The organism is Kitasatospora sp. Xyl93 (assembly GCF_055383135.1).
The window spans coordinates 5151179-5208551 of record NZ_AP029185.1; the positions used below are offsets into that span (position 1 = coordinate 5151179).

50 protein-coding genes and 1 tRNA gene (2 of these 51 cut by a window edge) are annotated in these 57373 nt (G+C 72.9%); 41 read left to right on the forward strand and 10 right to left on the reverse strand.

Annotated elements, in window-relative coordinates:
* A protein-coding gene (locus ACZ5GH_RS23010; protein WP_387750249.1) for a fumarylacetoacetate hydrolase family protein crosses the window boundary here: on the forward strand, positions 1–538 show its 3' portion. Its footprint begins 314 nt before the window's first position; 538 of the gene's 852 nt are visible here — the last part of the coding sequence; the start codon falls outside the window, past its left edge; the stop codon is at positions 536–538.
* A gap of 99 nt (positions 539–637) precedes the next feature.
* On the opposite strand, the gene ACZ5GH_RS23015 is transcribed toward ACZ5GH_RS23010, so the two are convergent.
* Positions 638–1396: a TetR/AcrR family transcriptional regulator gene (locus ACZ5GH_RS23015; RefSeq protein WP_387750252.1), complete on the reverse strand. Its 759-nt coding sequence runs from the start codon at positions 1394–1396 to the stop codon at positions 638–640.
* Positions 1397–1515: 119 nt separating this feature from the next.
* On the opposite strand from ACZ5GH_RS23015, the gene ACZ5GH_RS23020 reads away from it, so the two are divergent.
* From ACZ5GH_RS23020 to ACZ5GH_RS23030, 3 genes are all read left to right on the forward strand, one after another.
* A complete protein-coding gene (locus ACZ5GH_RS23020) occupies positions 1516–3240 on the forward strand; it encodes a DUF885 domain-containing protein (RefSeq protein ID WP_387750254.1) in 1725 nt (574 codons plus the stop codon).
* Positions 3241–3436: 196 nt separating this feature from the next.
* Entirely contained in the window at positions 3437–5065 is a 1629-nt protein-coding gene (locus tag ACZ5GH_RS23025) for an MFS transporter (protein WP_464335146.1), read from the forward strand.
* Between the two features lie 284 nt (positions 5066–5349).
* Positions 5350–6318: a trypsin-like serine peptidase gene (locus ACZ5GH_RS23030; protein WP_464335147.1), complete on the forward strand. Its 969-nt coding sequence runs from the start codon at positions 5350–5352 to the stop codon at positions 6316–6318.
* 136 nt (positions 6319–6454) lie between these two features.
* Here ACZ5GH_RS23030 and ACZ5GH_RS23035 read toward each other — a convergent pair.
* A tRNA-Arg gene (locus tag ACZ5GH_RS23035) sits at positions 6455–6526 on the reverse strand.
* 177 nt (positions 6527–6703) lie between these two features.
* Here ACZ5GH_RS23035 and ACZ5GH_RS23040 point away from each other — a divergent pair.
* The 26 genes from ACZ5GH_RS23040 to ACZ5GH_RS23165 all read left to right on the forward strand — a co-directional run bounded on the left by ACZ5GH_RS23040 (position 6704) and on the right by ACZ5GH_RS23165 (position 34805).
* Positions 6704–7183, forward strand: coding sequence for a response regulator (locus ACZ5GH_RS23040; protein ID WP_387750603.1), 480 nt, complete (start codon positions 6704–6706; stop codon positions 7181–7183).
* 83 nt (positions 7184–7266) lie between these two features.
* The gene (argS, locus tag ACZ5GH_RS23045) at positions 7267–8928 is read left to right on the forward strand and encodes an arginine--tRNA ligase (RefSeq protein ID WP_387750263.1); all 1662 of its coding nucleotides are present in this window, start codon (positions 7267–7269) and stop codon (positions 8926–8928) included.
* Positions 8929–9019: 91 nt separating this feature from the next.
* Positions 9020–10411: a diaminopimelate decarboxylase gene (lysA, locus tag ACZ5GH_RS23050; RefSeq protein ID WP_464335148.1), complete on the forward strand. Its 1392-nt coding sequence runs from the start codon at positions 9020–9022 to the stop codon at positions 10409–10411.
* 138 nt (positions 10412–10549) lie between these two features.
* Positions 10550–11842 (forward strand): homoserine dehydrogenase, encoded by a 1293-nt coding sequence (locus ACZ5GH_RS23055; RefSeq protein ID WP_387750269.1) that lies wholly within the window; start codon positions 10550–10552, stop codon positions 11840–11842.
* A gap of 10 nt (positions 11843–11852) precedes the next feature.
* Positions 11853–12953, forward strand: coding sequence for a threonine synthase (thrC, locus tag ACZ5GH_RS23060; protein ID WP_387750271.1), 1101 nt, complete (start codon positions 11853–11855; stop codon positions 12951–12953).
* 362 nt (positions 12954–13315) lie between these two features.
* Entirely contained in the window at positions 13316–14254 is a 939-nt protein-coding gene (gene thrB / locus ACZ5GH_RS23065; protein ID WP_387750274.1) for a homoserine kinase, read from the forward strand.
* A 604-nt stretch (positions 14255–14858) separates the two neighbouring features.
* Positions 14859–16970, forward strand: a complete 2112-nt coding sequence (rho, locus tag ACZ5GH_RS23070; RefSeq protein WP_464335149.1) for a transcription termination factor Rho — start codon at positions 14859–14861, stop codon at positions 16968–16970.
* A gap of 141 nt (positions 16971–17111) precedes the next feature.
* Positions 17112–18188 (forward strand): LCP family protein, encoded by a 1077-nt coding sequence (locus ACZ5GH_RS23075; protein WP_464335150.1) that lies wholly within the window; start codon positions 17112–17114, stop codon positions 18186–18188.
* 388 nt (positions 18189–18576) lie between these two features.
* On the forward strand, positions 18577–18798 hold the full coding sequence (gene rpmE / locus ACZ5GH_RS23080) for a 50S ribosomal protein L31 (RefSeq protein WP_329927982.1): 222 nt from the start codon (positions 18577–18579) through the stop codon (positions 18796–18798).
* A 131-nt stretch (positions 18799–18929) separates the two neighbouring features.
* Positions 18930–20009 carry a peptide chain release factor 1 gene (gene prfA, locus ACZ5GH_RS23085; RefSeq protein WP_387750284.1) on the forward strand — a complete coding sequence of 360 codons (1080 nt, stop codon included), beginning with the start codon at positions 18930–18932 and terminating at the stop codon, positions 20007–20009.
* 63 nt (positions 20010–20072) lie between these two features.
* Positions 20073–20939, forward strand: coding sequence for a peptide chain release factor N(5)-glutamine methyltransferase (prmC, locus tag ACZ5GH_RS23090; protein ID WP_360346986.1), 867 nt, complete (start codon positions 20073–20075; stop codon positions 20937–20939).
* Between the two features lie 138 nt (positions 20940–21077).
* Positions 21078–21725, forward strand: coding sequence for an L-threonylcarbamoyladenylate synthase (locus tag ACZ5GH_RS23095; RefSeq protein ID WP_387750288.1), 648 nt, complete (start codon positions 21078–21080; stop codon positions 21723–21725).
* A 32-nt stretch (positions 21726–21757) separates the two neighbouring features.
* Positions 21758–22399 carry an arsenate reductase/protein-tyrosine-phosphatase family protein gene (locus tag ACZ5GH_RS23100; protein WP_049658080.1) on the forward strand — a complete coding sequence of 214 codons (642 nt, stop codon included), beginning with the start codon at positions 21758–21760 and terminating at the stop codon, positions 22397–22399.
* Positions 22400–22516: 117 nt separating this feature from the next.
* Entirely contained in the window at positions 22517–23797 is a 1281-nt protein-coding gene (locus ACZ5GH_RS23105) for a serine hydroxymethyltransferase (RefSeq protein WP_464335151.1), read from the forward strand.
* A 170-nt stretch (positions 23798–23967) separates the two neighbouring features.
* Positions 23968–25257, forward strand: coding sequence for an MraY family glycosyltransferase (locus ACZ5GH_RS23110; RefSeq protein ID WP_387750294.1), 1290 nt, complete (start codon positions 23968–23970; stop codon positions 25255–25257).
* A gap of 299 nt (positions 25258–25556) precedes the next feature.
* Positions 25557–26000, forward strand: a complete 444-nt coding sequence (locus tag ACZ5GH_RS23115; RefSeq protein ID WP_464335152.1) for a hypothetical protein — start codon at positions 25557–25559, stop codon at positions 25998–26000.
* A 285-nt stretch (positions 26001–26285) separates the two neighbouring features.
* Complete coding sequence (gene atpB, locus ACZ5GH_RS23120) at positions 26286–27098, forward strand: F0F1 ATP synthase subunit A (protein ID WP_317620169.1); 813 nt, start codon at positions 26286–26288, stop codon at positions 27096–27098.
* A 91-nt stretch (positions 27099–27189) separates the two neighbouring features.
* Positions 27190–27426, forward strand: a complete 237-nt coding sequence (atpE, locus tag ACZ5GH_RS23125) for an ATP synthase F0 subunit C (protein ID WP_031074289.1) — start codon at positions 27190–27192, stop codon at positions 27424–27426.
* A 35-nt stretch (positions 27427–27461) separates the two neighbouring features.
* Positions 27462–28022, forward strand: a complete 561-nt coding sequence (locus tag ACZ5GH_RS23130; protein WP_387750302.1) for a F0F1 ATP synthase subunit B — start codon at positions 27462–27464, stop codon at positions 28020–28022.
* Entirely contained in the window at positions 28019–28834 is an 816-nt protein-coding gene (locus ACZ5GH_RS23135; protein WP_387750305.1) for a F0F1 ATP synthase subunit delta, read from the forward strand. The genes ACZ5GH_RS23130 and ACZ5GH_RS23135 overlap by 4 nt, the downstream gene beginning before the upstream one ends.
* Before the next feature lie 156 nt (positions 28835–28990).
* Positions 28991–30565 (forward strand): F0F1 ATP synthase subunit alpha, encoded by a 1575-nt coding sequence (atpA, locus tag ACZ5GH_RS23140; RefSeq protein WP_387750308.1) that lies wholly within the window; start codon positions 28991–28993, stop codon positions 30563–30565.
* Positions 30566–30597: 32 nt separating this feature from the next.
* Positions 30598–31512 (forward strand): F0F1 ATP synthase subunit gamma, encoded by a 915-nt coding sequence (locus ACZ5GH_RS23145; protein ID WP_387750311.1) that lies wholly within the window; start codon positions 30598–30600, stop codon positions 31510–31512.
* A gap of 2 nt (positions 31513–31514) precedes the next feature.
* A complete protein-coding gene (gene atpD / locus ACZ5GH_RS23150; protein ID WP_387750314.1) occupies positions 31515–32960 on the forward strand; it encodes a F0F1 ATP synthase subunit beta in 1446 nt (481 codons plus the stop codon).
* Positions 32961–33146: 186 nt separating this feature from the next.
* Positions 33147–33530, forward strand: coding sequence for a F0F1 ATP synthase subunit epsilon (locus ACZ5GH_RS23155; RefSeq protein WP_030057524.1), 384 nt, complete (start codon positions 33147–33149; stop codon positions 33528–33530).
* Between the two features lie 148 nt (positions 33531–33678).
* Entirely contained in the window at positions 33679–34179 is a 501-nt protein-coding gene (locus ACZ5GH_RS23160; RefSeq protein ID WP_387750317.1) for a DUF2550 domain-containing protein, read from the forward strand.
* A 53-nt stretch (positions 34180–34232) separates the two neighbouring features.
* Entirely contained in the window at positions 34233–34805 is a 573-nt protein-coding gene (locus ACZ5GH_RS23165) for a cob(I)yrinic acid a,c-diamide adenosyltransferase (protein ID WP_387750319.1), read from the forward strand.
* A gap of 82 nt (positions 34806–34887) precedes the next feature.
* On the opposite strand, the gene ACZ5GH_RS23170 is transcribed toward ACZ5GH_RS23165, so the two are convergent.
* Positions 34888–35508: a hypothetical protein gene (locus ACZ5GH_RS23170; protein WP_464335153.1), complete on the reverse strand. Its 621-nt coding sequence runs from the start codon at positions 35506–35508 to the stop codon at positions 34888–34890.
* A gap of 147 nt (positions 35509–35655) precedes the next feature.
* Here ACZ5GH_RS23170 and ACZ5GH_RS23175 point away from each other — a divergent pair, with 147 nt between their 5' ends.
* From ACZ5GH_RS23175 to ACZ5GH_RS23195, 5 genes are all read left to right on the forward strand, one after another.
* Entirely contained in the window at positions 35656–36873 is a 1218-nt protein-coding gene (locus ACZ5GH_RS23175; RefSeq protein ID WP_464335154.1) for a sensor histidine kinase, read from the forward strand.
* A complete protein-coding gene (locus ACZ5GH_RS23180) occupies positions 36870–37520 on the forward strand; it encodes a response regulator (protein ID WP_401110856.1) in 651 nt (216 codons plus the stop codon). The genes ACZ5GH_RS23175 and ACZ5GH_RS23180 overlap by 4 nt, the downstream gene beginning before the upstream one ends.
* Positions 37521–37764: 244 nt before the next feature.
* Entirely contained in the window at positions 37765–38634 is an 870-nt protein-coding gene (locus ACZ5GH_RS23185) for a 3-hydroxyacyl-CoA dehydrogenase family protein (protein ID WP_387750330.1), read from the forward strand.
* 353 nt (positions 38635–38987) lie between these two features.
* Complete coding sequence (locus ACZ5GH_RS23190; protein ID WP_387750332.1) at positions 38988–39326, forward strand: STAS domain-containing protein; 339 nt, start codon at positions 38988–38990, stop codon at positions 39324–39326.
* 257 nt (positions 39327–39583) lie between these two features.
* Positions 39584–41866, forward strand: coding sequence for an ATP-binding protein (locus ACZ5GH_RS23195; RefSeq protein ID WP_464335155.1), 2283 nt, complete (start codon positions 39584–39586; stop codon positions 41864–41866).
* Between the two features lie 4 nt (positions 41867–41870).
* Here the strand turns inward: ACZ5GH_RS23195 and nucS are convergent, their stop codons facing one another.
* Positions 41871–42530, reverse strand: coding sequence for an endonuclease NucS (nucS, locus tag ACZ5GH_RS23200; protein ID WP_355252708.1), 660 nt, complete (start codon positions 42528–42530; stop codon positions 41871–41873).
* 481 nt (positions 42531–43011) lie between these two features.
* Between nucS and ACZ5GH_RS23205 the strand changes: the two genes are divergently transcribed.
* Entirely contained in the window at positions 43012–43404 is a 393-nt protein-coding gene (locus ACZ5GH_RS23205) for an SCO5389 family protein (protein ID WP_387750338.1), read from the forward strand.
* A gap of 73 nt (positions 43405–43477) precedes the next feature.
* Here ACZ5GH_RS23205 and ACZ5GH_RS23210 read toward each other — a convergent pair whose 3' ends face one another.
* Positions 43478–44626 carry an LLM class flavin-dependent oxidoreductase gene (locus ACZ5GH_RS23210; protein ID WP_464336854.1) on the reverse strand — a complete coding sequence of 383 codons (1149 nt, stop codon included), beginning with the start codon at positions 44624–44626 and terminating at the stop codon, positions 43478–43480.
* 390 nt (positions 44627–45016) lie between these two features.
* Between ACZ5GH_RS23210 and ACZ5GH_RS23215 the strand changes: the two genes are divergently transcribed.
* A complete protein-coding gene (locus ACZ5GH_RS23215; RefSeq protein ID WP_387750341.1) occupies positions 45017–45340 on the forward strand; it encodes an ATP/GTP-binding protein in 324 nt (107 codons plus the stop codon).
* A gap of 20 nt (positions 45341–45360) precedes the next feature.
* On the opposite strand, the gene ACZ5GH_RS23220 is transcribed toward ACZ5GH_RS23215, so the two are convergent.
* Both ACZ5GH_RS23220 and ACZ5GH_RS23225 read right to left on the reverse strand, forming a co-directional pair.
* Positions 45361–46128, reverse strand: coding sequence for an ABC transporter permease (locus ACZ5GH_RS23220; protein ID WP_464335156.1), 768 nt, complete (start codon positions 46126–46128; stop codon positions 45361–45363).
* Between the two features lies 1 nt (position 46129).
* On the reverse strand, positions 46130–47134 hold the full coding sequence (locus ACZ5GH_RS23225) for an ABC transporter ATP-binding protein (RefSeq protein WP_464335157.1): 1005 nt from the start codon (positions 47132–47134) through the stop codon (positions 46130–46132).
* A 235-nt stretch (positions 47135–47369) separates the two neighbouring features.
* Between ACZ5GH_RS23225 and ACZ5GH_RS23230 the strand changes: the two genes are divergently transcribed.
* Together ACZ5GH_RS23230 and ACZ5GH_RS23235 are read left to right on the forward strand one after the other, a co-directional pair.
* On the forward strand, positions 47370–48167 hold the full coding sequence (locus tag ACZ5GH_RS23230; RefSeq protein ID WP_464335158.1) for an alpha/beta fold hydrolase: 798 nt from the start codon (positions 47370–47372) through the stop codon (positions 48165–48167).
* The gene (locus tag ACZ5GH_RS23235) at positions 48164–48484 is read left to right on the forward strand and encodes a hypothetical protein (RefSeq protein WP_387750350.1); all 321 of its coding nucleotides are present in this window, start codon (positions 48164–48166) and stop codon (positions 48482–48484) included. The genes ACZ5GH_RS23230 and ACZ5GH_RS23235 overlap by 4 nt, the downstream gene beginning before the upstream one ends.
* Positions 48485–48598: 114 nt before the next feature.
* On the opposite strand, the gene ACZ5GH_RS23240 is transcribed toward ACZ5GH_RS23235, so the two are convergent.
* The 3 genes from ACZ5GH_RS23240 to mce form a co-directional block, all read right to left on the reverse strand.
* Positions 48599–49528 carry a coiled-coil domain-containing protein gene (locus tag ACZ5GH_RS23240; protein ID WP_387750353.1) on the reverse strand — a complete coding sequence of 310 codons (930 nt, stop codon included), beginning with the start codon at positions 49526–49528 and terminating at the stop codon, positions 48599–48601.
* Positions 49529–49645: 117 nt separating this feature from the next.
* Positions 49646–54538, reverse strand: a complete 4893-nt coding sequence (locus tag ACZ5GH_RS23245; protein WP_464335159.1) for a hypothetical protein — start codon at positions 54536–54538, stop codon at positions 49646–49648.
* A gap of 509 nt (positions 54539–55047) precedes the next feature.
* Entirely contained in the window at positions 55048–55488 is a 441-nt protein-coding gene (gene mce / locus ACZ5GH_RS23250) for a methylmalonyl-CoA epimerase (protein WP_401110879.1), read from the reverse strand.
* A 243-nt stretch (positions 55489–55731) separates the two neighbouring features.
* Between mce and ACZ5GH_RS23255 the strand changes: the two genes are divergently transcribed.
* A complete protein-coding gene (locus tag ACZ5GH_RS23255) occupies positions 55732–56925 on the forward strand; it encodes an acetyl-CoA C-acetyltransferase (protein WP_387750361.1) in 1194 nt (397 codons plus the stop codon).
* 87 nt (positions 56926–57012) lie between these two features.
* A protein-coding gene (gene meaB / locus ACZ5GH_RS23260) for a methylmalonyl Co-A mutase-associated GTPase MeaB (protein ID WP_387750364.1) crosses the window boundary here: on the forward strand, positions 57013–57373 show its 5' end (the start). It continues 596 nt past the right edge of the window; 361 of the gene's 957 nt are visible here — the first part of the coding sequence; its start codon is at positions 57013–57015; the stop codon falls past the right edge of the window.

Here is a 57373-nt window from a genome sequence, read left to right on the forward strand (position 1 = left end):
CACCGTGGTCGGCCCGTACGACGAGGTGCTGGTGCCGCGCGGCGGCGAGAAGACCGACTACGAGGCCGAGCTGGCCGTCGTGATCGGCCGCACCGCCCGCTACCTGGACTCGCACGCCGAGGCGGCCGGGGTGATCGCCGGGTACACGATCGCCAACGACGTCACCGAGCGGGCCTTCCAGTTCGAGCGCGGCGGCCAGTGGGACAAGGGCAAGTCGGCGGAGACCTTCACCCCGCTCGGGCCCTGGCTGGTCACCGCCGACGAGGTGGCCGACCCGCAGGCGCTGACGCTGCGGCTCTGGGTCAACGGCGAGCGGCGGCAGCACGGCAGCACCGCCGAGATGATCTTCCCGGTGCTCGAACTGGTCCGCTACGCGAGCCGGTTCATGGTGCTGGAGCCGGGCGACGTGGTCATCACCGGCACCCCGGCCGGCGTCACCCTGGGCCGCCCCGGCACGCCGTACCTCGCCCCGGGCGACGTGGTCGAGATCGAGATCGACGGGCTCGGCCGCCAGCGCCAGGTGCTCGGCAGGGCCTGACGGCCGAGGCCGCCCCGACCCTTGGCACGGGGGTCGGGAGAGCCTGCGTACCGCTGGCGACGAAGCGCGCCGCCGTACCGCCGGCGACGGAGCGCGCCGTTACGACGCGCCGCCCAGCACCGCCCGCAGCCGCGCCGCCCGTTCCGGCCGCGGCCCCTCCAGCGCGAGCACCCCCGCCAGCACCTCCGCCGTCTGCGGGTCGTGCAGCGCCGTCGCCGCCGCCATCGCGGTGAACTGGTCCACCAGCCAGTCGCGCAGCTCCGCCACCGGCAGCGCGCGCCCCTCGTCCAGCCAGCTCAGCGAGGCGCCCTCGACCACCGCGATCCACGAGCGCACCAGCAGCGTCAGCCGCGGCCCGGCCTCCCGCACGCCCAGGTGGCGCAGGGTCCGCCGCAGCGCCGCCCGCCGGACGTCGTCCACGATCGCCGAGGTGCGGGCCGTCTCCACCACCGAACCGCCGCGCAGCAGCGCCGAGTAGCCCGCGTCGTGCTCGGCCACGAAGGCGAAGTAGCCGTCCAGTACCGCCGACAGCTGCTCGGACGGCGTCCCGCTCACCGGCACCGCGAAGCGGCTGGTCAGCTCGTCCGCCGCGGTGCGCAGCGCGGCCTCGTACAACTGCTGCTTGCCGCCCGCGAAGTAGCGGTACACCAGCGGGCGGGACGCCCCGGCGGCCTCGGCGACGTCGTCCAGGCCCACCTCCTCCGGCGGCCGGGAGGCGAACAGCTCCAGGGCGACCGCGATCAGCTGCTCGCGCCGCTGCTGGACCGGCAGCCGCCGGTAGCCGGTGCGGCGCGGGCGCGGCTCGGGTACGGCCGGGCCGGGGCCCTGGCCGGCGGCCGGAGTGGGGCTGGCTTCCATGGCGGCCAAGCGTAATGGCCGCCGGACGGATCGGGTCCTGTCGCGCCGAACGGATTTTCGCAGGCGAACGCCGGTCGCAAAGGGGTTGCAAAGCCGCCGTGCCACGAAATGATGTCCGAATGCGTGAAGAACTGATCACCGCCGACGGCGCCACCCCTCGCCGCATCGCCGACGACCACGTCCGCGAACTGGCCGAGCTCGACCCGCTGACCGCGGTGTACCTCGGCGTCAACCTCGACGACGACCGGCTGCCCGACCTCTCCCCGGCCGGTCCCGAGGCCGTGGCCGCCCTCGCCCGCCGCACCCTGGCGAAGCTCGACGAGGCCGAGCGGGCCGGCGCCGCCGAGGACGAGGCGGAGCGCCGCTGCGCCCGCCTGCTGCGCGAGCGGCTGACCGCCGAACTCGCCGTCCACGAGGCGGGGGAGAACTTCCGCTCGCTGCGCAACCTCGGTTGCCCGGTGCACGACCTGCGGGAGTCCTTCACCCTGATGGGCACCGACACCGAGGCCGAGTGGCAGGTGGTCGGCCGCCGCCTGGCGAAGGTCCCGGTGGCGTTCGAGCAGTACCGGCGGACGCTGTCCGAGGGCGTCGAGCGCGGCCTGCTGTCCGGCCCGCGCCAGGTGGCCACCGTGCTCGGGCAGTTCGCCGAGTGGCTGGGCGAGGACGCGCCCGCCGACGAGCGGCTTCCCGGTGCCTGGTTCGGCCAGTTCGTCCAGGGCGCGCCGGAGGCGCTGCACCCCGAGCTGTCGAAGCACGCGGTGGCCGCCGCCGAGGCGCTGGCCGAACTGCGCGACTGGCTGCGCGACGTGTACGGCCCGGCTGCGGCCGGCGCCCCGGACACCGCGGGCCGGGAGCGCTACGTCCGCTGGGTGCGCTACTGGACCGGCGCCGACCTGGACCTCGACGAGGCCTACGCCTGGGCCTGGAGCGAGTTCCACGACCTGCTGGCGCAGATGGAGACCGAGGCCGAGAAGGTCCTGCCGGGCGCGGGCCCGCTGGCGGCGATGCGCTGGCTGGAGACCGAGGGCCCGGCCATCGAGGGCGCCGAGGCCGCCCGGGAGTACCTCCAGGGCCTGATGGACCAGGCCGTCCGGGACCTCCAGGGCACCCACTTCGACCTGGCCGAGCCGGTCACCCGGGTCGAGTCGAAGATCGCCCCGGCCGGCAGCGCCGCCGCGCCGTACTACACCGCGCCCTCGCTGGACTTCAGCCGCCCCGGGCGGACCTGGCTGCCGCTGCTCGGCCGGGACCGCTTCCCGGTCTGGGACCTGGTCTCCACCTGGTACCACGAGGGCGTGCCGGGCCACCACCTCCAGCTCGCGCAGTGGAACTACGTCGCCGACCGGCTCTCCACCTACCAGGTGAGCCTCGGCGGGGTGAGTGCCAACCTGGAGGGCTGGGCGCTGTACGCCGAGCGCCTGATGGACGAGCTCGGCTACCTCACCGACCCCGGCCACCGCCTCGGCTACCTCAACGCGCAGATGATGCGCGCGCTGCGGGTCATCGTCGACATCGGCATGCATGTGGGTATGGAGTTCCCGGCGGACTCCCCGTACAAGCCGGGCGAGCCGGTCAGCCCCGAGTACGCCCGGGAGTTCTTCGGCCTGTACTGCGGGCTGTCCGCGGACTTCCTGGACAGCGAGCTGGTCCGCTACCTGGGCCTGCCCGGCCAGGCGATCGGCTACAAGCTCGGCGAGCGCGCCTGGCTGCGCGGCCGGGCGGCGGCGAAGGCGGCGCACGAGGCGCGCGGCGAGGAGTTCGACCTCAAGGCCTGGCACATGGCGGCGCTCTCGCAGGGCTCGCTGGGGCTGGACGACCTGGTCGAGGAGCTGTCGGCGCTCTGATCCACGACGCGGCGCGGGCCGCGACGAGGGCCGTGGAACCAGGCCCCCGGGACTCGGTCCGGAGTCCCGGGGGCCTGGTCCTTTTGTCCCGGAGGACCGATTTGGTGAGGTTTTTCCTTGCGATCCGTCCGGAGCGGAGTTTCGCTGGAAGGCGACTGCGTGACCTCTCCGCCCCACTCCGGAAAGGCTCCGACCAGTGACTGCGCAAACCGCCACCGGTCACGGTCATGAGGACGCGGACCACCGCCGCTGGTGGGCGCTGGCGGTCATCGCCACCGCCCAGCTCATGATCGTGCTCGACATCACCATCGTGAACATCGCACTGCCGTCGGCCCAGCGGGACCTCGGCATCTCGGACGCCGACCGGCAGTGGGTGATCACCGCCTACACGCTCGCCTTCGGCGGTCTGCTGCTGCTCGGCGGCCGGCTGGGCGACCTCTTCGGCCGCAAACGCGTGTTCACCGTCGGCCTGCTGGGCTTCGCCCTCGCCTCCGCCGTCGGCGGCGCGGCGGCCGGCCCGGCCATGCTCTTCGGCGCCCGTGCCCTCCAGGGCGCGTTCGGCGCCCTGCTCGCCCCCTCCGCCCTGGGGCTGCTCTCCACCACCTTCTCCGATCCACGGGAACGCAGTACGGCCTTCGGCATCTTCGGCGCGATCGCGGCCGGCGGCTCCGCGATCGGCTTCATCGCCGGCGGTCTGCTGACCGAGTACCTGGACTGGCGCTGGTGCCTGTTCGTCAACGTGCCGATCGCCGCCGTCACCGCCTTCGCGGCGTTCAGCGTGCTGCCGCGCGACCACGTCGCCAAGGGCCGCCGGACCCGGCTGGACCTGCCCGGGGCGCTGCTCGGCTGCGGCGGCCTGCTGGCGATCGTCTACGGCACCTCCGAGGCCGTGACCCGGGGCTGGGGCGACGGCCTGGTGCTCGGCCCGCTGCTGCTGGGCGTCGTGCTGCTCGCGCTGTTCGTCCTGGTCGAGCGGCGCACCGCGCACCCGCTGCTGCCGCTGCACATCGTGGCCGACCGCAACCGCGGCGGGGGCGCGCTGTCGATCGGCCTGGCGATGGTCGGCATGTTCGGCACGTTCCTGTTCCTGACCTACTACCTGCAGGCCATCAAGCACTTCTCGCCGATCGTGTCCGGTCTGTCCTTCCTGCCCATGACGGTCGCCATCGTGCTGAGTTCGACGGGCTTCGCGGCCCGGATGATGACCAGGGTGCCGTCCCGGAACCTGGTCGGCCCGGGCCTGCTGCTCGCCGCGGGCGGCATGGCCTGGCTGACCCAGATGCGGGTGGACAGCGCGTGGGCCGCCATGGTGCTGCCCGCCGAGCTGCTGATCGGCTTCGGCATGGGCCTGGTGTTCATGCCGGCGATGAGCCTGGCCACCCTCGGGGTCGCCCCGAACGAGGCCGGCGCGGCCTCGGCCACCATCAACTCGGCCCAGCAGGTGGGCGGTTCGGTCGGCACCGCGCTGCTGAACACGGTCGCGGCGAGCGCCACCGCGAGCTTCCTGGCCACCCGGGTCGCCGCCGACCCGGCGGTCCAGGCCCAGGGGGCGGTGCACGGCTACGTCGTCGCCACCTGGGTGGCGACCGGCGTGCTGGCGCTGGCCGCGCTGGTCGCGGTGCTGATGATCGACCACCGGCCGGCGCCGGGCGAGGCCACCGGCGTCGAGGGCGCCGCGGCGGAGCCGGGGGCGGCGGCCGTACCCGCCGGGGACGGCCGGCCGACGGGCCTGCGGGCGGCGGCCGCCGCCGACGTCCGGGCCAACGTCCGGCCCGCGAGCGACGCCCGGGTGGAGACGGGGGCGGAGCGGCCACCGGGCGACTGAGAACGTGCAGCAGGGTCTCGCAGTCAACCTCCGGCGCCTCCTTGACCCCTGGCCACCGTCCAGGGGTCGAGGAGGCGCCGCCGTGCAGGCGGTTCCTCCACCGATCCGCACGACCGGGACGGCGCGGACCCGCACGGACGGCGCCCTGGCCGGTACGGTGCAGGCGGGGGCGGGCGACGGATTTCTCATCGAACTCCGAGGAGCCCGTCACGACCTTTCCAGGCCGAGGCGTCATAGTCGTTGACCGAACGCCGCCCCCGATCGCCCCGGCAGGAGAAACAGGCATGGGCAAGCACCGCCGCCAGAGGCCGCGCCGCCGCGGACTCCTGGCCCCGTCCCTGTTCACCGCGCTGTCCGCGGTGGCGGTCGCCGCCGTGCTGACCGGGACGCACGGACTGGACCTGTCCGACACCACGGCCGCCGGGAAGGCGGCCCGCAGCACCCGGGCGGCCGCCGCGCCCGCCCCGGCCGGCGACCAGGCGGCGGCCACCCCGGTCGCGGCCCCCTCGCCGCCCGCGTCCGCGTCGGCGACCCCGACCGCCGCCCCGGCCCCGGCCGACCCGGCCTCCGCGACGGCCACTCCCGCCGCCCACGACGCCGCCCTCGGCACCACCGGCCCGGCCCCGGCCGGCGACCGGGAGACGGAAACCGTCGGCCCGCTGTTCAGCGGTGCCCTCGCGGCCGGCGACCACTTCTGCACCGCCAGCGTGCTGCACAGCGCCACCGGCAACCTGCTGCTGACCGCCGCGCACTGCCTCGGCGGCACCGACGGCGTCACCTTCGCGCCCGGCTACCGCGACGGCACCGCCCCGTACGGCACCTGGCGGGTGACCGCGGTCCACACCACCGACGGCTGGTCCCGCAACGGCGAGGTGGACGAGGACTTCGCGATCCTGGAGACCGCCCCCAGCGACGGCCGCAACGTCGAGGACGTGGTCGGCGGCAACCGGCTGGGCACGGACGAGCCGTTCGACGCGACCGTCCGGCTCTACGGCTACCCCGCCGCCTCCGAGACGCCGCTCCTGTGCACCAACACCACCGCCCGGCAGAGCGAGTACCAGCGGGTCGTCCAGTGCCCGGGCTACCCGTCCGGCACCAGCGGCGGCCCGTGGATCGACACCGCCACCGGCGACGTGATCGGCACGATAGGCGGCTACCAGCAGGGCGGCGACACCGACGACACCTCGTACAGCGCCTTCTTCGACCACACCATCGCGGACCTGTACGCCCAGGCCGAGACGGCCGCCTCCTGAGCCCGCGGGGCCCGGTCCCGAACCGGGCCCCGGCCGGCCCGGCGCCGAACGGCCCAGGAACATGACGAAGGCCCAGATCCGTGGAACAACTCCACTGATCTGGGCCCTGGTTACACTCTCGCAATCACAGCGTGAGTGCCCCCGGTAGGATTCGAACCTACGCACCCGCCTCCGGAGGGCGGTGCTCTATCCCCTGAGCTACGGGGGCCTGTCGGCCTGTCGGCGGCTCGCGCTTCCGACGTGGAGAACACTACCAGGCTCCGGCCGTGGTCCGTGCACGGGTTTTCCCGGAGACCGTCCGGGCGGTGCCGGCGGGCCTCGGCGGAAGTGCCCAAAGGCCGGACGGGGCGGCGGGGCCGCCGATACCCTCGGTGAGGTGTCGGGAGTGTCCGGGCGGGTCCTCGTGGTGGACGACAGCGAGGTGATCCGCCAGCTGATCAGGGTCAACCTGGAGCTCGAGGGCTTCGAGGTGGTGACCGCCGCCGACGGCGCCGAGTGCCTGGAGGTCATCCGCCGGGTGCAGCCCGACGTGGTGACGCTGGACGTGATGATGCCGCGGCTGGACGGCCTGCGGACGGCGGCCCGGCTGCGCGCGACCCCGGACACCAGCCGGCTGCCGATCGCGATCGTGAGCGCCTGCACCCCGGCGGACCTCGACCTGGGGGAGACCGTCGGGGTGGACGGCTACCTGGGCAAGCCCTTCGACCCGGCCGACCTGGTGGCGCTGGTCCGGCGCCTGATGCGGCTCAAGGGCCACCCCGGGGAACCGCCCGGGGAGCCGTCCGGCGGCCGGGCCGCCGGACGCCCCGCCGGACCGCCCGACATAGTTCGCCCTGAGCGAACAGAATGCGGCGACGGCGGCTGAGACCCCGTAACGACGGCGCCCCGGCGTCCCAACCGGTAAACCGGGTGGCGGGCGGGCACCCCGTCTCGCCTACGCTTGGCGTCGTGACCCCCGCAGACCTTTCCCAGGCAATCCAGGCCGCAGTGAGCACCGCCGTCGAGGCGGGCGAGCTGGCCGTCGCCGTGCCCGAGCACGTGACGGTCGAGCGGCCCAAGAACAGGGACCACGGCGACTACGCGACCAACGTGGCCCTCCAGCTCGCCAAGGCGGCCGGCAAGCCGCCGCGAGCCGTTGCCGAACTGCTGGTCGAGCGCCTGCGAGGGATCACCGGCATCGCCAAGGTCGACATCGCCGGTCCGGGCTTCCTGAACATCACCCTGGACACCGCCACCGCCGGTGCGCTCGCCCGCACCATCGTCGAGGCGGGCGAGGCCTACGGCCGCAACGACGCCCTCAAGGGCCTGAAGATCAACCTGGAGTTCGTCTCCGCCAACCCGACCGGCCCGATCCACATCGGCGGCGTCCGCTGGGCGGCCGTCGGCGACTCGCTGGCGCGCGTGCTGCGGGCCTCCGGCGCCGACGTCACCACCGAGTACTACCTCAACGACGCCGGTGTGCAGATCACCAAGTTCGCCGCCTCGCTGCAGGCCGCCGCGAACGGCCGCGAGGTGCCGGAGGGCGGGTACGTCGGCGAGTACATCGTCGACATCGCCAAGACGCTCACCGACGCGATCCCGGGCGTGCTCGACCTGCCCGAGGCCGAGCAGCTGCAGGTCTTCCGCACCGAGGGCCTCAAGCTCATGGTCGCCGAGATCAAGCGCTCGATGGACGAGTTCGGCACCCACTTCGACGTGTGGTTCTCGGAGAAGACGCTGCACGACTCCGGCGCGGTCGAGAAGGCCATCGACCGGCTGCGCGAGCAGGGCCACGTCTTCGAGAACGAGGGCGCGGTCTTCCTGCGCACCACGGACTTCGGCGACGACAAGGACCGCGTCCTGATCAAGGCCGACGGCGACAAGACCTACTTCGCCGCCGACGCCGCGTACTACCTGTCCAAGCGGGACCGCGGCGCCGAGGTCGCGCTCTACATGCTGGGCGCCGACCACCACGGTTACGTCAACCGCCTCAAGGCCATCTCGGCCTGCGCGGGCGACGACATGAACCACAACATCGAGGTGAAGATCGGCCAGTTCGTGAAGATGCTTCGCGACGGCGAAGAGGTCCGCATGTCCAAGCGGGCCGGCAACATCATCACGATCGACGACGTGGTCGAGTGGATCGGCGTGGACGCCGCCCGCTACACCCTGGCGCGCTCCTCCACGGACTCCACGATCACGCTGGACATCAACCTGCTGACCAGCCAGACCAACGAGAACCCGGTCTTCTACGTCCAGTACGCGCACACCCGGATGTGCGGCGTGGCGCGCAAGGCCGCCGAGCTGGGCGTCGACAAGGGCACGGTCGAGCAGTTCAAGCCCGAGCTGCTGGCCACCGAGTGGGAGTCCGACGTGCTCGGCCACCTCGCGGAGTTCCCGCGCGTGCTGGCCACGGCCGGCGAGCTGCGCGAGCCGCACCGGGTCGCGCGCTACCTGGAGGACCTCGCGGGCAAATACCACCGCCTGTACGAGAACTGCATGTTCCTGCCCAAGGGCGACGAGGAGCTCGACGACACGCACCGCGCCCGCCTCTGGCTGGTCGAGGCGACGCGCACCGTGCTCGCCAACGGCCTCACGCTCCTGGGCGTGACGGCGCCCGAGCGGATGTAGGCACCACCCCCAAGCGCACTGCGGGGGCGGCTGACGGTCAACGAGGACCGTCGCCGCCCCTCGCCATAGGTCTCGAAGGACACTGGGAAGCATGAGTCGTTCCGCACACCCGGCAGGACCCCGGCACGGGGACGTACTGCCGGAGGGCCACTACCAGGCCCCGCCCGCCGACCTGAACGCGCTCGACCCCAAGGTCTGGTCGCGCACCGTCACCCGGAACGCCGACGGCGTGGCCACCGTCGGCGGCGTCGACGTCCGGCGGCTGGCCGCCGAGTTCGGCACCCCCGCCTACGTGCTGGACGAGGAGGACTTCCGCGGCCGGGCGCGCGCCTGGCGGGACGCCTTCGGCACCGGCGCGGACGTCTACTACGCCGGCAAGGCGTTCCTCTCCAAGGCCGTCGTGCGCTGGCTGCACGAGGAGGGCCTCAACCTCGACGTGTGCAGCGCGGGCGAGTTGGCCGTCGCGCTGGCCGCCGGGATGCCGCCGCAGCGGATCGCGCTGCACGGCAACAACAAGTCGGTGGACGAGCTCGAGCACGCGGTGAAGAGCGGCGTCGGGCACATCGTGGTCGACTCCTACGAGGAGATCGAGCGCCTCGCCTCCATCGCCGCCCACCAGGGCGTGCGCCAGCCGGTGCTGATCCGGATCACCGTCGGCGTGGAGGCGCACACCCACGAGTTCATCGCCACCGCGCACGAGGACCAGAAGTTCGGCCTCTCGCTCAACGGCGGCGCGGCCGCCGAGGCGGTGCGCCGGGTGCTCCGCCACGACAGCCTGGAGCTGCGCGGCATCCACTCGCACATCGGCTCGCAGATCTTCGACATGGCCGGGTTCGAGGTGGCCGCCCGCCGGGTGGTCGGCCTGCTGGCCGGGATCCGTGACGAGCACGGCGTCGAGCTGCCCGAGATCGACCTCGGCGGCGGCCTCGGCATCGCCTACACCAGCGAGGACGACCCGCGCGAGCCGGCCGAGATCGCGGCCGCGCTGGCCGAGATCGTGCGCCGCGAGTGCGCCGCCGCCGACCTGGCCACCCCCCGGCTGAGCGTGGAGCCGGGCCGGGCGATCGTCGGCCCGACCGCGTTCACGCTGTACGAGGTCGGCACCGTCAAGCCGCTGGAGGGCCTGCGCACCTACGTCAGCGTGGACGGCGGGATGTCGGACAACATCCGCACCGCGCTGTACGACGCCGAGTACTCGGTGGCCCTGGTGTCCCGCACCAGCGACGCGGAGCCGATGCTGGTGCGGGTGGTCGGCAAGCACTGCGAGTCCGGCGACATCGTCGTCCGGGACGCCTTCCTGCCGGCCGACCTGGCCCCCGGCGACCTGATCGCGGTGCCCGCCACCGGCGCCTACTGCCGCTCGATGGCGAGCAATTACAACCACGCGCTCAAGCCTCCCGTGCTCGCCGTCAGGGACGGTGCGGCGCGGGTGATCGTCCGGCGCGAGACGGAGGAGGATCTCCTGCGTCTGGATATCGGATGACGAAATCCTCGTCTCAGATCATGGAACGACCGTAGATCCGTACGGAAAGTCCCGGAGACTGGTACGGACCGAAGTTCCCGGCGGTCCCGGAAAACCCGCCGGAAATTACCGAAGCAGATGAATGCAGAGCGGAGTCGGATGATGCGTACGCGCCCGCTGAAGGTGGCGTTGCTGGGTTGTGGTGTGGTGGGCTCCGAGGTGGCGCGCATCATGACGACGACGGCCGACGACCTCGCCGCTCGCATCGGTGCTCCGGTCGAGCTGGCCGGGATCGCGGTCCGCCGCGCCGGGCGGACCCGCCCCGGCGTCCCCGAGCACCTGATCACCACCGACGCCGAGGCCCTGGTCAACCGGGGCGACATCGACGTGGTGGTCGAGGTGGTGGGCGGCATCGAGCCGTCCAAATCGCTGATCCTGTCCGCCTTCAAGCGGGGTGCGTCGGTGGTCAGCGCCAACAAGGCGCTGCTCGCCAAGGACGGCACCGAGCTGCACGCCGCGGCCGCCGAGGCCGGGGTCGACCTGTACTACGAGGCCGCGGTGGCGGGCGCGATCCCGCTACTGCGTCCGCTGCGCGAGTCCCTCGCGGGCGACAAGGTCAACCGGGTGCTGGGCATCGTCAACGGCACCACCAACTTCATCCTCGACAAGATGGACACCACCGGCGCCGGCTACTCGGAGGCGCTGGAGGAGGCCACCGCGCTGGGTTACGCCGAGGCCGACCCGACGGCCGACGTCGAGGGCTTCGACGCCGCCGCCAAGGCCGCGATCCTGGCCGGCATCGCCTTCCACACCGAGGTCACCGCGGCCGACGTCTACCGCGAGGGCATCACCGAGGTGACCGCGGCCGACATCGCCTCGGCCAAGGAGATGGGCTGCGTGGTCAAGCTGCTCGCGATCTGCGAGCGGGCCGCCGACGGCGCGTCCGTCACCGCGCGCGTCCACCCGGCGATGATCCCGCTGTCGCACCCGCTGGCGTCCGTCCGCGAGGCGTACAACGCGGTGTTCGTCGAGGCCGAGGCGGCCGGCCGGCTGATGTTCTACGGCCCCGGTGCGGGCGGCTCGCCGACCGCCTCCGCGGTGCTCGGCGACCTGGTCGCGGTCTGCCGCAACAAGCTGGCCGGCGCCACCGGCCCCGGTGACTCGCTGTACACGCAGCTGCCGGCCAAGCCGATGGACCAGGTGGTCACCCGCTACCACGTCAGCCTGGACGTGGACGACCGCGCGGGCGTGCTCGCCCAGGTGGCGTCCGTCTTCGCCGAGCACGGCGTCTCCATCGACACCGTGCGCCAGCAGGGCCGCGACGGCGACGCCTCGCTCGTCGTGGTCACCCACCGTGCCACCGACGCCGCGCTGTCGGCGACGGTCGACAAGCTCCGCGCGCTGGACAGCGTGCGGGACGTGGCCAGCATCATGCGGGTCGAAGGGGAATAAGGAACCAGCCATGAACGCCGTTGCCGAGAACGTCGTCCGAGGCGCGCACACCCACCAGTGGCGCGGCCTGATCGAGGAGTACCGGGACCGCCTGCCGGTCACCGCGGCCACCCCGGTGGTCACCCTGCTGGAGGGCGGCACGCCCCTGGTCCCGGCCCAGGTGCTCTCCGAGCGCACGGGCTGCGAGGTCTACCTCAAGGTCGAGGGCGCCAACCCGACCGGCTCCTTCAAGGACCGCGGGATGACGATGGCCATCTCCAAGGCCAAGGAGGAGGGCGCGCAGGCGGTCATCTGCGCCTCCACCGGCAACACCTCGGCCTCCGCCGCCGCGTACGCGGTACGGGCCGGGATGGTCTCCGCGGTGCTCGTCCCGCAGGGCAAGATCGCCCTCGGCAAGATGGGCCAGGCGCTGGTGCACGGCGCCAGGATCCTGCAGGTCGACGGGAACTTCGACGACTGCCTCACCCTTGCGCGTGAACTGTCCGAGAAGTACCCGGTGGCGCTGGTCAACTCGGTGAACCCGGTGCGGATCGAGGGTCAGAAGACCGCGGCCTTCGAGATCGTCGACATGCTCGGCGACGCCCCGGACATCCACGTCCTGCCGGTCGGCAACGCGGGCAACATCACCGCGTACTGGAAGGGCTACCGCGAGTACGCCGCCGACGGCATGGCCGCCCGCACCCCGCGGATGTGGGGCTTCCAGGCATCCGGCTCGGCCCCCATCGTGGACGGCGCGCCGGTGCTCAAGCCGCAGACCATCGCCACCGCGATCCGGATCGGCAACCCGGCCTCCTGGGACTTCGCGCTCGCCGCGCGGGACGACTCGGGCGGCCTCATCGACAAGGTGACGGACCGTCAGATCCTGTCCGCCTACCGGCTGTTGGCCTCGCAGGAGGGCGTCTTCGTGGAGCCCGCCTCGGCCGCCTCGGTGGCCGGCCTGCTGGCCAAGGCGGAGGCCGGCCTGGTCGACCCGGGCCAGCGGATCGTCTGCACCGTGACCGGAAACGGCCTGAAGGACCCGGACTGGGCGGTGGCCGGCGCGCCGCAGCCGCAGGTCGTCCCGATCGACCCGGAGGCGGCCGCCCGCAGCCTCGGACTGCTCGACCGCTAGAAAGGCCTGACGCCCCGACGGGCCGACCCTTTCGGGGGTCGGCCCGTCGGAGTTCCCCACTGACACTTTTGTGTCAATCGCGCCGCGCGCGGCAATGCGTTTCCGCCCCCCTCCCCGGCCGGGCGGGGTGCGCATTCCGGCCAGAACGGCAACACACCAGATCGAAGGCCCACGAGGTGTACCGCTCGGGAACCTCTCTTCGATACTCTGGCTTCGGCCGTGTGGCACATGCCCCGGGCCCGGCGGGTCCGGGCCGCGCCGACCGTCGCGACCGCCCGCCCCGGAGGGGCCGCGGTCCGTTCCCCGCCATCGCACCGACGACGCGCTCCGCGCCGCCCGATTTCCCCAGGAGAGTCCACCGCATGGCCGGTCCTGCGTTCCGTGCCGCCGCCGTCCGGGTCAGGGTTCCCGCGACCAGCGCCAACCTCGGCCCGGGCTTCGACGCCTTCGGGCTCGCGCTGGGTCTGTACGACGACGTGGTCGTCCGGGTCGCCGACTCCGGCCTCTCCGTCGACATCGCCGGCGAGGGTGCCGAGACGCTGCCGCGCGACGAGCGCCACCTGCTGGTCCGCTCGATGCGCGCCGCCTTCGACCGGCTCGGCGGCCAGCCGCGGGGCCTCGAAGTGGTCTGCGCCAACCGGATACCGCACGGCCGCGGCCTCGGCTCCTCCTCGGCCGCCATCTGCGCCGGCATCGTGGCCGCCCGCGCGGTGACCATCGGCGGCCCGTCCGCGCTGGACGACGACGCCCTGCTGGCCCTCGCCTCCGAGCTGGAGGGCCACCCGGACAACGTGGCCGCCTGCCTGCGCGGCAACTTCACCATCGCCTGGACCGACGAGGAGTCGGCCAAGGCCGTCGCGCTGGAGCCGTCCGAGCAGGTCGTCCCGGTGGTGTTCGTGCCGGCCGGCGAGGTGCTCACCGAGACCGCGCGCGGACTGCTGCCGAGAACCGTCCCGCTGGCCGACGCGGCCGTCAACGCCGGCCGCTCCGCACTGCTGGTGGAGGCGCTCACCCGGCGCCCCGAGCTGCTCCTCGCCGCCACCGAGGACCGGCTGCACCAGGACTACCGCGCGTCCGCCATGCCGGACAGCGCCGCCCTGGTCGGCGCGCTGCGCGCCGAGGGGGTCCCCGCGGTCATCTCCGGGGCCGGCCCGACCGTCCTGGCGCTCACCGACGAGGCGGGCGCCGACAAGGTGCTCTCCTTCGCCGGGCACCACGGCCACGGCGGCGACCCGGCGTTCGCCGCGCACCGGCTGGAGGTCGACCGAGCCGGGGCCGTCGTGCTCCCGCTGGACGTCTGAGCAGCCCGAACGTGCCGTTCGGGGCGCGGTGGCGGCACCCCGCCGAGCCGGCTCCGACGGACACGATTGGCAAGCGCGAGGCTGGGGAATGTCTGAGGGAGTCGGTAGTGTTAACCTCATTGCTGCACCAGGTGCCCTCCGGGGCTAGGTGCGCCGCGTCCCGATCCCAGCGCTCCACGGCAGTGGAGCCCCGGCGATCCACGGGGCGACGATTCTCCGGGAGCCCACCGCAGCGCGTACGCAGCCTGCCTGCGCGACATGCGGCCGCATCCCGAAGCCGTGACGGCACCTGACTCCCACCCGCGGCCTCCCACCTAGAGGCACAGGACGGGCGGAGCGCGGGCCACCGTCACGCGACGGGGGCCCGGGATTCGCAGGGAGCGTGGGGGTTACGCCCTCAGGGGAGGTCGACACACGACCGGCCCACGCGCCACTCAGCACCACCGTGCTTCACGCACCGCACCTCGTACGTAGCTCTCCCTCGACGGGCTCCCGCCATTCGAGGGACCACCGCCTCGGACCGACGCAGTCGAGCGTTGGTCAGGACAGCACAACCGGTCGCCGAGCCAGACAGGCCGACGTCCGCTCCAGGGAAGGACCCTTAGTGAGCGACTCCACCGATCTGATGGGCGCGCGCCCGGACGCCGATGCGTCGGACGCAGCCGCCGCCCCCGCTGCCCCGGCGCGGCGCCGCCGCAGTGCCGCCGCGGGCCTGGACGGCATGGTCCTGGCCGAGCTCCAGAAGCTCGCCGCGGACCTTGGCATCACCGGTACCGGACGCATGCGCAAGAGCCAGCTGATCGAGACCATCAAGGAGAAGAGCGGCGGGGACCCGCTGCTCGCCGCCGGTGGCGCCGCCCCGGCCGCCAAGCGCGCCGCCGCCAAGGCGGACGCCGAGGCCCCGGCCGAGAAGCCGGCCCGCCGCACCAAGGCCGCCGCCGCCAAGGCGGAGGCCGAGGCCCCGGCCGCCGCCGAGCCGCAGACCCAGATCGAGATCCCGGTCCAGGCCGCCGCCGAGACCGCCGCGCCCGCCCGCGCCGAGCGCACCCGCCGCCGGGCCACCTCGGCCGCCGGAGCGCCCACCGCTCCGGCCGCGGAGGCCGCCACCGAGGCCGCCGGCGTCGCGGTCGCCGAGTCGAAGCAGGCCGAGGCCCGCCCGGCCGAGACCCGCGGCTTCGAGAGCCGGGAGGACGGCCGCGAGAGCCGTCGCGACCGCCGTGAGCGCCGCGAGCGCCGCGACGGCACCGAGCGCACCGAGCGCACCGACCGCCAGGAGGGCGGCGAGGCCCAGGACGGCGACGGCCGCGAGTCGCGCCGCGACCGCCGCAACCGCCGCGAGCGCACCGACCGCACCGACCGCCAGTCCCAGCAGGGCGGCGGCCAGCAGCAGGGCGGCCAGGCCGAGCAGCAGGGCCGCCAGACCCAGCAGGCCCAGCAGCCGCAGGCCCAGCAGGGCGGCTACGAGGACGACGAGTTCGGCGAGGGCCGCCGCGGCCGGCGCGGGCGCTACCGCGACCGCCGTGGCCGCCGTGGCCGCGACGGCTTCGAGGCCGGCCCCGTCGAGCCGCAGATCGGCGAGGACGACGTCCTGATCCCGGTCGCGGGCATCCTCGACATCCTCGACAACTACGCGTTCGTGCGCACCTCCGGCTACCTGCCGGGCCAGAACGACGTCTACGTCTCGCTCGCCCAGGTCCGCAAGAACGGCCTGCGCAAGGGTGACGCCATCACCGGTGCGGTGCGCCAGCCCCGCGACGGCGAGCGCCGCGAGAAGTTCAACGCCATGGTGCGGCTGGACTCCGTCAACGGCATGGACCCGGAGAGCGGCCGCGGCCGTCCCGAGTTCAACAAGCTCACCCCGCTGTACCCGCAGGAGCGGCTGCGCCTGGAGACCGACCCGGGCGTGCTGACCACCCGGATCATCGACCTGGTGTCGCCGATCGGCAAGGGCCAGCGCGGTCTGATCGTCGCGCCGCCGAAGACCGGCAAGACCATGGTGCTCCAGGCGGTCGCCAACGCGATCACCCACAACAACCCCGAGTGCCACCTGATGGTCGTCCTGGTCGACGAGCGTCCGGAAGAGGTCACCGACATGCAGCGGTCGGTGAAGGGCGAGGTCATCTCCTCGACCTTCGACCGCCCGGCCGAGGACCACACCACCGTCGCCGAGCTGGCCATCGAGCGCGCCAAGCGCCTGGTGGAGCTGGGCCACGACGTGGTCATCCTGCTGGACTCGATCACCCGCCTCGGCCGTGCCTACAACCTGGCCGCGCCGGCCTCCGGCCGCATCCTGTCCGGCGGTGTCGACTCGACCGCGCTGTACCCGCCGAAGAAGTTCTTCGGCGCCGCGCGCAACATCGAGAACGGCGGCTCGCTGACCATCCTGGCCACCGCGCTGGTCGAGACCGGCTCGCGCATGGACGAGGTGATCTTCGAGGAGTTCAAGGGCACCGGCAACATGGAGCTCAAGCTCGACCGGAAGCTCTCGGACAAGCGCATCTTCCCGGCCGTCGACGTGGACGCCTCCAGCACCCGCAAGGAGGAGATCCTGCTCGGCAGCGAGGAGTTGGCCATCGTCTGGAAGCTGCGCCGGGTGCTGCACGCGCTCGACTCGCAGCAGGCGATCGAGCTGCTCCTGGACAAGATGAAGCAGACCAAGAGCAACGCCGAGTTCCTGATGCAGATCGCCAAGACCACCCCCGGCTCCGGCGACTGACCGTAGCCGGACGGCTGTCGAAGCACGGAACCCCGGATCGCGCGAGCGGTCCGGGGTTCCGTCGCGTCCGGCCCGGTTTGTTCCGGAGTCGGGACAACTTGGGGGCGTTTGGCGCGCCTTGTCCGATTTACCCTGGACCGTATGGCCGAACACAAGAGGGTCCCGAGTCGCCGCCGCAGGCTCCTGCGGACGGCGGCCTGCGCGTTCGCCGCGCTCGTCGTCCTCGGCGCCGGTGCGGCCCTCTTCGCCTACTTCAGGTTCAACGGCAACATCAGGAGCGTCGACATCGACGCCCGGCTCGGCGACGCCCGGCCGCCGGCCGCCACCGACGGCTCCTTCAACATCCTGGTGCTCGGCTCCGACTCGCGGAGCGGCGCCAACGGCTCGATCGCCGGCGGGGACACCGGCGACACCGCCCGCTCGGACACCGCGATGGTGGTGCACATCACCCAGGACCACTCCCGCGCCCAGATCGTCTCGATCCCGCGCGACACCCTGGTCGCCCGCCCCGACTGCACCGACGCGAACGGCCGGACGGTGCCCGGCGCCAAGCGCGCGATGTACAACAGCGCCTTCGAGAGCGGCGGCGCGGCCTGCGCGGTCAGGACCACCGAGCAGCTCACCGGGCTGCGGATGGACCACTACCTGCAGATCGACTTCGCCGGCTTCGCCCGGGTCGTGGACGCGATAGGCGGGGCCACCGTGACCACCACGGTGGCCATCCACGACAAGGACAGCGGGCTCGACCTGCCGCCCGGCGAGCACCACCTGGACGGACAGCAGGCGCTGGCCTTCGTGCGCACCCGGCACGGCGTCGGCGACGGCAGCGACCTCGGCCGGATCGAGCTCCAGAAGCAGATGGTGCGGTCTCTGCTGAAGCAGGCCGGGGGGAGCGGGCTGCTCACCAACCCGGTCAAGCTGTGGTCGCTCGGCGACACCGTGACCAGGAGCATCACCACCGACTCCGCGCTCGGCTCGGTGAACGCGCTGGTGGGGCTCGCCCAGGAGCTCAAGGGGATAGGCCCGGACCAGCTGAGCATGGTCACCCTGCCGGTGGCGGCGGCCCCCGGCGACCCGAACCGGGTGGTGCCGCAGCAGCCGCAGGCCGGGCAGGTCTGGGCGGCGCTCAAGGCCGACCAGCCGTTCCCCCCGGCCGTCGTCTCCACGCAGCCGGAGAACCCCGCTGCTACTCGCCCGCTCGCCTCCGGGCGCTCTTGACCCGGCGCCGACGGTCGGCGCTCCCTCGCTCCTTCGTCGCTCCCTCGCTTCTCCCTTTCGGCACCGGCGCGCCCTTCGGCTCGGGGCGGGTGCTGCTACTCGCCCGCTCGCCTCCGGGCGCTCTTGACCCGGCGCCGACGGTCGGCGCTCCCTCGCTCCTTCGTCGCTCCCTCGCTTCTCCCTTTCGGCACCGGCGCGCCCTTCGGCTCGGGGCGGGTGCTGCTGTTCGCCCGCTCGCCTCCAGGCGCTGAGGGGGCCCGGAATATCCCGGAACGCGACCCGGTTTGGGAAGATGCGGCCGGTCCTGGCAGACTGGTCCGTCGGTCCCGGTTCACGTGCGGCGCTCCAGCCGCCGACCCGGTGCCCTCCCGAAACCTAGGAGACCCCCTTGAAGTCCAACGTTCACCCCGAGTACGTGGTCACCCGCGTGACCTGCACCTGTGGCGCCGAGTTCGTGACCCGCTCGACCGAGACCAGTGGCGAGATCCGCGCCGAGGTCTGCTCGCAGTGCCACCCGTTCTACACCGGCAAGCAGAAGATCCTCGACACCGGTGGCCGCGTGGCCCGCTTCGAGGCCCGCTTCGGCAAGCAGCACAGCGCGAAGGCCTAGCGCTCACTCGGCGCCGGTTCCCGGCGCCCCCGTACTGTTGTCGGGGGCGTCGGGGGCCGGCGCCGTTCGCGTCCCCCGCGAGTTCCCCACCCCCCACACGTTTCCGAGTCCCCGGGAAGAAGGCCACCCCCATGTTCGAGGCAGTCGAAGAGCTCCTCGTCGAGCACGCCGACCTCGAGACGAGGCTGGCCGACCCGTCCGTCCACGCCGACCAGGCCAACGCCCGCAAGCTGGCCAAGCGGTACGCCGAGCTGACCCCGATCACCCGGGTCTACCGGCAGTGGCGACAGGCCGGCGAGGACATCGAAGCCGCGCGCGAACTCGCTGCCGAGGATCCGGAGTTCATCGCCGAGGTGAAGGACTCCGAGGCGCGCCGGGAGGAGCTCACCGAGGAGCTGCGGCTGCTGCTGGTCCCGCGCGACCCGAGCGACGACAAGGACGTCATCCTGGAGATCAAGGCGGGCGAGGGCGGCGAGGAGTCCGCGCTGTTCGCCGGCGACCTGCTCCGGATGTACCTGCGCTTCGCGGAGCGGGTCGGCTGGAAGACCGAGATCATCGACTCCAACGAGTCCGACCTCGGCGGCTACAAGGACGTCTCGGTGGCCGTGAAGACCAAGGGCAGCACCGAGCCCGGCCAGGGCGTCTGGGCCCGGCTGAAGTACGAGGGCGGCGTGCACCGCGTGCAGCGCGTCCCCGCCACCGAGTCGCAGGGCCGCATCCACACCTCCGCGGCGGGCGTGCTGGTCACCCCCGAGGCGGAGGAGGTCGAGGTCGAGATCCTCGCCAACGACCTCCGCATCGACGTCTACCGCTCCTCCGGCCCCGGCGGCCAGTCGGTCAACACCACCGACTCCGCGGTCCGGATCACCCACCTGCCGACCGGTATCGTGGCGTCCTGCCAGAACGAGAAGAGCCAGCTCCAGAACAAGGAGCAGGCGATGCGCATCCTGCGGTCGCGGCTGCTGGCCGCCGCGCAGGAGGAGGCCGAGCGGGAGGCCTCGGACGCGCGCCGCAGCCAGGTCCGCACGGTCGACCGCTCCGAGCGGATCCGCACGTACAACTACCCCGAGAACCGCATCTCGGACCACCGCACCGGATTCAAGGCGTACAACCTGGACCAGGTCCTGGACGGCGAACTGAACGCGGTGATCCAGTCCTGCGTGGACAAGGACGCGGCGGCCAAACTCGCCGCGGCCGCCCAAGAGAACTGAGACCGGCGCGCCCCAGCCCGCGCTTCGCCCGAAGCCGGAGCGCAGAAACAAGAGGTCGTACGGATGAACCTGCTGCTCGCCGAGGTGGCCCAGGCCACCCAGCGGTTGGCCGCGGCCGGCGTGCCGTCGCCGCGCTTCGACGCGGAGGAGCTCGCCGCCTACGTCCACAACGTCAAGCGCAGCCAGCTGCACACGGTGAAGGACGCCGACTTCGACGCCCGCTACTGGGAGGCGGTCTCCCGGCGGGAGGCGCGCGAGCCGCTCCAGCACATCACCGGGCGGGCGTTCTTCCGCTACCTCGAACTGGAGGTCGGCCCCGGGGTGTTCGTGCCCCGGCCGGAGACCGAGACGGTCGTCGAGTGGGCGATAGACGCGGTGCGCGACATGGACGTGGCCGAGCCGCTGGTGGTGGACCTGTGCTCCGGCTCCGGCGCGATCGCCCTCGCCCTGGCCCAGGAACTTCCGCGCTCGACCGTGCACGCCTTCGAACTGGACGAGGGCGCGCTGGAGTACACCCGGCGCAACATCGAGGCCAGCCCCGACCGCGCCCGGGTCACCCTGCACGCCGGTGACGCCACCAAGGCCTTCGAGGACGACCGCTCCTGGGACGGCCGCTTCGACCTGGTCATCTCCAATCCGCCGTACATCCCGCTCACCGAGTGGGAGTACGTCGCGCCGGAGGCCCGCGACCACGACCCGCAGATGTCGCTGTTCTCCGGCGAGGACGGCCTGGACACCATCCGCGGCATCGAGCGGGTCGCGGCCCGACTGCTGCGCCCGGGCGGCGCGGTGGTGATCGAGCACGCCGACCAGCAGGGCGGCCAGGTGCCGTGGATCTTCAACGAGGAACACGGCTGGACGGACACCGCCGACCACCGCGACCTCAACAACCGGCCGCGCTTCACGACCGCCCGGAGGGTCGGGTCGTGAACGGTCGAGCACAGCACGACCGCCCGGAGGGTCGGGTCGTGAACATCGAACGCTGTACGACAGCGCGCAAGGCCGCGCTGTGACCGCAGTGAGGGCCGTAGTGACCGCCATGAGCCACTCCGGAAGGGGACCGCACCGATGAGCCGCCGCTACGACTGTGCCGATGCCGGGGACCGCACCACCGGTCTGCGCGAGGCCGCCTCGGCCATCCGCCGCGGCGAACTCGTCGTGCTGCCCACCGACACCCTGTACGGGGTCGGCGCGGACGCCTTCTCCGCGGAGGCCGTCGGCGAGCTGATGGCCGCCCGCGGCCGCGGCCGCAACACCCCGTCCCCGGTGCTGGTCGGCTCGCCGACCACCCTGCACGGCCTGGTCACCGACTTCTCCGAGCAGGCCTGGGAGCTGGTCGACGCGTTCTGGCCCGGCGGGCTCACCCTGGTCGCCCGGCACCAGCCCTCGCTGCGCTGGGACCTCGGCGACACCCGCGGCACCGTCGCGGTCCGGATGCCGCTGCACCCGGTCGCCATCGAGCTGCTGAACGCCACCGGCCCGCTGGCCGTCTCCAGCGCCAACCGGATCGGCGGGTCCTCCCCGCTGACCTGCGACGACGCGCAGGCCCAGCTCGGCGACGCGATCTCGGTCTACCTGGACGGCGGGGCGGCCGAGGACTCCGCCACCTCGTCGATCGTCGACGTCACCGGCAAGGTCCCGGTTCTGCTGCGGGCCGGTGCGATCAGCGTCGAGCAGCTGAGGGAGGTCGTCCCCGACCTGGAGGCCGGCAGTTGACGCCCACCGCCTCGCTCCACGCCGGGCCGGGCATAGCGCCGTACCTGAGCGTGGGCCCCAGGCCGCTGGACCACTTCCGGATCCTGTTCGTCTGCACCGGGAACATCTGCCGCTCGCCGATCGCCGAGCGGCTGACCCGGCGTGAGCTGGACACCCGGCTGAGCCCCCGGGTGGCCGGACGGATCCTGGTCGAGAGCGCCGGCACCTGGGGCCACGAGGGCGCGCCGATGGAGGACCACGCCGCGACCGTGCTCGACGAGTACGGCGCCGACAGCGGTGGCTTCACCGGCCGCGAGCTGCTGGACGAGCACGTGGTCGAGGCCGACCTGGTGCTCACCGCGACGCTGGACCACCGCGCCCAGGTGATCTCGATGGGCCACGAGGCGGGGCTGCGCACCTTCACGCTGAAGGAGTTCACCCGCCTGGTGCGGACGATAGACCCGGGCACCCTGCCGGACCCGCGGCGCGGCGCCGACGTCACCGAGCGGGCCCGCGCGCTGGTCCGGGCGGCCGCCGCGCTGCGCGGTTGGCTGCTGGCCGCCACCCCGGAGTCGGACGAGGTGGACGACCCGTACGGGGCGCCGATCGGCATGTTCCGCAACTGCGGCGAGGAGATATTCCACGCGGTCGACCCGGTGGTCACCGCGCTCACCGGCGTACCCGCGCCGCGCTGACCGAGCCGACGGGCCCCGCCGCCGAACGGGGCCGTCCGGCCGCGGCTCGGCGGGCCGGGCGGCGGCAGCGGTCCTACGCTGGGTGACACAGTCCCCGCAGCGCCCGGGAGCCCCGCCATGACCGTCACCGATGCAGCGACCGGCCCGACCACGACGACCGGGCGCCCCTGGGCGTCCGAGGCGCTGCGCCGCGCCGACCCGCAGCTGGCCGACCTGCTGGCCGCGGAGGCCGAGCGGCGCGCCGAAACGATCCAGCTGCTGGCGGGGGAGAACCTCACCAGCCCCGCCGTCCTGGCGGCCCTCACCGGCCCGCTGATCGACAAGTACGCCGAGGGCTACCCGGGCCGCCGGCACCACACCGGCTGCGCGCTGGCGGACGCCGCCGAGCTGCTGGCGATCGACCGGGCCCGCGAGCTGTTCGCCGCCCCGCACGCCAACGTCCAGCCCCGGTCGGCGACTTCGGCGATGCTGGCGACGTACGCGGCGCTGCTGCGCCCCGGTGACGGGGTGCTGGCGATGTCGCTGGAGCACGGCGGCCACCTCAGCTGCGGCTCGCGCGCCAACTTCTCCGGGCGCTGGTTCGACTTCACCGGCTACGGCGTGCGCGAGTCCGACGGGCTGATCGACCTCGACCAGGTCCGCGACCTGGCCCGGCAGCACCGCCCCAAGGCCATCGTGGCGGGCTCGATCTCGCACCCCCGGCACCCCGACTGGGCGGCGTTCCGGGAGATCGCCGACGAGGTGGACGCCTACCTGATCGCCTCCGCCGCGCAGACCACCGGGCTGATCGCGGCCGGGGTGGCGCCCTCCCCGGTGCCGTACGCGGACGTCACGGTGGCGGCCACCCACAAGCTGCTGCGCGGTCCGCGCGGCGGGCTGCTGCTGTGCACCGCGGAGCTGGCCGAGCGGATCGACCGGGCGGTCTTCCCGTTCAGCCAGGGCGGCGCGGCCATGAACGAGGTGGCCGGCAAGGCGGTCGCCCTCGCGGAGGCCTCCGCGCCCGCCTACCGGACGTACGCGCAGCGGACGGTGTCCGGGGCCCGGGCGCTCGCCGCGGGCCTCGCGGAGGCCGGCCTGCGCCCGCTGACGGGCGGCACCGACACCCACCTGGTGACCGCCGACGTGAGCCCGCTCGGCGTCACCGGCGCGGAGGCCGAGCGGCGCTGCGCGGCGGCCGGGCTGCTGCTCGGCAAGTGCGCGCTGCCGTACGACCCGGCGCCGGTCGCCGAGGCCTCCGGGATCCGGCTGGGCACGGGCACGGTGACCAGCCAGGGGATGGGGGAGCCGGAGCTGGCCGAGATCGCCGGACTGGTCGCCCGGGTGCTCACCGGGGGCGCGGCCGCCCCGGCCGCGGCCCGGGTCCGGGAGCTGGCGCTGGCCTTCGCCCGCCCGGCGTGACGGGGCCCGTGCGGGTATCCGGATCTCCTACCCGGGAGGGCGAACCGCGATGCACGGTCCCGGCGTCCGACTCAATAAGGTGTGTGCCGTGGCGACGCACCTCGAACCCCGGGACGGCAGGGGAGTACCTTCGGTACCTCCCCGTTCGACAGTGATGCAGGAGGCCAGTGGTGCGTGAGTATCTGCTGGTGCTGTTCTGCACGGCCGCCGTCACCTACCTGCTGACCGGCCCGGTCCGGAAGTTCGCCATCGCGGCCGGCGCCATGCCGCCGGTCCGCGCCCGCGACGTGCACCGCGAGCCCACCCCCCGGCTCGGCGGCATCGCGATGTTCGGCGGACTGTGCGCGGGCATCCTGGTCGCCTCGCAGCTCGACAACCTGAGCAAGGTGTTCTCCCAGGGCACCGACATCCGCGCGCTGCTGTCCGGCGCCGGGATCATGTTCCTGCTCGGGGTGCTCGACGACAAGTGGGGCGTGGACGCGCTGGTGAAGCTCGGCGGCCAGATGATCGCCGCCGGTGTGATGGTCTGGCAGGGCGTCACGGTGATCACCCTCCCGGTGCCCGGCGTCGGCCCGGTCGCGGTGAGCCCGACCCAGGGCATGGTGATCTCGGTCGTCCTGGTCGTCGTCATGGTCAACGCGGTGAACTTCATCGACGGCCTGGACGGCCTGGCCGGCGGCATGGTCTGCATCGCCGCGATGGCCTTCTTCCTGTACAGCTACCGGCTCTGGTACGGCTACACGATCTCCGACGCGGCCCCCGCCGTGCTGTTCAGCGTGCTGCTGATCGGCATGTGCCTGGGCTTCCTGGCGCACAACATGCACCCCGCGCGGATCTTCATGGGCGACTCCGGCTCGATGATGCTGGGCCTGATGCTGGCCGTCGCCGCGATCTCCATCACCGGCCGGGTCGACCCGGACCTGATCAGCAACGAGACCGGTTCGCAGACCGCCGCCGTGCACGCCCTGGTGCCGATCTACATCCCGCTGCTGCTGCCGCTGACGGTCATCGCGCTGCCGCTGGCGGACCTGCTGCTCGCGGTGGTCCGCCGGACCTGGGCCGGCCAGTCCCCGTTCGCCGCGGACAAGCGCCACCTGCACCACCGGCTGCTCCAGGTCGGCCACTCGCACAGCCGCGCCGTACTGATCATGTACTTCTGGGCCGCGCTGATCGCCTTCGGCTCGGTGGCGTTCTCGGTGACCAACACCGGCCGCACCGTCGTCCTGGCGCTGGCCGGGCTCTGCCTGGTCGGCCTGGTGGTGCTGCTCATCCCGCGGTTCCGGCCGCGCGCCCCGCGGGCGGTGCAGGCCTTCGTCCCCCCGCGCTACCGCCGGCAGCGGACCGGTCCGATGGCCGAACTGTCGGCGAAGGACAAGCAACTCCTCGGTGAAGCCGGCCGGGACTCCGAGCTGGGCTCCACCGCGGCCGGCTCCCACCACAAGGCCACCGGCCGCCACTGACAAGGGAGTTGGTGCCCCGTCAGAGAGCGTTCACTCGAACGGCGGAACCATTGCGCCGTTGGTGTGACAGGTGCCACACATTCATGGTAAAGCTCTCATCAAATAGTTTGTGATACCGTTCACGAGTACCGAGAACACGCCGAAAGACCTGACAGGTGGATGACTTCCGTCCCTGTCGGTCTCCCTCCCCGGGCCCGCCGTTGCGATGGGCGGCCCGCGGCGATGCCTCGGTCCGGTGTCACCCGCCACCCGTTGTGCCCGTCCCCCCGCCACATCGACATGCCGCCGGAGCTGCCGACATGCCGTCCACCGACGCCCGGATCCTCCGAGGCGCCGCGATTCCCACTGCGGTCGCCGGGATCATCGCCATGGCGATCTCCTTCGCCGTCGCCGGTGGGAAGGGGCTGCTCGGCGCCCTGTTCGGCGCGCTGCTGGTGATGGCCTTCTTCAGCTTCGGCCAGGTCGCGCTCGACCGGCTGACCCGGTCGAACCCGCAGATCATGATGGCCGCGGCGCTGCTCGTGTACACCACGCAGATCCTGTTGGTCGGCATCGTGCTCGCGGTCTTCAAGGACACCGACCTCTTCAACCGGCAGGCGTTCGCCTTCACCCTGCTCGGCTGCGCCCTGATCTGGACGGGCTTCCAGGTGCGCGGCGCACTCAAGGCCAAGACCTTCTACGTCGACCCCGACGCCTCCGAAAAGAAGGGCGACAAGCCCTCCGACAAGGGGCGTCAACAGTGACGAGGCCCGGCTGTCCTCCCAACGAGGGGGGCGGTGTTTATGCCGCGCTGACGGGCTGCTATCGTCCGTCGCAACAACGGAGTACGGGAAGAGGCCAGGTCTGTCCGGACAGCGGACGGATCGCCCCCCTGATCCGCGCAGTCTTCGATGATCCCGCTGTGGTGCAGTGCACCGGCGCGCGGGGTCGGCGAGAAACCCATCAAGTTCCAGTGCCGCTCCGTGGCCTCAGGCCACGCCGACACACCGAGGTTGCCGTATCCATGCGTCACGACGAAGGAGTCCGTGGTGAGTGCTGAACTCACGTCCCTCGCCTCAGGCAGTTGCCACTTCGGGGACGCTGGCTGCGGCTTCCCGGCCCCGGGTCTGAACGAGTTCCAGTTCAAGCCGATCTTCTCGATCGGCAGCGTCGAGTTCAACAAGCCGATGCTGCTGTCGTTCATCGTCGCGTTCCTGGTGGTCGGCTTCTTCTGGGCCGCCTTCGCCAAGCCGCGTCTGGTCCCCGGCAAGCTGCAGCTGGTCGGCGAGATCGGCTACGACTTCGTCAAGCGCTCCATCGTGCTGGAGACGATCGGCAAGAAGGGCGAGAAGTACGTCCCGATGCTCGTCTCGATGTTCTTCTTCATCTGGTTGATGAACATCATGTCGATCATCCCCTTCGCCCAGTTCCCGGTGATGGCGGCGATCGCGTTCCCGGCGGGCCTCGCGGCGATCGTCTGGCTCACCTACATGACGCTGACCTTCAAGAAGCACGGCTTCGTCGGCGGTCTGAAGAACCTCTGCTGGCCCTCGGGCATCCCCGGCTGGGTCATGTTCATCCTGGTGCCGATCGAGTTCTTCTCGAACGTCCTCGTGCGCCCCTTCACGCTCGCGGTCCGAGCCTTCGCGAACATGTTCGCCGGCCACCTGCTGATCGTGATGTTCTCCATCGCCTCCTGGTACCTGCTCAGCCCGACCCTGGGCGCGCTCTACGGCTCGGTCTCCTTCGTGGTGACCATCGCCCTGACCGCCTTCGAGCTGCTGGTCCAGTTCCTGCAGGCCTACATCTTCGTGATGCTGGCCAGCAGCTACATCGCCGGTGCCCTGGAAGAGGCGCACTGAGCCCCGGGGCCGCGGCCCCGCCGAGAACCACCTCCCGGATCGCCCGGTGGCCAATCACCACCGGTTCACCACCCTGCAAAGGACAACGTCAATGAGCATCCTCGCTGAGGGCACTGTCTACGGTTCCGTCGCCTCGCTGGGCTACGGCCTCGCCGCCATCGGCCCCGGCATCGGCGTCGGTCTGATCTTCGGCAACGGTGTCCAGGCCATGGCCCGCCAGCCCGAGGCTGCCGGTCTCATCCGTTCCAACATGTTCATCGGCTTCGCGCTGACCGAGGCGCTCGCCCTCATCGGCATCGTCATGCCGTTCGTCTTCGGCAACAAGTAATCCCGCCGTAGACCCTTTCTGAGGAAGGTCCAGATATGAGCATGGCGATCGTCCAGCTCGCGGCCGAGGAGAAGATGAACCCTCTCCTCCCCGCGTGGCCCGAGATCATCATCGGCCTGCTCTGCTTCTTCATCGTCTTCGGTCTGCTCGGCAAGAAGCTCCTCCCCAGCATCGAGAAGGTGCTGTCGGAGCGCCGGGACGCGATCGAGGGCGGGATGGAGCGCGCCGAGGCCGCCCAGGCGGAGGCCCAGGCCCTGCTTGAGCAGTACCGCGCCGAGCTCGCCGAGGCGCGCCACGAGGCTGCCCGCATCGTCGAGCAGGCTCGCGAGCAGGGTGCCGCCCAGCTCGCCGAGATGCGCGAGGAGGGCCAGCGCCAGCGCGAGGCCATCGTCGCCGCCGGTCACGCCCAGATCGAGGCGGACAAGAAGCAGGCCACTGCCGCCCTGCGTCAGGACGTGGGCTCGCTGGCCACCCAGCTGGCGTCCCGCATCGTGGGTGAGTCCCTCGAGGACCACACCCGGCAGAGCGGCGTCATCGACCGCTTCCTGGACGAGCTGGAGGCCAAGGCCGCCGTTGCTCAGGGTGCGGCCAAGTGATCGGCGCCAGCCGCGAGGCCCTCGCCGCCGGCCGGCAGAACCTGGAGAGCCTGACCGACTCCACCTCGGTGGACGCGGCCAAGCTCGCCGAGGAGCTCACCGCCGTCACGGCCGTGCTGGACCGTGAGGTGTCGCTGCGCCGTGTCCTGACCGACCCCTCCCGGTCGGGCCAGGACAAGGCCCAGCTGGTCACCTCGCTGCTGACCGGCCAGGTCTCCGGCGAGGCCGTGGACCTGGTCTCCGGCCTGGTCCGCTCCCGCTGGTCGGGTTCGCGCGACCTGGTGGACGCGACCGAGGAGCTCGCCGCGTACGCCGAGATCATCGCCGCGGACAAGGCCGGCGCCCTGGACGACGTCGAGGACGAGCTCTTCCGCTTCGGCCGGGTGGTGAGCGGCTCGCACGAGCTGCGCGCCGCGCTGACCGAGCCGAAGGCCGGTGCCGTCGCGAGGGCCGCGCTGATCAGCAAGCTGCTGGGCGGCCGCGCCCACGCCGGCACCGTCCGGCTGGTCACCGCCCTCGTCAACGTGCCGCGTGGCCGTAGCCTGGAGCAGGGTCTCGAGTCCTACTCGAAGCTCGCCGCCGCGCGTCGCGGCCGGGTGGTGGCCCTGGTCACCACCGCGGTGCCGCTGTCGGACACCCAGAAGGAGCGCCTGTCCGGTGCTCTGGCCCGGATGTACGGCCGCCAGGTCCACCTGAACATCGACGTCGACCCCGAGGTCGTCGGCGGCGTGCGGGTGCAGATCGGCGACGAGATCATCAACGGCACCGTGTCGAGCCGCCTCGAGGGCGCTCGCCAGTCGCTCGAAGGCTGAGCACCGAAGCAGCACATCCGACCCTCGGTCGGGAAACCGGCTCCCCAAGGAGCCGGCACATCGTACGGCCGGTTCGGAAGACCCGGCCGAGAGTCGAATACTTGCGGCCCTCAATGGCGGGCCGAGGATCGCAAACTAGGAGAGCAGGGAAGCCTGATGGCGGAGCTTACGATCCGTCCGGAGGAGATCCGGGACGCGCTGGCCGACTTTGTCCAGTCGTACCAGCCGGACGCCGCTTCTGTGGAAGAGGTCGGCACGGTCACTGACGCGGCGGACGGCATCGCGCATGTCGAGGGCCTGCCCTCGGTCATGGCGAACGAGCTGCTGAAGTTCGAGGACGGCACGCTCGGCCTCGCGCTGAACCTCGACACCCGCGAGATCGGTGTCGTCGTCCTCGGTGAGTTCGGCGGCATCGAAGAGGGCCAGACCGTGCGCCGCACCGGCGAGGTCCTCTCGGTTCCGGTCGGCGACGGCTACCTCGGCCGCGTCGTGGACCCGCTGGGCAACCCGATCGACGGCCTGGGCGACATCGCCGCCACCGGTCGCCGCGCCCTGGAGCTGCAGGCCCCCGGCGTCATGGCCCGCAAGTCGGTCAAGCAGCCGCTGCAGACCGGCATCAAGGCCATCGACGCGATGACCCCGATCGGCCGCGGCCAGCGCCAGCTGATCATCGGCGACCGCCAGACCGGCAAGACCGCGGTGGCCGTCGACACGATCATCAACCAGCGTGACAACTGGCGCTCGGGCGACCCGGAGAAGCAGGTCCGCTGCATCTACGTCGCCGTGGGCCAGAAGGGCTCCACCATCGCGTCCGTCCGCGGCGCCCTGGAGGAGGCCGGCGCGCTGGAGTACACCACCATCGTGGCTGCTCCCGCCTCCGACCCGGCCGGCTTCAAGTACCTCGCCCCGTACACCGGTTCGGCCATCGGCCAGGAGTGGATGTACGCCGGCAAGCACGTCCTGATCATCTTCGACGACCTGTCGAAGCAGGCCGAGGCCTACCGCTCCGTCTCCCTGCTGCTGCGCCGCCCGCCGGGCCGCGAGGCCTACCCGGGTGACGTCTTCTACCTGCACTCCCGCCTGCTGGAGCGCTGCGCCAAGCTGAACGACGCCCTGGGCGGCGGCTCGATGACCGGTCTGCCGATCATCGAGACCAAGGCCAACGACGTCTCGGCGTACATCCCGACCAACGTCATCTCCATCACCGACGGCCAGATCTTCCTGGAGTCCGACCTGTTCAACGCCGGCATCCGCCCGGCCGTGAACGTCGGCATCTCGGTCTCCCGCGTCGGTGGCTCCGCCCAGATCAAGGCCATGCGCTCGGTCGCCGGCCGTCTGCGTCTGGACCTCGCCCAGTACCGCGAGCTGGAGGCCTTCGCCGCCTTCGGTTCCGACCTGGACGCGGCCTCCAAGGCCCAGCTGGAGCGCGGTGCGCGCATGGTCGAGCTGCTGAAGCAGGGCCAGTACCAGCCGTTCCCGGTCGAGGAGCAGGTCGTCTCCATCTGGGCCGGCACCAACGGCAAGATGGACGACGTCCCGGTCGCCGAGATCCGCCGCTTCGAGCGCGAGTTCCTGGACCACGTCCGCCTGCAGCACAAGGACCTGCTCGCCGGCATCGTCGAGACCGGTCTGCTGGCCGACGGCACCATCGACGCGCTGACCAGCGCGATCGAGGCCTTCAAGCAGGGTTACCAGACCGCTGACGGCAAGCTGCTCTCCGAGCAGGCCTGAGTCCGGTAGCGAGGGAAAGGACGTAACGACCCATGGGAGCACAGCTTCGGGTCTACAAGCGCCGGATCCGCTCTGTCACCGCGACGAAGAAGATCACCAAGGCGATGGAGATGATCTCCGCGTCGCGCATCGTCAAGGCGCAGCGCGCGGTGGCCGCCTCCACTCCGTACGCCGATGAGCTCACCCGGGCGGTGACGGCGGTGGCCACCCGGTCCAACGCGAAGCACCCGCTCACCACCGAGAACCCGAACGCCAAGCGCGCCGCCGTCCTGCTGATCACGGCGGACCGCGGCCTGGCGGGCGGCTACTCGACCAACGCCATCAAGGCCGCCCAGACGCTCACCGAGCGCCTGAAGGCCGAGGGCAAGGACGTGGTGACGTACGTCGTCGGCCGCAAGGGCGTCTCGTACTACACGTTCCGCGGTCTGGCGATCGCGGACTCGTGGACGGGGTTCTCGGACAAGCCGACCTACGGTGACGCGAAGACCGTGGCGGCCGACCTGATCGCGGCCTTCACGGCCGAGACGGGCGGCGTGGAGGAACTCCACCTGATCTCGACCGAGTTCGTGTCCATGCTGACGCAGAACGCGGTCGAGGCGCGGCTGCTGCCGCTGAAGCTGGACGAGGTCCAGCTCAGCGACCAGACGCCGGCCAAGGCGGAGATCTTCCCGCTGTACGACTTCGAGCCGTCGGCGGAGGGCGTCCTGGACGCGCTGCTGCCGCGGTACGTCGAGAGCCGGATCTACAACGCGATGCTGCAGTCGGCCGCTTCCGAGCACGCCGCTCGTCGGCGTGCGATGAAGAGCGCGACGGACAACGCCGGCGAGCTCATCAAGTCGCTCACGCGGCTTGCCAACTCGGCCCGTCAGGCCGAGATCACCCAGGAAATCAGCGAGATCGTCGGTGGCGCCAACGCGCTGGCCGACGCCAGCCGCGGGAGCGAATGAGTATGACCACCACTGTTGAGCCGACCACGGCGACGGGCCGCGTCGCGCGGGTCATCGGCCCGGTCGTCGACGTGGAGTTCCCCGTCGACGCGATTCCGGACATGTACAACGCCCTGCACGTCGAGGTGGACAACCCCGACGGCACGGGCCGGAAGACCCTGACCCTCGAGGTCGCCCAGCACCTCGGCGACGGCATGGTCCGCGGCATCTCGATGCAGCCGACCGACGGCCTGGTCCGCGGTTCGCAGGTCACCGACACCGGTGCCGCGATCTCCGTCCCGGTCGGCCAGATCACCAAGGGCAAGGTCTTCAACGCCCTCGGTGACGTGCTGAACGTCGACAAGGACGAGTTCGAGTCGCAGGTCCAGGTCCGCTGGCCGATCCACCGCAAGGCCCCGGAGTTCAAGGACCTCGAGTCCAAGACCGAGATGTTCGAGACCGGCATCAAGGTCATCGACCTCCTCACCCCGTACGTCACCGGTGGCAAGATCGGTCTGTTCGGTGGTGCCGGTGTCGGCAAGACCGTTCTGATCCAGGAGATGATCTACCGCGTCGCCGAGAACTTCGGTGGTGTGTCGGTGTTCGCCGGTGTCGGCGAGCGCACCCGTGAGGGCAACGACCTCATCGACGAGATGGTCGACTCGGGCGTTCTGGACAAGACCGCGCTGGTCTTCGGCCAGATGGACGAGCCGCCGGGCACCCGTCTGCGCGTCGCGCTGTCCGCGCTGACCATGGCGGAGTACTTCCGTGACGTCGAGAAGCAGGACGTGCTCCTCTTCATCGACAACATCTTCCGGTTCACCCAGGCCGGTTCCGAGGTGTCGACCCTGCTCGGCCGCATGCCCTCCGCGGTGGGCTACCAGCCGAACCTGGCCGACGAGATGGGCCTCCTGCAGGAGCGCATCACCTCGACCCGCGGTCACTCGATCACCTCGATGCAGGCGATCTACGTCCCCGCGGACGACCTGACCGACCCGGCGCCGGCCACCACCTTCGCCCACCTGGACGCGACCACCGTTCTGTCGCGTCCGATCTCGGAGAAGGGCATCTACCCGGCCGTCGACCCGCTGGACTCCACGTCCCGCATCCTCGACCCGCGGTACATCGCGCAGACCCACTACGACACGGCCATCCGTATCAAGGGGATCCTGCAGAAGTACAAGGACCTCCAGGACATCATCGCGATCCTCGGTATCGACGAGCTGTCCGAAGAGGACAAGATCACGGTGCACCGCGCCCGTCGCATCGAGCGCTTCCTCTCGCAGAACACCTACGTGGCGAAGCAGTTCACCGGTGTCGAGGGTTCGACCGTGCCGCTGTCGGAGACCATCGAGGCCTTCAACGCGATCGCGGACGGCAAGTACGACTCCGTCCCGGAGCAGGCCTTCTTCATGTGCGGTGGCATCGAGGACCTCGAGAAGAACGCCGCCGAGCTGGCGAAGAAGTAATCGCGGCCGGTAGCAGCTGTGCGTGACCGTGAGGGGTGGCCCCCGAGCCTGGGGACCACCCCTCGCGTCGCATCGGCTGTGATTCCGGTCAAATCCGTGCCGCCGGTTTCATGCCGGAGGCGCGGGGCCGTTATTCTTACCGAAACTCCCGAGTAATCGGGCGTTGCATGAGCCTAGGAGCCCACGTTGGCTGAGCTGCACGTCGAGCTGGTCGCAGCCGACCGCAAGGTGTGGTCCGGTGCGGCCACCATCGTCGTCGCCCGTACGGCCTCCGGTGACACCGGCATCATGCCGGGCCACACCCCGGTGCTGAGCGTGCTGGAGACCGGTCCGGTCACCATCCGCACGGTGGACGGCGGCACCGTGATCGCCGCGGTGCACGGCGGCTTCATCTCCTTCGCCGACAACAAGCTGTCTCTGCTCGCGGAGATCGCCGAGCTGGCGGACGAGATCGACGTCGCGCGTGCCGAGCGCGCACTGGAGAAGGCCAAGTCGGACCTGGACGAGCACGCCGAGCGGCGCGCCGAGGTCCGTCTGTTCGCGGCGCGCGGCCTCAAGGCCCACGCCTGAGTGCGCCGGACCCCGGCTTAGCGGGGTCGACCGACGGTCCCGGGGACGCGTGAGCGTGACCCCGGGACTGTCGTCGTAGTTGGTAGGTCAGCGCGGTCGCTTGATACGACCGCTACGGGGAACGCGGGTAGCGAGGAGGTGGGTGAGCATGGTCCTCGCGCTTGTGGTGTGTGCGGCGGTCGTGGCCCTGGGTGTGATCGGGCTGATGGCCTTCGCCGTCAGGCGCCGCCTGATCCAGCGGGTCGGCGGCACCTTCGACTGCAGTTACCGGCTGAAAATGCCCGCCGACGCCTCGACGCAGCCCGACCTCGACGAGAACGGCAAACCCACCTCCGCCCCGGTCCCCCCGACCGACGGCAAGGGGTGGGTTTTTGGTATCGGCCGGTACAGCGGTGACTCGATCGAGTGGTTCCGGGTCTTCTCGTACGCCCCGCGGCCGCGCCGGACGCTGCCGCGCCGGGAGATCGAGGTGCTCGGCCGGCGCTACCCGGAGGGCCAGGAGGAGCTGGCGCTGCTGTCCGGCTCGGTGGTGCTGCGCTGCCTGCACAACGGGGCGCCGCTGGAACTGGCGATGAGCGAGGACGCGCTGACCGGCTTCCTGGCCTGGCTGGAGGCGGCTCCGCCCGGCCAGAGAGTCAACGTCGCGTAGCGGTGTTCCGAGACGGGGTTAACGCCGCCTAACCCGGCGGCTAGTCTGGCCGCATGGTCAATCTGACGCGCATCTACACCCGTACCGGCGATGACGGCACCACCGCGCTCGGCGACATGAGCCGGACCAGCAAGACCGACCCGAGACTGATCGCCTACGCGGACGCCAACGAGGCCAACGCCGCGATCGGCGTGGCCCTGGCCGTCGGTGAACTGCCGGAGGACATCACGGCGGTGCTCGTCCGGGTCCAGAACGACCTGTTCGACGTCGGCGCCGACCTGTCCACCCCGGTGGTGGAGGACCCGAAGTACCCGCCGCTGCGGGTGCTGGAGTCCTACATCGACCGGCTGGAGGCGGACTGCGACGAGTACCTGGGACGGGTGGAGAAGCTGCGCAGCTTCATCCTGCCCGGCGGCACGGCCGGGGCGGCGCACCTGCACCTGGCCTGCACGGTGGTGCGGCGGGCCGAGCGCTCGACCTGGTCGGCGATCGCGGAGCACGGCGACAGCGTCAACCCGCTGACCGCGAAGTACCTCAACCGGCTGTCCGACCTGCTGTTCATCCTGGCCCGGGTGGCCAACAAGGAGCGCGGCGACGTGCTCTGGGTCCCGGGCGAGAACCGCTAGAACGCGACGCGGGGCCCGCCGTCGGACTCCCCCCGTGGGAGTCCGACGGCGGGCCCCGCGCGTCCAGGGTTCCCTCCGGGTCTCAGGGCCGGTCGGCCGGGGTGCGGCCGGGGGCGCTGCCGACGAGGGGCTTCCCGGTGACCGCCCGGCCGTTCTCGACCTGCACGCCGGCCGGCGGCTCCTTGGGCCAGATCGAGTAGCAGGCGGCCACGGCCACGTTGACCGCGGCCGCGATGCCCAGCTTGAGGTACCACTGGGCGAAGGTGCCGAAGTGCGCGGAGCCGGCGGAGAGCGGGACGAGCAGGGTGATCAGGCTCAACGTGATCGCCGCCGACACGACGGTCCGGCCGGCGACCTGCCACTCGTACCTGGTCCGCTCCGGCCCGTACTTGGGCGAGGGCAGCGGCTTGGGACCGCCGGCGAAGCGGTGCAGGAAGTGCCGGTCGGCCCAGCGGACCAGCGAGGGGCCGTAGCCGATCGAGAAGCCCGCGTAGCTCGCGGCCAGGGCGTGCGTCCAGCTCGGGACGGCGCCGCCGCGCAGGTCGAGGACGGTGAGCGCGTACAGGGTGAGGTCCACCACCGGCAGGCCGACCAGCAGCGCGGTGCTGGTGCGGCGCCACCGGAGCAGGTAGCGGGTGGTGAGGCCGAGGCCGAGCAGGATCCAGAAGGAGACCTCGGCCGCGACGATGAGAGTGACGATCACGTTCTGCTCCCGACGTTTCGGTGGTGCTTCCAGCCTCGTGCGGGGGCGCGCCGGTGTCGTCGTCGCGCGGTGCCGTCCGGTGCTGCATCTTTCGATGTAGCGGACTCCTCCGTGGACCGGAGCCGGGCGGGTGCCGGGGGTGGTGAGATGGGGAGCGTGCCCCTCCCGTTCCCCGCGCTCTCCCCGCGCCGCCAGGACCAGCTGATCGCCCTCTGCGGGCTGCTCGGCGGCGCGGTGCTGATCGTCTTCAAGGCGTACGACCAGTCCGGCCGGGTGCCGCCGTGGGCGGTGGTGCCGCCGCTGCTGGTGATGGCGGGGCTGGAGCTGGTCCGGCGGACCAGGACGGTACTGGCGGTGTCGGTCGGCGGGCTGGTCTTCGTGGCGAGCGTGTTCCTCGGCAACCTGGCGGCCACGCTGATCATGTACACCGACCTGCTGTACGCGGCGGTGATCTACGGCAGCCCGCGGATGTCCCGGGTGCTGCACCTGACCGGCGGGGCGACCGTGCTGACGCTCTCCGCCCTGGCGGCGGTCTACGGCGGCACCTCCTTTGCGCTGCTGGTGGTGGTGATCAGCGCGCTGGTCTTCCTGGGCCCGGTGTGGACCGGCGACGTGGTGCGCAAGCACCGTCAGCAGGCGGAGGCCGAGCGGCTGCGCGCGGAACAGACCGCGCTGCTGTCGGAGATGGACCGGCGGGAGGCCATCGTCGCCGAACGGGCGCGGATGGCAAGGGAGTTGCACGACGTGGTGGCCAACCACCTGTCGGCGATCGCGATCCACGCCACCGGCGCCCAGTCGGTGGCCAGACGCCGGAACCTGCCCGCGGACGATCCGCTGGTGGAGGTGCTGGCGGTGATCCGGGAGAACAGCGTCCAGGGATTGGCCGAAATGCGTCGCATGATCGGACTGCTCCGGGACAGCGGCGGGGGAGAGGTGGACGAGTCCTACGCGGCGCCCGACCTGGCCGCGGTGGACGCCCTGCTGGCCAAGGCCCGGGCGGTCGGCCGGGACGTCGGGCTGGACTTCGAGCTGGAGGAGCGCGGCGAGCGCGGCGAGGTGCCGGTGCCGGTCGGGCTGGCCGCCTACCGGATCGTCCAGGAGTCGCTGACCAACGCGCTCAAGCACGCCGGTCCCGGACTGGTCAGCCTGCGGCTGGAGTTCGCGCCCGGGGAACTGCGGATCGCCGTCGACAGTCCGTACCGGGGCGGGCCGGGCCGCGAACTGCCCGGCGCCCGGGCCGGACTGGTGGGCATGGCGGAGCGGGCCGGACTGCTCGGCGGCAGCTTCGAGGCCGGGCCGCAGGACGGGTGCTGGAGCGTGCGCGCGGTGCTGCCGCGCGCCCAGGGGAACGAGGGACGGGCATGACGATCCGGGTGCTGGTGGCGGAGGACCAGGCGGCGGTACGGGCGGCGCTGGTGATGATCCTGCGCGCCGAGCCGGAGTTCGAGGTGGTCGGGCAGGCCGCCGACGGCGAGGAGGCCGTCCGGCTGGCGCTGGAGCTGCGGCCGGACGTGGTGCTGATGGACGTCCAGATGCCCCGGCTGGACGGCGTCTCGGCGACCCGCGAGGTGGTCGCCGCCGGGGCCGGCCAGGTGCTCGTGCTGACCACCTTCGACCTGGACGAGTACGTCTACGGCGCGCTGCGGGCCGGCGCCTCCGGGTTCCTGCTCAAGGACCTGGAGGCGGACACCCTGGTCGAGGGCATCCGCACGGTGGCGCGCGGGGACGGGATGCTGGCGCCCTCGGTGACCAAGCGGCTGATCGGCGCCTTCGCCCGCCCCGAGCGGCCGGTCGGACCGGAGGCCCGGGCCGCGGTGGGGGCGCTGACCGGCCGCGAGCGGGAGGTGCTGGCCTGCATCGGGGCGGGGATGTCCAACGGGGAGATCGCGACCCGGCTGGAGATGGCGGAGGCGACCACCAAGACGCACGTCAGCCGCATCCTGGCGAAGCTGCGGCTGCGCAGCCGGGTGCAGGCGGCGATCCTGGCGCAGGACCTCGGGCTGACCGTCTGACCTTCCGACCGTCCCGTGATCCGACCGTCCGACCTTCCGACCGTCCGCTCGGTCCGACCGTCCGACGTCGCCTGTCCGGCCACCTGACCAGGTCGGTTGCAGATCACACTCTCGATTGCTACTGCACGGGGGATTTGGGCATTAGAGTCCGGCCAGAGCGACGCGGCTCTTCGGCGGTGACCCCTGCCCTGAGCCGCCTTCAGGGCCCGCCCGCGAGGCGGCGACGGCATCGGGAGACCCAGCCATGAGCAATGCGTCCAGCAAGCAGATCGCCGTGATCGGTGCCGGCCTGATGGGCGCCGGCATCGCCCAGGTCTCCGCGCAGGCCGGCCACCCGGTGGTGCTGCGGGACGTCACCGAGGAGGCGCTGCAGCGCGGCCTCGCGGGCATCCGGGCCTCGTACGAGAAGTTCGTCTCCAAGGGCAAGCTGAGCGCCGAGGACGCCGAGGCCGCGCTGGGCCGGATCACCACCACCACCGACCTGGGCGCCGTCGCCGAGGCCGACATCGTGGTCGAGGCCGTGTTCGAGAAGCTGGAGGTCAAGGAGGGCGTCTTCCGCGAGCTCGACAAGCTCGCCAAGGACGGCGCCGTGCTGGCCTCCAACACCTCCGCCATCCCGATCACCCGGATCGCCGCCGCCACCCAGCGCCCGGAGTCGGTCGTCGGCGTCCACTTCTTCTCGCCGGTCCCGATGATGAAGCTGGTCGAGCTGGTCCGCGGCTACAAGACCAGCGACGAGGCGCTGGCCGCCGCCCGCGCCTACGCCGAGGGCGTCGGCAAGGAGGTCGTGGTGGTCAACCGCGACATCGCCGGCTTCGTGACCACCCGCCTGATCACCGCGCTGGTCGTCGAGGCCGCCCGGCTGTACGAGACGGGCGTGGCCACCGCCGAGGACATCGACACCGCCTGCCGGCTCGGTTTCGGCCACGCGATGGGCCCGCTCCAGACCGCCGACCTGACCGGCGTGGACATCCTGCTGCACGCCGCCCGCAACATCTACACCGAGACCCAGGACGAGAAGTTCGCCGCCCCGGAGATCATGGCCCGCATGGTCACCGCCGGTGACCTGGGACGCAAGAGCGGCCGCGGCTTCTACCCGTACGAAGGCAAGTGAGCCGACAGGGCCGAACGACCGGCGGGCCGTGCGATCGGAGCATCGTACGGCCCGCTCCACCGGGTCGGGTGAGTTTCCTCACGCCCGGTGCCGCAGACGGGTGATTTGGGCGGGAATCGAGCGTAGGTGTGGGGCCGACCTGCGTATATTCCCTCGGACGGGTGAAGTTGCCTCAGATCTGGCCGGAACCAGCAACCTGCGGAGCCGGTTGACCGTCAGATGAGGGAACCCGGCATTCCGCCCGGGTCCGGACGTGGGGCCGCGGCCCTCCCGGATGCACCCGCCACTCCCGCACCCGGCACGGCCGGGGCGGACCCGCCCCGCACCAGGCCGTCCAGGCGAAGGAGGAGAGCATGCGCATCACCGGCGACCACACGGCGCTGGCCATCGAAGGCCGCCTCGACGTGCGCACCGCCGCCGACGCGCGGTCCCGACTGCACCAGGCCGTGGACGGCGGCCTCGGCGACCTCGTACTGGACCTCGCCCGGCTGGAGTTCTGGGACGCCACCGGCCTCGGCGTGATCATGGGCACCCACCGGCGGGCCGGTCGGATCGGCCGCCGGCTGGTGCTGCGCTCCGTCCCGGCCCAGCTCCAGCGGCTGCTGGTGGCCACCAAGTTGCACCGCATCCTGGCCGTCGACGGAGTCACCGGCGTCGTCGGCGTCACCGAGGCGCACGGGGTCGTGCTCTAGACCTCTCCGGGCCTCCCCACGCCGCGCGCCCGGCCCGCGCGCCTGCGTACCCCGGCCTGGCCCGCGCAACGTCGCTGGTCAGCGCCGCCGAGCGGCCGTCCGCCGTGGACCCCTCTGCACGGCCGGGGCCGAATGTGCGAGAGTCTGCCCGTCAGAAGACGGCCGCCGGGGCTGCCTCCAGCCCGGCCGCGGCCGCTACCGGGACGTCAGCCGGGCGGCGCGGGGCGCCGCCGGCCGAGCACGATGCGGAGCAGAACGTGGCACAGCCATCCGGGGAGTTCCGGCAGGAGGCCGTCCGCACCCGTGGCGGCGAACTGGTCTCCGGCGGCCTGCTGGTGGGCGTCGGCGCCCCGGACGGCTCCGAGGCCCGGACCTGTCCCGAGGAGTGGCGGCCGCGGCCGCGCCGGATCGAACGCAGCGAGCCCGCCCGCGGCCCGGTCGGCGGCGTCGGCCGCGCGGTCGGCCCGCTGGCGCTCGGCGCCGGGCCCGCCGACCTGCCGATGCTGGACCGCGAGGCGGACATCGCCGAACTGCTCGGTCTGCTCGCCGAGGGCCGCTCGATACGCCTGGTCGGCCAGGCCGGCTCGGGCCGCAGCGCGCTGCTGTCGGCCGTCGCCGCGGCCGCCGCCGACCTCGCCCCCGGCGGCGTGGTGCAGCTCTGCGGCCACCGCCGGACCGTCCCCGACCTGCTCCAGGACCTCTTCGCGGCCACCCACCACGCCCCCGGCTACCGCCCCGACCCCGGACAGCTGGCCGCCCACCTCGCCGAGGTCGGCGCGATCGTGGTGATCGACGCCGCCGAGCCCTCGGGCGCCGAGCTGGAGCAACTGCTCGCCGCCGCCCCCGGCTGCGCCTTCCTGGTCTCCGTCGCCCCGGGCAGCCCGCCGCTGCCGGCCGGCTCCCGGCTCCAGGACCACCTGGTGGCCGGGCTCTCCCGCTCCGCCTGCCTCGCCCTCACCGCCCGGCTGGCCGGGCGGCCGCTGGACGTCGACGAGAAGGCCTGGGCGGTGGACCTCTGGTTCGAGTCCGAGGGCCTGCCGCTGCGCTTCGTCCAGGCCGCCGCGCTGCTGCGCCAGCGGGACGTCGCGGTGGACGCCCTGGTCGCCGCCGAGGACGACCGGCTGGACGTCTTCGGAGCCGTCGCCGAGCCCCGCCACGACCCGGACCCGGCGATCCGGGAGAACGCGCTGCGCGGCACCGTCCCGCTGCCCTCGGTGGCGGAGACCGCCTCGCCCGCGGTCCGGCTCGCCGAGGGGCTGAGCGAGCCCGCGCAGGCCGTGCTGCGGCTCGCCGTCGCACTCGGCGGCGAGTGCCCCACCGCGCCGCACCTGCCGGCGCTGATCGACGTCGGGCAGGGCGAGGCCGCCCTCGCCGAACTCGCCGACGCCGGACTGGCGGTGTCCATCGGCGGGCACCACCGGCTGACCGCCGGCGCGCTCGAACTGCTCGTACCGCACTGGCCCGCCCGCGGCTGCGTCGACGGTGCCGCCCAGCACTTCGCCTGGTGGGTCGGGCACAGCTCGGTGACGCTGGATCAGATCGCCGCCGAGGCCGAGGTGATGATCGGGGTGCTGCTCGCCGACCGCGCCGCCGGGCGGCACGACGCGGTGGTCCGGCTCGCCCGCGCCGCCGCGCCCGCACTGGCGCTGTCGCTGCGCTGGGGTGCCTGGGAGCGGGTGCTCCAGCTCGGCCTGGAGGCGGCCCGCCGCACCGGCTCGGCGGTCGACCAGGCCTGGTTCCACCACGAGGCGGGCGTGCACGCGATCTGCGTCCAGCAGCCCTCCCGGGCCATCGCCGAACTGGAGACCGCGCTCACCCTGCGGAGCACGGCGGGCGAGCAGCGCGGGGTGGCCGCCGCCCGCCGGATGCTCGACCTGCTGCGCGCCGAGGGCCGGCAGCTGTCGGCCGCCGCGCCCGCCGCGGCGGCGCCCGGCCGCGCACCGGTGATCCGCAAGATCGCGGCCCGGGTGCCGGCCCGGCTGAAGTCCAGCAGGCGGCGCCGGGCGGCCGTGGTCTCCACGGCGGTGCTGACCCTGGGGGTGCTCGGCACGGCGGTGGCGATGAGCTTCAGCGGGCCGGAGGAGGTCAAGGGGAGGGACCCGCACAGCGGCCGGCTGGACGGCGGCGGCACCCAGGACCCGCCGTTCCCGCAGTCCTCCGGCAGCGCCGGGCCGGGAACGGCCGGTGCCGGACCGGCCAGTCCGGCGGCGGGGCAGGGGAGCAGTCCGGAGCCGTCCGCGAGCGGCAGCGCCTCGCACTCGCCGAGCGCCTCGCCGACGCGGAAGCCGAGTTCCTCGCCGGGGGCCGGCGGGTCGACGGCCCCGCAGCAGCCGCAGCCGCCCGCGCCGGGCCAGCCGCAGCCGCCGGCTCCGCAGCCGGGCCAGCCGCAGCAGCCTCAGCCGACCGGGCAGCCGCCGCAGCCGCCGCAGCCGAGCCACAGCCAGACGTCCACGGCGACCACCCCGACGTCGCCGACCCCGTCCGGGTCGCCGACGGCCCCGAGCGGGACGGGCAGTCCGACCGCCCCGGGGCCGTCCTGAGCGGTCAGAACAGCTTGAGCTTGTCGTCGTCGATGCCGCGCAGCTCGTCGTAGTCCAGCACCACGCAGCCGATGCCGCGGTCGGTGGCCAGCACACGGGCCTGCGGCTTGATCTCCTGCGCGGCGAAGACGCCCTTGACCGGGGCCAACAGTGGGTCCCGATTGAGGAGTTCGAGGTAGCGGGTGAGCTGCTCGACGCCGTCGATCTCGCCGCGGCGCTTGATCTCGACGGCGACCGTGGCGCCGTCGGAGTCGCGGCAGAGGATGTCGACCGGGCCGATCGCGGTGGGGTACTCGCGGCGGATCAGCGACCAGCCGGCACCGAGCACCTCCATCCGGTCCGCGAGCAGCTCCTGGAGGTGGGCCTCCACGCCGTCCTTGATCAGGCCCGGGTCGACCCCGAGCTCGTGGGACGAGTCGTGCAGCACCTCCTCCAGCGTGATGATGAGCTTCTCGCCGGCCTTGTTCTCCACCGTCCAGACCCCGTCGGCCTCCTTGAGGACGCACGGCGGGGACATCCAGTTGAGCGGCTTGTAGGCGCGGTCGTCGGCGTGGATGCTGACGCTGCCGTCGGCCTTGACCAGGATCAGCCTGGTGGCGGAGGGCAGATGGGCGGAGAGCCGACCGGCATAGTCGACTGAGCAGCGGGCAATTACGAGACGCACGGTCGACCACGCTAGCCCACCAGGGCCAGTTGATGCGATTCCGCGACGGCAGGGTGAAGAAACCGCGAACCCGGCCAACATTGAGGTCCTGTGGTCCCGCCGCCGCCCCGTCGAGGTCTGGCGCCCCCACCCACGAGTCGCTACGGTGTGTGACGGCACGCTCGCGGGATCGCTGTCAACGGGGATGGAGACTTCAGATGAACGATCCGACGGGATCCGGCCAATCTGGTGCACCGCAACATATTTCCCAAGCAATCCGCAGGAATGACCGGCCTGCCACGCCGTTGACTGCCACGCTGTTCTGAGCGCGTTCGGTGTCCAGGGCGTCACGTCCCGTGGTGCCACCGCGGTCGCGAAGGCGCCGGAAACCCCTGTCCCTCGGTGTTCCGGACGCCCCACGCGCATTCGCCACCCTCACTGTGAGCTTGACCTACGCACGACCACCCGGGCGCCGCGCGGGTGGACCGCGAGAGGAGAATCCATGTCGCTCGACGTCTCACCGGCCCTGCTGGAAAAGGCCGAGCGGGGCGAGGTCGACGAGCGGGAATTCGTCGACTGCGTCCGCGTCTCGCTGCCGTACGCCTGGGACCTGATCAGCTCCCTGGTCGCCCAGGCGAAGGTCGACGGCACCGACTTCGCCGACAACCAGGTACCACCGCCCAGCGAGCAGGCCCGCGGCCAGCTGCTGCGCGCCCTTGCCAGCGACGCCATCCGGGGCGCCCTCCAGCGCCACTTCGGGGTCCGGCTGGCCTTCCAGAACTGTCACCGGGTGGCGGTGTTCCTGCCGTCGGAGCCCAACGAGGCGCGGTACGACCGCTTCACCTCGGTCCGGGAGCAGCTGCTCAACCAGTCCGAGGAACTGCGGGACTGCTGACCGGGCCGCGGCTCCGGCCGCCCCCGTCCCCCGTGCGGGGGGAGGGGCGGCGGCCCGGGCCCGCCCCGCCCGCTCAGCCCAGCTGCGGCAGCACCTCGGAGCCGAGCCGGGCGATGTTGTGCAGGGTGGCCTCCTGGTCGCCGCTGCCCTCGGCGAGCAGGGCGAAGCGGCGGATGCCGGTGCGCTCGGCGGTGGCCAGCAGCCGGTCGGCGCACTGCCGCGGGGTGCCCACCGCGTGCAGGTCGCAGAGCAGCTCGGTGTACTGGCGCGGGTCGCGCATCCTGCGCTCGCGGCCGTCCACGGTGCGGTGGGCGCCGAGCCCGTACTCGAACCAGCCGGGCATCGCGTCCAGCAGCGTGGACCGGGCCGCCGCGGCGCGGTCGTCGACCTGGGCCACGCCGGCCGCGACGTGCTGGCGGGCGATCCGGCGCAGCTGCTCCTCGCCGCGACCGGCGGCCAGCCAGGCGGTCCGGTACAGCTCCAGCATCCGCAGCTTGTCGTCGTCCCCGGAGTGCATGCCGAGCAGCATCGGCAGGCCGCGCTCGGCGGCCAGCCGCACCCCGCCCGGCGAGGTGCAGGCGACCACCACGGGCGGGCCGGCCACCGGCAGCCCGGCGGCGGTGAGCTCCTCGCCGAGGCCCTCGTCGTCCCGGCGCTGGCGCGGGAAGCGCACCGGGCCGGACCGTTCGCCGAGGCCGAGCCAGCTGCTCAGGCCCGGCCGCCGCACCGGTTCGGCGGCCCGGGGCACCACCGCGACCTCGGGAAAGGCGAACTGCGGGCCGTCCGCGCCCACCCGGGAGCCGCGCAGCCAGCGCAGCAGGAGGTCCAGCCGCTCCGGGAAGCCGTTCTCGAAGGCGTCCACCCCGCCGCCGAACACGTCCAGGTCGATCCACGGCCCGCCGCGCCCCACCCCGAGCGTGAACCGCCCGCCGGAGGTCAGGTGCAGCAGCGCGGCCTGTTCGCCGAGGCCCACCGGGTGGCGGGTGGAGAGCACGCTGACCGCCGTGCCGACGCCGATCCGGCGGGTGCGGCCGAGCAGCATCGCGGCCAGCGTCGCGGCGTCCGGGCACACCCCGTACGGCACGAAGTGGTGCTCGGCCAGCCAGACGCTGTCCAGGCCCGCGCGTTCGGCCTCGACGGCGGAGCGGACGGTGCGCTCCAGCGCCTCGCCGTGGCTCTGCCCGGGGAACTGCGCGGACAGCTGGAACAGTCCGACCCGCAGCGGGCCGGTGGCCGGGGGCAGCGCGCCCGCCCGCTGGGTCGCCGACAGCGGCTCGCCCGCCACGGCCGTCACCGGGGGGACGGCGGTCAGCGTCGGACCGGGGGCGGGTGGCCGGACCCCGACGGGCCGGCCGCTCTCGGCGCGGGCGCTGGTCTCGCTCATCGTTGGTCCTCCTCGGGTGCGCGCAGGGTCTGCGGGCCCCGCCTTCTCCCCTTGTGGGTATCCGATGTCATGTGCCAATGGCACGCGGAACCCCGGATTTCCCCGATGATCGGGTGGATCTCGGCAAAAACCCCGGAGCGTCGGACGGAGCCGTGGTAGTGGCCGTGCGGTAGCCCGGCCGGCCGTAGGCTGGAACGATCCAGAGCCCAGGAGGAGAGGGAGTCCGCCGTGTCGCCGCGCCGCAACCGGATCAAGAGCGCCGTTCCCCGCGAGAGCGCGGAGCCGGCCGCCCCGCTCGGCGGTTCGCTGCGCCGCACCGAGAGCTACCAGGGCGACGACTGGGTGGTCCAGACGGTGGCCGGGACGGCGGGGCGGTTCTACCGCTGCCCGGGCTGCGACCAGGAGATCCCGCCGGGGACGGGCCACGTGGTGGCCTGGCCGATGCACGGCGCGGGGGTGGACGACCGGCGGCACTGGCACCGGGCCTGCTGGGGAGCGCGGGAGCGCCGGGCCTCCAACGTGCTGCGGGGCCGCGGCGCTCCGCGGTACTGACGGTCCCTCCGCCGGGCCGGCTACGCGTCGCGCTTCCTGAGCACCAGCGCGCCGCCGACCAGCGCCGCCGCCGTCCAGGCGAGGCAGATCAGGAAGCCGGTCCACGGCCCGTACGGCTGGCCGTGCTGCTCGTACACCAGGAGCATCCGCGAGCCCGCGTAGTCGGGGAAGTAGTGGGCCAGCGTCTTGACCTTCGGCACCGCCGAGAGGATCGGCGAGAGCAGGAAGAAGAACGGCACCAGCACGCCGAGCGCGAGCGTCTGGTTGTGCAGCGTCGTGGTGACGCCCGCCGCGAACAGGCAGAGCATCGTCAGGTACAGCGCGGCCCCGAACACCGCCCGCAGCACGTTCGGCTCGCCGATCGTGGTGGAGTGCGAGCCGAGCAGCGCCTGGCCGACGAAGAAGGTGACGAAGGCCGTCACCAGCGAGACCGCCAGGGCCAGCGCGCCGAGCACCGCCGCCTTGCCGGTGAGCAGGGTGGCGCGCTGGGGGACGGCGGCCAGGGTGACCCGGATCATGCCGGTGCTGTACTCGTTGCCGATCGCCAGCACGCCGAAGACGATGATCGCCAGCTCGCCGAGCATGATGCCGGAGAAGGACGTCCCGGTGGCGTCGAACGTGGACTGGTCGTTCCGGCGGAACTCGCCGAAGTTGTTGTTGGTGAGCAGGGACAGCAGCGCGCCGATGCCGACCGTGACGACGAAGGTCAGCGCGAGCGTCCAGACCGTCGAGCGGACGCTGCGGATCTTCGTCCACTCGGAGCGCAGGATCGCCGGGAAGGACGTCATCTCAGTTCTCCTCCTGCCGTGCCGTGCCCGTCTTCCGGGTACTGTCCGCCTTCCAGCCGGCGCCCCACTCGGCGGGCGCGCCCGCCGCGTCCCGGCCCGGTCCGTCGCCCGCGTGGTACTCCACCGAGTCCGCCGTCATCTGCATGAACGCCTCCTCCAGCGAGGCCTGCTGCGGGCTGAGCTCGTGCAGCACCACACCGTTCCCGGCGAACAGTTCGCCGAGCCGCGCGATGTCCCCGTCGACCACCTCGTAGGAGCCGTCCGGGCCCGGCTCGTGCCGCAGGCCGGCCTCGGCCAGCACGTCCAGCAGCCGCTCGGGCTCCGGACTGCGCAGCCGTACGGCGGAGCGGGAGTTGCGCCGGATGAAGTCCGGCATCGACAGGTCGGCGAGCAGCCGGCCCCGGCCGATGACCACCAGGTGGTCGGCGGTGACGGCCATCTCGCTCATCAGGTGCGAGGAGACGAAGACGGTGCGGCCCTCGGCGGCGAGGCGCTTCATCAGGTTGCGGATCCAGAGGATGCCCTCCGGGTCCAGGCCGTTGACCGGCTCGTCGAACATGACGATCTCCGGGTCGCCGAGCAGGGCGGAGGCGATGCCCAGGCGCTGGCCCATGCCGAGGGAGAAGCCGCGGGCCCGCTCGCGGGCCACCGGGGTGAGGCCGACCAGGGCGAGCACCTCGTCCACCCGGCGCTCGGGGATGCGGTTGCTCTGGGCGAGCCAGAGCAGGTGGTCCCGGGCGGTGCGGCCGGGGTGGACGGCCTTGGCCTCCAGCAGCGCGCCGATGTACTTGAGGGGCTCGCTCAGCTGCCCGTAGCGCTTGCCGTCGATGGTGACCCGGCCGGCGGTCGGGCGGTCGAGGTCGAGGATCATGCGCATGGTGGTGGACTTGCCGGCGCCGTTGGGGCCGAGGAAGCCGGTCACCACGCCCCGGGGCACCTGGAAGCTGAGCCGGTCCACCGCGAGCGTCTTGCCGTAACGTTTTGTCAGGTCGTGCAACTCGATCATTCGCGCTCCCTCAGGTCCCTGCCAGGCTAGGACATGTCCGACATTCGGCGGCGGATCAGCGCGGGCCCCGGCGGGAATTGCCGGGCGGCGCTCGGGACAAAGGGGGTATCGCGGCTCGCTGAGTGGGCCCGCCGGGCGTGCCGGAATAGGTTGGGCGCATGAGCGAGCGAAGCGAGCGAATCATCGAGAGGTGCGCGTGGGCGAACGCCCCTGCCGAGCGAAGCGAGGTGGGTGCATGAGCGAGCTCCCCTCCGCAGTGTCGGTCCGCGAGAGCGGTACCGGAACACCACTCCTGCTGCTGCACGCCTTTCCGTTGAACGCCTCGATGTGGTCGTCCCAACTGGACGCGCTGCCCGGCCTGACCGGGGATGAAGCGCGGGTGCTCGCCCCGGACCAGCGGGGGTTCGGCGGCACCGCGCTGGGCGACGACGAACCCTCGCTGGACCGGGTCGCGGACGATCTCGCGCTGCTGCTGGACGCGGCCGGGATCGAGCGCGCGGTGGTCGGCGGGCTCTCCATGGGCGGCTACGTGGCGCTGGCCCTCGCCCGCCGCCATCCCGACCGGCTGTCCGGCCTGCTGCTGGCCAACACCCGGGCCACCGCCGACACCGACGCGGCACGGGCCAACCGGGAGCGGATCGCCGCCGCCGTCACCGCGCGGGGCAGCGTGCGGCTGCTGCTGGACGAGCAGGTCGCGGCCGGGCAGCTCGGACCGGACTCGCAGCACCTGGTGGAGCGGGTGCAGGCGATGGTCGCCGCCGCGCCGCCGGCCGCCGTCGCCTGGGCCCAGCGGGCCATGGCGGCCCGCCCGGACTCGCTGGACGTGCTGGCCGGGCTGCGGGTGCCGGTCGCGGTCGTCGCCGGCGCCCAGGACGCCCTGGTGGCGCCGGAGGAGGCCGCGACGATGCTGCGGGCCCGCCCGGACGCCGAGCTGACCGTGCTGCCCGGGGTGGGCCACCTGAGCGCCCTGGAGGCGCCCGAGGCCTTCGACGCCGTCGTGCGCACCCTGCTCGCCCGGGTGGCCGCCGGATGAGCCAGGAGAGCCAGGACGCGGCGGCCTGGGACTTCTCGGCGCTGGAGGTGACCGGCCGGATGCCCCTCACCAACCGGGGCGAGGGGCTGCTCGAACTGACCCTCGAACCCCTCGGCGAGGACTACTGGATGCGCCCGGGGGAGACCTTCATCGTCACCTCGTACGGCGACTACGGGCCCGGGCACCCCTTCGAGGTGCAGTACTGGCCGGACTCGGTGTCGGTCTGGTGCACCTCCTGGTTCGGCACCGTCTCGGACGACGAGGGCAACCAGCTCAGCAGCGGGCACCAGCGGCCGGACGGCGCCTACCCGCGGTAGGACTCCGTCCACGGCGGGCCCCAGAAGTGCCCGAGGTGATGACGGGGCGAAAGCCGACAGGCCCTCACCCGGACGGGTGAGGGCCTGTGGTGCTGCCGCGCGGTCCTGCCGGCGTCAGCGCGACTGCTGGGCGGGCACGCCCATGGTGTCGTCGTTCGGCAGCGAGGCGGCGGCCACGGCCGCGCCGGTCAGCGTCGCCAGCATCTCGCGGACGTTGGTCAGCTGGGCGTTGATGCTGTCGCGGCGGTTGGTGAGCGCCGCCAGCTCGCGCTCGGACTCGCTGCGGATGCGGTCGGCCTTGGCGTTGGCGTCGGCCACGATGTCCTCGGACTGGCGCTGGGCCGTCTCGACGGTCTGACGGGCGCGGCGCTCGGCGTCGGTGCGCAGCTTCTCCGCCTCCAGGCGCAGCTGCTCGGCCCGGTGCTCGATCTCGGCCAGGCGCTTCTCGGCCTTGGCCTGACGGGCGGCCAGGTCGCGCTCGGACTGCTCGCGGCGCTTGGCCAGGTTGGTCTCGAACTCCAGCGCGGCCTGGGCGGCCTTGGTGCGGGTGTCCTCGAAGAGGGCGTCCGCCTCCTCGCGCTTGTTCTGGGCGTCCTTGTTGGCCTCGGCGCGCAGCTGGGCGGCGTCGCTCTTGGCCTTGTCGACGATCCGCAGCCCCTCGTCCTCCGCCTTGGCCTTGCGGTCCTTGGCGTAGTTCTCGGCCTCGGTGCGGACCTGCTGGGCGGCGGCCTCGGCGAGCTCGCGGTGCTGCTCGGCGGCGCGGTGCGCCTCGTCGCGCAGGTCCTTGGCCTCCTCCTCGGCGAGCCGCAGGATCTTCTCGACCCGGGCGCCGAGACCGGCGTAGGAGGGCTCGGCCTCGACGACCGCCGCCTGAGCGGTCTGGGTCTCCAGGTGGAGTTCCTCGATGCGCTTCTCCAGCGCGCTGATCCGGGTCAGGGCACTGTCACGGTCGGCCACCAGCTTGGTGATCCGCTCGTCGACCTGGGCGCGCTCGTACCCACGGCGCACCAGGTCGAAGCCGTGAGGGGAGTGACTGTCGCTCATGGGGTTCTGGGCTTCCTGTCGTCAAACCGCTGAGGTGGTTGAGGGAATCCTGACACGGTACCGGAGTGTCGACGGCTGTACGCCGTTCTCTCACGGACAATGACCGCCAATGTCCGCTCAATCGGGTGGTGAGCTCTTGGAGCGATTGCCACCCGACCGGGGGGAGCCAACTCCGGCACCGGCCTTGGCACCCCCGTCCTTCTTGGTGTTGCTTCCCCCGTTGGCCTGGGCGACCGGTGACGGTGCCTCGAACGCCTCCAGGGCGGACAGCACGTCCTGGACCCTGGAGATCTCGGTGTTGATGTCCTTGCGGCGGCGCACCAGTTCGTCCAGCTCGCGCCGGCCCTCGTCAGTGACCCGCTTCGCCTCGGCCTTCGCCTCGGCGAGCAGCCGCTCGGCCTCCGCCTTCGCCAGCTCGACCTGCTCGTCCGCGGCCTCGTCGGCGTCCCGCAGCCGCTTCTCCGCCTCGGCGGCGGCCCGGTCCAGCCGCTCCTCGGCCTCGGCCTCGGACGACCGCAGCTTGGCCTCGGCCTTGACGATGAGCGCCTCGGCGCGGCTGGTGGAGTCGGCGAGCTTGGTCTCCGCCTCCTTCAGCAGGCCCTCGGCCTTGCGGACGGCGGAGATCCGGACCTTGCTCGCCTCCGCGGAGGCCTCCGACGTCAGCTCGGCAGCGCGGTCCTCGGCCGCGGCGACCAGGGCCGCCGCGCGGTCCTCGGCCTCGGCGACGGTGGCCACCGCCTGCTCCTCGGCCTCGGTCAGCTGCTCCTGGGCGGCCGTCACCAGCGCGTCCACCCGCTCGCCGGCCGACTTCATGGCCGCCGCGTTCTCCTTGCGGGCGCGCTCGTGCAGGGCCTCGACCTCGGCGTCGGTGCGCTCGCGCAGCTCCTCGGCGCGCTCGCGGATCGCGGTGGCGTCCCGGCGGGCCTCGGCGAGCAGGGCGTCCGCGTCGGAGCGGCCCTTCTCGACCTCGGCCTGACCGGCCGCCTCGCCGGCGGCGACCAGCCGGTCGGCCTCCTTGCGGGCGGCGGCGACCATCGCGTCCGCCTGCTCCTCCGCGGCGGCGGTGGTCGCCAGCGCGGTGGTCTGGGCGTCCTCGCCGAGCGCCTCGGCGTCCGCGAAGGCCTTCTCCAGGACGGACTTGGCCTGTTCGCGGGTGGCCTTGTCGAACTGCTCGGCGGCCTCCCGGGTCTGCGCGTCGTAGGCGTCGGCGCGCGCGTGGGTGGCGGAGTCGTACTCGTCGGCCAGGGTGCGGGTGGCGAGGGCGTACTCCTCGGCCTCGGCGCGCAGACCGGCCGCCAGCTCCTCGGCGTCGGCGATGCTGCGGGCGCCCTGCGCCTCGGCCTCGGCGACCGTACGGGCGGCCTGCGCCTCGGCGTCGGCGCGCAGCTGCTCGGCGGCCTCCTGGGCGGCGCGCAGCTCGGCCTCGGCGTCCGCGCGCAGCTGCTCGTCGTAGGCCCGGGCCTCGGCGCGGCGGCGGCCGAGCTCGTTCTCGACGGCCTCCCGCTCGGCGGCCAGCTCCAGCTCGGTCTGCTCGCGCAGGGCGGTGGTCTCGGCCTCGGTGCGGGCGCGCAGGTCGGCGGTCTCGCGGTCGACGAGCTCGCGCTGCTCGGTGGTCTCGCGCTCGACCAGGGCGCGCAGCTCGGCGACGTACGCGTCGGCGGCCTCGCGCTGCTCGGTGGTCTCGCGCTCGGCGAGGACGCGCAGCTCGGTGGCGTCCTTCTCGGCGGCCTCGCGGACCTCGGCGGCCTCCTGCTCGGCGGCGGCCCTGAGCGCGGCGATCTGCTCGGCGGCGGCCTCGTGCATGCCGGCCACCGACTGGCGGACCTCGGCGGCCTCCTCCTCGGCGGCCGCCACCAGCTCGGCGCCCTCGGCCTTGGCGGCGGCGATCAGCTCGGCGCGGTCGGCCTTGGCCTGCTCCAGCTCGGCGGCGGCCTCGGCGCGGATGCCGTCGGCGGTGGCGCGGGCCTCGGACAGCTCGCGGCCGGCCTCGGCCCGGACGGTCCCGGCCTGCTCGTTGGCCAGGGCCAGTTCGGCGGCGGCCTTCTCGCGGGTGGCCTTGGCGTCCTTGGCGGCCTCGGCGCGGCGCTGCTCGGCGGTCGCCTCGGCGCGCTCCAGCACCTCGTCGGCGGCGGTGCGCTGTTCGGCGGCGTAGGCGTCGGCCTGCTCGCGGACCTCGGCGTTGTAGGCGTCGGCCTGCTCGCGGACCTCGGCGCTGTGCCGGTCGGCCGCCTCGCGGACCTCGGCGGTCTCCGCCGCGGTGCGTTCGGTGAGGTCGGTGGCCTGCTGTTCGGCCTCGGCGCGGACGCGGTCGGCGTAGGCCTCGGCGGCCTCGCGCTGCTGGGTGGTCTCGCGCTGGGCGAGGGCCCGCAGCTCCTCGGCGGCCTGCTCGGCCTCCGCCCGGGTCTCCGCGGCGTAGGTGTCGGCGGTGGTGCGCTGCTCGGCGGCGTAGGCGTCGACGGCCTCGCGGACCTGGACGTTGTAGGCGTCGGCCTGCTCGCGGACCTCGGCGCTGTAGGCGTCGGCGGCCTGGCGGACCTCGGCGGTCTCCGCCGCAGTGCGTTCGGTGAGGTCGGTGGCGTGCTGTTCGGCCTCGGTGCGGACGCGGTCGGCGTAGGCCTCGGCGGCCTCGCGCTGCTGGGTGGTCTCGCGCTGGGCGAGGGCCCGCAGCTCCCCGGCGGCCTGCTCGGCCTCCGCGAGGGTCTCCGCGGCGGCCCGCTCGGCCTGCTCGCGGGCGGCCTCGGCGGCGTCCAGGTGCTCGGCGGTCTCCTCGCGCTCGCGGCGCAGCCCGTCGGCGGCCTCCTCGCGCTCGCGCCGGCTCTCCTCGCGCAGCGCGTCGGCGGCCGCCTCGGCCTCGGCCCGGGTCCGGGCGGCCTCGGTGTCGGCCTCGGTGCGCACCCGCTCGGCGTCGGCCACCGCGGCATCCCGGACGGCGTTCGCCTCGGCCTGCGCCTCGGTGGTCAGGGCCTCCGCGGCGGCGGTCGCCTCGGCGCGCACCCGCTGGTCGAACTCGGTGGCTTCGCGCCGGAGTTCGGCGGTTTCGCGCTCGGCGGCGGCGCGGTTCTCGGCGGCCGCGGCCTTGGCGGCGGCGAGCGCGTCCTGGCCCTGCTGCTCGGCGGCCTCGGTGATCTTCCCGGCCTCGGCGCGGGCCCGGGCCAGGGTCTGCTCGGCCCGGCCCTGGGTCTCGGCGGCCTGCTCCTGGGCCTGCGCGCGCAGCCGCTCGATCTCCCCGGCGGCACCCGCGCGCAGCTCGTCCGCGTCGGCCTTGGCCTTGGTGAGCAGCTCCTCGGCGTTCTTCGCCGACTCCTCGATCTGGACCACGGCCTGGCGGCGGGCCTCGCCGCGCACCCGGTCGGCCTCGGCGGCGGCCTGGGCGCGCAGCTCCTCGGCCTCGGCGCGCAGCCGGGCCGCCTCGTCCTGCATCCGCTCGATCCGCTCGCGGATCGCGGCGGCGTCGTCCAGGGCGGCGTTCTGGGCCTGCTCCACGGCGGCCTGGGCCTGCTCGCGCAGCCGCTGCGCCTCGGCGGCGGCCTCGGCGCGGATCCGCTCGGCCTCGGCGGCGGCCTCGCCGCGCGCGGTCTCGGCGTCCTGGTTGGCCCGGCCGAGCACCTCCTCGGCGGTCTTGGCGGCCTTGGCGAGGTGGACGGTGGCGTCCTTGGCGCCGGCCGCCCGGCCCGCCTCCTCGGCCTCGCCGCGCAGCCGCTCGGCGTCGGCCTGGGCCCGCGCGCGCAGTTCGGCGACGTCCCGTTCGGCCAGGGCGCGCAGTTCGGCGATCGCCGCCTCGGCCTCGGCCTTCAGCTCGGCGGCCACCGACTCGGCGGTGGCCCGCAGCCGCTCGCTCTCCTCGGCCGCGGCGGCCTTGGCGGCGTCGGCCTCGGCCTGCTTGGTGGAGGCCTCCGCGCGGACGGCCTCGGCCTCGGCACGGATCGCCGAGGCCTCCTTGGTGGCCTGGGCGACCATCCGGGCGACCTCGGCCCGGGCGGTCTGCGAGCGCTGCTCGTTGGCGGCCTCGCCGTCGGCGACCTTGCGCTCGGCGGCGGCCTCGGCGTCGGCCTGGAGCTGCTCGGCGGCCCGCTCGGCCTGGGCGCGCAGCTCGGCGGCCTCGCGGCGGGTGCGCTCCGCCTCGGCGATCGCCTCGGCGCGCAGCCGCTCTATCTCGGCCTTGGCCGCGGCGAGCTGCTGCTCGGCGCGGGCCTGCTCGGCGGCGGCCTGGGTCTTGAGCCGGCCGATCTCGGCCTGGGCGGCGGCCAGCTGTCCCTCGGCGGCGGCGTGCGCGGCGGCCAGCTGCTGCTGGGCCTCGCCGCGGGCGGCGTCCACGTCGGCGGCGGCCTGGGCGCCGGCCTGCTGGGCCTGCTCGGAGGCGGCGCGCAGCAGCCGCTCGGCGTCGCTCTGGGCCCGCTGCAGGGCGGCCTCGGCGGCGGCGTGGGCCTCGCCGCGGGCGGCGTCCACGTCGGCGGCGGTCTGGGCGCGGGCCTGGTCGGAGAGGGCGACGGCCTCCGCGCGGGCGGCGGCGACCATCCGCTCGGCCTCGGCGCGGGCCTCCTGGAGCAGCCGCTTGGCCTCCTGCTCGGAGCCGACCCTGGTCTGCTCGGCCCAGCCGTTGACGTGCTGCTCGGCGGAGCGGCGCAGCTCGGCGAGCTCGTCCTCCAGCTGGCGGCGGCGGGCGGCGAGGTCGGCCTCCAACCGGGCGGTGCGCTCGGCGGCCTCGGCCATGATCCGCTGGGTGGCGGCCTGGGAGTCGCGCAGCTGGCGCTCGGCGTCGGCGCGCAGCTGCTGGGCCTGCATCTCGGCGGTGCGGAGCATCTGCTCGGCCTGGCCGGAGACGGCGTCGAAGGCGCGCGGCTGGGCGAGCATGCGGCGGGACTCGTGCAGCTTGGCCCGCAGCACCTCCACCTGGTAGGCGAGGTCCTCGGCATGCTCGACTGCCTTGTCCCGCTCCTTCCGAGTCCGACCCATCTCGGCCTCGAACTGGGAGAGGTGATCGTCAGCCTCGTAGCGGTCGTTGCCCCGCACTCCGCGGTCCCATCCATCTCCTGGTCGCGTCCTCGACCCGACCGGTGCCGGGCTCCCGATACCCGGGTGCCGGTCCGACTGGTCCTTGCATCCACGGCTGGTGGACGGCTCCCCGTGGTGTCGGGGCCGCCCGCCGCGGTCGTCGGAGTCCGGGGCGCGGGAGCGCGGGGGTGCCGCGTTCCCCCGTCCGGGTGGACTCCTGGGCGAACTCTTGCCTTGTGGAGAATGGTGACAGATCCGTCTTGCGACTGTTCAGCCGTGCCCGCGTTGTGGACTCCCCTTGCGACGGGCCGACCACCGGAGGGCGGACGGGCCTGTCTTCGGCCGTGCCCGTCGCCTCCGTCCCCCGGAGCCTTCGCGCACCTGGGCATTGTAGTGGGAGCGCACTGCGGGGGAATGGCCGCAGGGGTGTTTTCCGGCTCTTCCCACCAGGTTACTGACGGGTCATGACCGACGGGGCGTCGGCTGCCGCCGGGGCGCGCGGCGCCCCGGGGCGGTCCGGACGGGGATCAGTGCTCGTCGTGGCCCTGCCGCGCGGAGGTGACCAGCTCGGTCAGCACGCCGCCGCAGTCCTTGGGGTGCAGGAAGGTGATCCGCGAACCCATCGAGCCGATCCGCGGCTCGTCGTAGAGGACCCGGACGCCCTTGTCCCGGATGGCGGCGGCGTCGCCGTCCACGTCCGCGGTGCCGAAGGCGATGTGGTGCACGCCCTCGCCGTTCTTCTCCAGCCACTTGGCCACCGTGGAGTCGGGCCGGGTGGGCTCCAGCAGCTGGAGGTAGGAGGCGCCGCCGTCGTCGGTGCCGTTGATCCGGAGCATGGCCTCGCGGACGCCCTGCTCCTCGTTGACCTCGGAGTGGAAGACCTCGAAGCCGTAGGTGGCGCGGTAGAACTCGACCGTCTTGTCGAGGTCTCGGCAGGCGATGCCGATGTGGTCGATTCGGGTCAGCACGACGGCCTCCGGGTGATGGGGGGAAGGGTGCACCCAGTGCAGCGCATGCCCCGCGACGGACGCCAGTGCCGGACGTGCGAGCCTGCTCACACGGCGGGCGGTTCACCCGGAACGGGTCGGCACGGTGTTGACTGGACGGTGCCAGTGCGCTCGATCACACCGTCGCTCCGGTGACGGGCGGGTAACAGGTCAGTACATTGAGCGCATCCTCACCTGGCCACGACGTGCGAAGGGGCCCGTCCCATGACCAACACCACCTCTGTGATCGTTGCCGGTGCGCGGACCCCGATGGGCCGCCTGCTGGGTTCCCTCAAGGGCTTCTCCGGTGCCGAGCTCGGCGCCGTCGCGATCAAGGCGGCCCTGGAGCGGGCCGGGATCACCGGCGAGCAGGTCCAGTACGTGATCATGGGCCAGGTGCTCCAGGCCGGCGCCGGCCAGATCCCGGCCCGCCAGGCCGCCGTCAAGGCCGGCATCCCGATGAACGTCCCGGCGCTGACCGTCAACAAGGTGTGCCTCTCCGGTCTCGACGCCATCGCGCTGGCCGACCAGCTGATCCGGGCCGGCGAGTTCGACATCGTGGTGGCCGGCGGCCAGGAGTCGATGACCAACGCCCCGCACCTGCTGCCGAAGTCCCGCGAGGGCTTCAAGTACGGCGCGATCGGGATGCTCGACGCGATGGCCCACGACGGCCTCACCGACGCCTACGAGAACATCCCGATGGGCGAGTCCACCGAGAAGCACAACACCCGCCTGGGCATCCCGCGCGAGGTGCAGGACGAGATCGCCGCCGCCTCCCACCAGCGGGCCGCCAAGGCGCAGGCCGACGGGGTCTTCGACGCCGAGATCGTCCCGGTCGCCATCCCGCAGCGCAAGGGCGAGCCGGTGCTGTTCAGCCAGGACGAGGGCATCCGCGCGGACACCACCGTCGAGGGCCTCGCCAAGCTGCGCCCGGCCTTCACCAAGGACGGCACGATCACCGCCGGCACCTCCTCGCAGATCTCCGACGGCGCCGCCGCCGTGGTCGTGATGAGCAAGGCCAAGGCCGAGGAGCTGGGCCTGACCTGGATCGCCGAGATCGGCGCGCACGGCAACGTGGCCGGCCCGGACAACTCGCTGCAGTCGCAGCCGTCCAACGCGATCAAGCACGCGCTGGCCAAGGAGGGCCTGGAGGTCGCCGACCTCGACCTGATCGAGATCAACGAGGCCTTCGCGGCGGTCGCCCACCAGTCCATGAAGGATCTGGGCGTCTCCTCCGACATCGTCAACGTCAACGGCGGCGCCATCGCGCTCGGCCACCCGATCGGGATGTCCGGCGCCCGCGTGGTGCTGACCCTGGCGCTGGAGCTGCAGCGCCGCGGCGGCGGCGTCGGCGCGGCCGCGCTGTGCGGCGGCGGCGGCCAGGGCGACGCGCTGATCGTGCGCGTCCCGAAGGCCTGACCGGCCGATCCGACCTCCAGGGCTACGGACCGCGTTGCTGCGGTCCGTAGCCCCTTTCGGCATCTGCGTCTGCGCTAGGAGCTCCTGATGATCGATGTCGCCACGCTGGTCGAGCAGGCCCGGGAGGGCCGGCCGCGGGCGGTCGCCCGGCTGATCACGCTGGTCGAGAACGCCGCGCCGCAGCTGCGGGAGGCGATGGCCGCGCTCGCGCCGTACACCGGGCGGGCGTACACGGTGGGCCTGACCGGCTCGCCCGGGGTGGGCAAGTCCACCTCCACCTCGGCGCTGGTCTCCGCCTACCGGCGGCTCGGCAAGCGGGTCGGGGTGCTGGCCGTCGACCCGTCCTCGCCGTTCTCCGGTGGGGCGCTGCTGGGCGACCGGGTCCGGATGCAGGACCACGCCACCGACCCCGAGGTGTTCATCCGCTCGATGGCCACCCGCGGCCACC

Bases quoted from the DNA above. Each gene is read 5' to 3' on its own strand.
- ACZ5GH_RS23015 (WP_387750252.1), bottom strand. From the start codon at position 1,396: ATGGAAGCCAGCCCCACTCCGGCCGCCGGCCAGGGCCCCGGCCCGGCC.
- ACZ5GH_RS23020 (WP_387750254.1), top strand. From the start codon at position 1,516: ATGCGTGAAGAACTGATCACCGCCGACGGCGCCACCCCTCGCCGCATC.
- ACZ5GH_RS23030 (WP_464335147.1), top strand. From the start codon at position 5,350: ATGGGCAAGCACCGCCGCCAGAGGCCGCGCCGCCGCGGACTCCTGGCC.
- lysA (WP_464335148.1), top strand. From the start codon at position 9,020: ATGAGTCGTTCCGCACACCCGGCAGGACCCCGGCACGGGGACGTACTG.
- ACZ5GH_RS23055 (WP_387750269.1), top strand. From the start codon at position 10,550: ATGATGCGTACGCGCCCGCTGAAGGTGGCGTTGCTGGGTTGTGGTGTG.
- thrC (WP_387750271.1), top strand. From the start codon at position 11,853: ATGAACGCCGTTGCCGAGAACGTCGTCCGAGGCGCGCACACCCACCAG.
- thrB (WP_387750274.1), top strand. From the start codon at position 13,316: ATGGCCGGTCCTGCGTTCCGTGCCGCCGCCGTCCGGGTCAGGGTTCCC.
- ACZ5GH_RS23075 (WP_464335150.1), top strand. From the start codon at position 17,112: ATGGCCGAACACAAGAGGGTCCCGAGTCGCCGCCGCAGGCTCCTGCGG.
- prfA (WP_387750284.1), top strand. From the start codon at position 18,930: ATGTTCGAGGCAGTCGAAGAGCTCCTCGTCGAGCACGCCGACCTCGAG.
- prmC (WP_360346986.1), top strand. From the start codon at position 20,073: ATGAACCTGCTGCTCGCCGAGGTGGCCCAGGCCACCCAGCGGTTGGCC.
- ACZ5GH_RS23095 (WP_387750288.1), top strand. From the start codon at position 21,078: ATGAGCCGCCGCTACGACTGTGCCGATGCCGGGGACCGCACCACCGGT.
- ACZ5GH_RS23105 (WP_464335151.1), top strand. From the start codon at position 22,517: ATGACCGTCACCGATGCAGCGACCGGCCCGACCACGACGACCGGGCGC.
- ACZ5GH_RS23115 (WP_464335152.1), top strand. From the start codon at position 25,557: ATGCCGTCCACCGACGCCCGGATCCTCCGAGGCGCCGCGATTCCCACT.
- atpE (WP_031074289.1), top strand. From the start codon at position 27,190: ATGAGCATCCTCGCTGAGGGCACTGTCTACGGTTCCGTCGCCTCGCTG.
- ACZ5GH_RS23130 (WP_387750302.1), top strand. From the start codon at position 27,462: ATGAGCATGGCGATCGTCCAGCTCGCGGCCGAGGAGAAGATGAACCCT.
- atpA (WP_387750308.1), top strand. From the start codon at position 28,991: ATGGCGGAGCTTACGATCCGTCCGGAGGAGATCCGGGACGCGCTGGCC.
- ACZ5GH_RS23145 (WP_387750311.1), top strand. From the start codon at position 30,598: ATGGGAGCACAGCTTCGGGTCTACAAGCGCCGGATCCGCTCTGTCACC.
- atpD (WP_387750314.1), top strand. From the start codon at position 31,515: ATGACCACCACTGTTGAGCCGACCACGGCGACGGGCCGCGTCGCGCGG.
- ACZ5GH_RS23160 (WP_387750317.1), top strand. From the start codon at position 33,679: ATGGTCCTCGCGCTTGTGGTGTGTGCGGCGGTCGTGGCCCTGGGTGTG.
- ACZ5GH_RS23165 (WP_387750319.1), top strand. From the start codon at position 34,233: ATGGTCAATCTGACGCGCATCTACACCCGTACCGGCGATGACGGCACC.
- ACZ5GH_RS23175 (WP_464335154.1), top strand. From the start codon at position 35,656: ATGGGGAGCGTGCCCCTCCCGTTCCCCGCGCTCTCCCCGCGCCGCCAG.
- ACZ5GH_RS23180 (WP_401110856.1), top strand. From the start codon at position 36,870: ATGACGATCCGGGTGCTGGTGGCGGAGGACCAGGCGGCGGTACGGGCG.
- ACZ5GH_RS23185 (WP_387750330.1), top strand. From the start codon at position 37,765: ATGAGCAATGCGTCCAGCAAGCAGATCGCCGTGATCGGTGCCGGCCTG.
- ACZ5GH_RS23190 (WP_387750332.1), top strand. From the start codon at position 38,988: ATGCGCATCACCGGCGACCACACGGCGCTGGCCATCGAAGGCCGCCTC.
- ACZ5GH_RS23205 (WP_387750338.1), top strand. From the start codon at position 43,012: ATGTCGCTCGACGTCTCACCGGCCCTGCTGGAAAAGGCCGAGCGGGGC.
- ACZ5GH_RS23220 (WP_464335156.1), bottom strand. From the start codon at position 46,128: ATGACGTCCTTCCCGGCGATCCTGCGCTCCGAGTGGACGAAGATCCGC.
- ACZ5GH_RS23225 (WP_464335157.1), bottom strand. From the start codon at position 47,134: ATGATCGAGTTGCACGACCTGACAAAACGTTACGGCAAGACGCTCGCG.
- ACZ5GH_RS23230 (WP_464335158.1), top strand. From the start codon at position 47,370: ATGAGCGAGCTCCCCTCCGCAGTGTCGGTCCGCGAGAGCGGTACCGGA.
- ACZ5GH_RS23235 (WP_387750350.1), top strand. From the start codon at position 48,164: ATGAGCCAGGAGAGCCAGGACGCGGCGGCCTGGGACTTCTCGGCGCTG.
- ACZ5GH_RS23240 (WP_387750353.1), bottom strand. From the start codon at position 49,528: ATGAGCGACAGTCACTCCCCTCACGGCTTCGACCTGGTGCGCCGTGGG.
- ACZ5GH_RS23255 (WP_387750361.1), top strand. From the start codon at position 55,732: ATGACCAACACCACCTCTGTGATCGTTGCCGGTGCGCGGACCCCGATG.